Origin of the sequence: Actinocatenispora rupis (genome assembly GCF_016861975.1) — a bacterium.
GTDB classification, from domain to species: Bacteria; Actinomycetota; Actinomycetes; order Mycobacteriales; family Micromonosporaceae; genus Actinocatenispora; species Actinocatenispora rupis.
Genome location: NZ_BOMB01000029.1, coordinates 1 through 53,632, shown reverse-complemented (window position 1 = coordinate 53,632; position 53,632 = coordinate 1). Strand labels below are relative to the sequence as shown.

Here is a 53,632-nt window from a genome sequence, read left to right as displayed (position 1 = left end):
AAAGAGCCACGGACTGTTGATGGTCGACTCGGACGTGCCGGACAGCCTCACCGAGGTGGACCTCGGCTACCTGATCCTCATCGCGAACGCGCTCGCCGCCGGCCTCGCCCGGGACGAGACGTGACACGCCGTACCGCCACTGCGATACTGGGTGGACGTCCAGTCGGTGGGGATCGGGGGGCGCGGTGGCCATGACGTCCGAGGACCTGCACGCGGATCGGCCCGGCATCACGACACCACTGAGTACCAAGGCGAGCGAGGCGTTCCTGTCCGGCGAGATCGACGCCGAGCAGTACCTGCGGGACGCGCGGGCCGCGGCGGAACGGCGGGCGTGGCGGGAGATGCGCCGCGCCGACCGGGGCGTACCGCTGGGTCGGATCTTCGCGCTCATCGGCGCCGCGGCGTACGGGCTGATCGCGCTCGTGCTGTTCTCCGTGCAGTACCACGGGCCGGCGCTGGTCGCGCTGATCCTCTGCCTCGCCTGCACCGTACTGATGTTCGTCCGCGCGGCGCGCTGACCCCGCCGGTCGTCCGGAGTTCCACAGTGGACGGTCGCCGGAATCGGCCGATCGGCGGATGACCCGCGGGCCGTCGCCTGGACTACGGTCGTCAGGCGGCGACCGCGCCCGCCCCCTCGCGTGGTGCCCTACCCCCGCCCAGCGTCCGCTGCGTCGCCGCATGCACACGTTCCCCAACCGGAGAGGTTCCCCATGCGCGTACGCAGGCTCCTCGGCGCGACGCTGGCCGTGTCGGCACTGGTCATCGGTGCCGGCAGCACCCTCGCCAGCGCGGACGTCACGCCGCAGGTGACCACGTATCAGCCGACCGGCGCGTACCAGTTCGCGTCGAACTACAAGAACGGCGCGGTCTGGCAGGTCAGCGGCATGCCCCTCAGCCAGCCCGACTCGGGTGAGACCGTCGGCTCGACCGGCGTCACCGTCACCACCAAGCCCGCCACCAACGAGTACGCCGACGCCGGCGTGATCGTGCCGGTCGGCACGGTGGGCGACCTGTTCAACGCCGACGGGACGTTCAAGGGGATCCAGGTCGACGGGCCCGGCGCCGCCGCCACCTCGACCAACCTCTACATCGACACCAACGCCGACGGGCACTACCTGTCCTTCTCCGCCGACGGCTACTACGTCGGCCCCGCCGGCGACCAGGTCCTGTACAACGTCGACACCACGCTCACCCGCGACAAGGTCGACGCCGGCAGCCACGGCTCGCGCGCCGCAGTATGGGCGTGGGTCGGCGTGTCCGGCACCGGCGCCAAGTCCGCCACCATCACCGGCGTCGCCGGCACCACGCTGGTCAAGACCGTCAACGACCCCTCCGTACTCGTCGGCGCCAACGTCTGCCGTCTGTCGACCAGTACCTCCCAGAACCTGTGGACCATCACCAACACCGCCGGCGGCCGCTCCCGCGACTTCCACTTCGGCGTCAGCTACAACGGCAAGACCACGTGGACCGGCGTGCACACCGTCGCCCCCGGCAAGACCTTCGCGCTCGTCACCAAGGGCGGCGGCAAGGCCATCCTCCAGTGGTACGACGGGTACGGCGCCGCCAAGGAAACCTACGCGTACTCGGACCACACCAAGATCTGCGCGTCCTGAACGGTTGAGGCGCGGGCCCGGGTGGGCCTGGCGTACGTGGGCCGGCTCTTCTGTCCATTGTGGATGGAGGGGCCGGCCCTTGTCGTGGGGTGGGTGACTGGTCGGGCGGTCGGGCGGTCGGGCGGTCGGTGCTCAGGTGCCGGGCGTCCGGGCGCTTGGCCTTCGGGCGTTTGGCGCTCGGGCGCTTGACGCGCAGCGTTCAAGCGCTGGTGCTTGGCGCTTGGCGCGCGCAGCGTTCAAGATCAACTCAGATTGTTCAATTGTCGCATTGTTCAACAGTTGACTTGTTGAACAATTGAACAATCGCGCTGATATTCCACTGTTGACATGTCACCGCTGGAGCTTCTATCGTCGACCTGTCAGTACTGGAATGATCGGAGGTCGCGATGCCCGCGTACCTGCAGGGGCTGTTGGCCCCGGTGCCCGACGAGATCGACGCGGTGGATCTGGCGGTGACGCGGGGTGCGCTGCCGCCCGAGCTGACCGGCCGGTACTTCCGGAACGGCCCGAATCCGTTGCCCGGTCAGGATCCTGGCCACTGGTTCGCTGGGCACGGCATGCTGCATGGTGTGCGGCTGCGCAACGGCCGCGCCGAGTGGTACCGGAACCGGTGGACGCGGACGGCGGCGTTGGCGGGCGCGCCGTTCGTGGGGCCGAACGGGGTGGATCGGGCGGCGGTCACGGCGAACACGCACGTGATCCGGCACCACGACCGGATTCTGGCGCTGGTGGAGTCGGGGCTGCCGTACGAGGTGACGCCGGAGCTGGAGACGGTCGGCCCGGTGGACTTCGGCGGCAGGCTGCGTACGGCGATGACGGCGCATCCGAAGCAGGATCCGGTCACCGGCGAGCTGCACTTCTTCGGGTACGGCGCGATGCCGCCTTTCCTGACGTACCACCGGTTGTCGGCTGGTGGGGAGTTGGTGGAGAGCCGTGTGGTCGCGGTGCCGGGGCCGACGATGATGCACGACTTCGCGATCACGGAGCACCATGCGGTGTGGCTGGACCTGCCGGTGGTGTTCGACGTGTCCCGGGTGGGCCGCGGCATGCCGTACCAGTGGGACGACGGGTACGGCGCGCGCATCGGTGTGATGCCGCTGGCGGGTGGTGACGTGCGCTGGTTCGACGTGGACCCGTGCTACGTGTTCCATGTCGGCAACGCGAGCGAGGACGACGAGGGCCGCGTCGTACTGGATGCCGTGCGGTACTCGCCGGGTGGGTTCGACGCGGTCTGGCGCGGCATCGGCGGTTCGGACACGCCGGGCGACGCGGCGGTCGGCGCCACGCTGTACCGGTGGGTCCTCGATCCGCGTACCGGCGCGCTCGCCGAGCAGGCGCTGGACGACCGGGCCGTCGAGTTCCCGACCGTCAACGAGGACCGCCTCGGCCGTTCCAGCCGCTTCCGGTACGCGGTCGGCGACGACGCGATCCTCAAGTACGACACGGGTTCCGGCGCGGTGCAGGCGCTGCGGCTGGGGCGGGACGCTGGCGAGGCGGTGTTCGTACCGGCGGCCGGGGGTACGGCGGAGGACGACGGCTGGCTGCTGTCGATCGTGAGCGACCTCGGCGGTTCGGAGTTGCTGTGCGTGGACGCGCGTGACCTGACGGAGGTGGCCGCGGTGGCGCTGCCGCGCCGGGTGCCGTCGGGGTTCCACGGCAACTGGTTCGCCGACTGACCGTGCGCGGGGCCGGTCGTTCGGCCGCGTCGGCCGGTGGGGGTGCGGGTGCGTCCGGTACGCGCCCGCCGCGAGCGCGCGAACGGCATGCCCTGCGTACGCGCCCCGGGGACGGCATCCGACGTCCCCGGGGCGGACCCATGCCCGGGAACCCAGGCGCCGCAACGGAAAGCGCGTGGGCGTCAGTACACGCGGTAGACGGCGGCCATGTCCTCGTCGCCGTGGCCGGCGACCTCCGCCGCTTCGAAGCGGTCCAGTACGGCGGCGGAGAGGGGAAGGTCGACGCCGGCGTCGGTGGCGGCGTCGCGGATGAGCCGGCCGTCCTTCGCCGCGTGCGCCAGCGGAAAGCTCGGCGGGTACTCACCGGCGAGCATCGCGGCACCCTTGATGTGCGCGTACTGGCTGTCGACGGAGGCGCCGGCGATGGTGTCGAGGAACTGGGCGCCGTCGAGTCCGAGGCCGGCGGCGAGCGCGAGCGCCTCGGCAGTGGCGCCGGTGAGGGTGGTGACCCAGGCGTTGACGGCGAGTTTGAGGCGGCTGCCGGTGCCGGCCGGACCGACCCAGACGGTACGGCTGCCGACGGCGTCGAACAGCGGCGCGCACCGGTCGCGGGCGTCGTCGGGACCGGAGGCGAGCACGACGAGCTGCCCGCGTTCGGCCGGCTGCTTGGTACCCATCACCGGCGCGTCCACGTACGTGACGCCGAGGCGGTCGGCGAGCGCGGCGAACTCGTCGGCGTACCGGGCGCCGACCGTGCTCGCCTGTACCCAGAGGGTGCCGGGCGCGACGGGCAGGTCGGTCATGACGGCGTGGACGGCGGCGCCGTCGGTGAGCATCGTGAGGACGACGTCCGCGCCGGCGACGGCGTCGGCGGGATCGGCCGCCACGTACGCACCGCGCTCGGCGAGCGGCGCCGCCCGCGCCGCAGTACGGTTCCACGCCCGTACGGTGAAGCCCGCGTCCAGCAGGTTCGCCGCCATCGGCAGCCCCATGATGCCCGTTCCGAGTACCGCGACCGTCGTCATGGTTCCAGGATGCGGCACCGGGCTGCCCCGCGCAGCCGGTCGGGCCGCGCGGGGCGGGCGGTCAGTTCGTGGCATCGAGGCGGGCGCGCTGGTCGACCGTGAGGTCCAGGTCGACGGCGGCGAGGCTCTCGTCCAGCTGCGCCACCGACGACGCCCCCACCAACGGGATCACCGGTACGTCCCCGCCGAGCAGCCAGGCGAGTACGACCTGGTTGGCGGTGGCACCGGTCTCGGCGGCGACCTCGCGCACCGCCGCCCTGCGCCGGGGCGTACCGGGATGGTCGAGTTCCGGGTCGAGCGGCTTGTCGTCCCGCACGTACGCGCCGGACAGCAGCGGCGTGTACGCGACGAGAGCCAGTCCGGGATGCTCGCGGGCGTAGCTCATCAGGTCACCGGACGCGACACCCTGCTCACCGTCGACCGACAACGGCCCCGGCACGTCGGTACGCCGCCGCAGGTACGTGTGGTGGTACTGGAGCACCTCGTACCCGGGGAGGTTGCGGGACGCCGCGATCGCCCGGGACCGCTCGACCTTCCACGCCCAGTGGTTACTGACGCCGAGCAGCCCGACCGTACCGTCGGCGACCAGACCGGCGAAGCCCTCGACGGTCTCCTCCAGCGGCGTCGCCGGATCCTCGATGTGCGCGTACAGCAGGTCCAGGCGGTCCACGCCCAGCCGCCTCCGGCTCGCCGCCGACGAATCCCGGATCACCGCCGCCGACAGACCCTCCGCGTTGTCCACGAAACCGGTACCGGGCGCCAGCGGACGCGCGCCCAGCTTCGTCGCGATCACCACCTCGTCACCGATCCCGCGACTCCGGCGCCACCGGCCGACCAGCTCCTCGCTCTCGCCGCCCTGCGTACCGTTCGCCCAGAACGCGTAACAGTTCGCCGTGTCGACGAACGTGCCGCCCGCCGCCACGTACCGGTCGAGGATCGCGAACGACGTCGCCTCGTCGGTGTCCGTACCGAACCGCATCGTGCCCAGGCTCAACACGCTGACCTGGCGCCGGGTGGCCGGGTCCGCGCCGATGCTCCGGTATCTCATGTGTCCCCCTCGGATTCCTCGCTACCCGGGGGAGTCTGGATGCTGGAGTGGGCTCAAGGTCAAGGGGCGCAGTGTGCGTGGGTCGGGCCGGCAGGGTTTGCGGGCGAGGGCTCCACGGTCGGACAGGCCGGTGTCGTCGCGGAGCCGGCTCAGCAGAGCCAGAATCCCGGCCTGCACGGTCACGTCGAGCGCGTGGCCGTGCGCTCACGGTCGGGTGCGGTCCGCGGGTTCGGCGGGTTCAAGGTCGAGTGCGGTCGGCGGGTTCAGTGGGTTCGCGGTCAGGTGGGGTCAGAAATCGATTGTCCAATTGTTCAACTGTGTCATTGTTCAACTGTCCAATTGTTGAACAATGACACAATTGAACAATATGCCTGAGCCCACCCCGCCACACCCCGGGATCCGTTGCCACACAACGGATCCCGGCGTTGAGCGCGACTCAGTCGCCGACCCGCGTGAGGTGCAGCAGCGTACTGTCGTAGTCGCCGTTGAGCCGCAACGGCAGCCCGAACCCGTGCAGCGCCGCCCCGGTCAGCGGGTCGTCGACGCCGTCGACGCGGTACCGGGCGTGCGGGTCGAGTCCGGCGAGTCGCAGCAGTGGCGGCCTTTCCCCGAACCGTTGTGCCCCGAGGTACGCGAGGACGACGGCTTCGGACCGGTCGGGTGCCACGTACTGGACGGCGGAGAGTCCGGGGGACGGCGGCCGCAGCCGGTACAACTGTCCATGTTGGACGATGGTCCGGACGGTCTTGTACTCGGCGATCAGGTCGGTGGCTTCGGCGAGGTCGGCGTCGGACCATTCGGACAGGTCGCCGCCGACGCCGAGTACGCCGGCCATCGCGGCGTGGAACCGGTAGCGGAGCGGGACCGTACGCGGGTCGAGGAAGTTGGGCACGTCGGTGACCCAGCAGGACATGGCGCGCGCGGGGTACACCTGGCTGTAGCCGTGCTGGATGATCAGCCGGTCGGGGGCGTCGGTGTTGTCGGAGGTCCAGACCTGGTCGGTGCGGGCGAGGATGCCCATGTCGATCCGGGCGCCGCCGCCGGAGCAGGATTCGAACGCGACGCCGGGATGCTTGGCGCGCAAGCGATCCAGCACCGCGTACAGGTTGTGCACGTGGTCGAGCCAGAGGCGTTCGGGGTTGTCGGTCTCGGCGGGCCAGCCGGCTTCGGTGAACGGCCGGTTCATGTCCCACTTGACGAACTGGATGTCGTGGTCGGAGAGCAGCGCGTCGATCCGGTCGTACAGCCAGTCGGCGACGTCGGGGCGGGCGAGGTTGAGGACGAGCTGGTTCCGCATCGTGTGCCGGGTACGGTCGGCGAAGTGGTAGACCCAGTCGGGGTGTTCGCGGTACAGGTCGGAGTCGGGGTTGACCATCTCGGGTTCGACCCAGATGCCGAAGTCCATGCCGAGCCGGTGCACCTCGTCGATCAGCGGGGCGAGCCCGTTGGGGAAGCGTTCGGGGTTGACGGTCCAGTCGCCGAGGCCGGCGTGGTCGTCGACGCGCGCGCCGAACCAGCCGTCGTCCATCACGAACAGCTCGCAGCCGATGCTCGCGGCGCGCGCCGCGAGCGCCTTCTGGTTCTCCTCGTTGACGTCGAAACCCGTTGCCTCCCAAGAGTTGTACAGTACGGGCCGGTCGGCGTCGGGGTTCGGCATGACGTGCCGCAGCTGGTACGCGTGCCACGCCCGGCTCGCGCCGCCGAACCCGTCGGCCGTGTACAGGCCGGCGAAGACCGGCGCGGTCAGCGATTCCCCGGGCGCCAGCCGGTACGGGCCGAAGCCGTCGTGCCCGACCCCGCCGAGTACCTGGACACCGCCGTGCGACAGCTTCTGCGTGGCCAGCTGCCAGACCCCGGACCACGCCAACGCTCCACTGTAGACAGTGCCGGACTCCTCGGTCGCCGACCCGTCGTCGATCGCGTACCAGGGGTTGGCCTGGTGGCTGGTGGTGCCGCGGCGACTGCCGATGACGAACTCGCCGTCGGTCAGGATCTGGTGGCGCAGCTGGGTTTCCGCGCTCCACCGCCCCGACAGGTGACTCAGCCGGTACTCGTCGGCCTCCGGTACGGTCCACGTCGCGGAGTCGAACCGGTCGAGTTCGATCGGGGTGTCGCCGGTGTTGGTGACGACCGCCCACCGCTCGATCACGTCGGTGTCCGCGCGGATCCGGTAGTGCAGGGCCAGGTGCAGCGGTCCGTCCGCGAACTCGACGGTGAGCTGGTGCGTGTCGCCGTCCCGGGTGGTGTTGCTGCCGACCAGCCGCCACTCGATCGACCGCGTGGCGCCGAACCGCGCCGCGAGCGCCGCCCGCCCGAACCGGATCCCACCCCGCACGGGGTACTCCTCGGCCCCGTCGAGCGGTGACTCGAAGCCGCGCCGGCTCCACCGCTGCCGCTTGACCGTCCCGATGTGTACGGCGTCGGCCAGCGTGACCGGTTCGCCCCAGTACACGTGGAGGAGGGGGTCCGGGATCTCCTGGTGGTGCACGGTCACGCTGCTCGGGCAGGCCACCGCGTACGCCGAGTGCGGGGTGCGGAGCAGCCACACCCGGTGCGTCTCGTCGTACGCGATGCCGACCTGCTCGCCGCCCCGGCTGGTCTGAACGTTCACGTCGCCACTCCCCTGTTTCAAACGCCTCCGCACATCCTGCACCACGTTCCAACAGAGGAGAAGGGGAACCGGCGGCCGGTTCGGCTCAGTCCGCGCGCGCCTCGTCGTACCGGTGGCGGGCGGCGGCGATGTCGCCACGGTGCCGGTCGGCCCAGGTGGTGAGGGTCAGGAGCGCGTCGTACAGCTCGCGCGCCATCGGCGTCGCCACGTACTCCACCTTCGGCGGAACGGTCGGGTGGACGGTGCGGGTGAGCAGCCCGTCGCGTTCGAGATTGCGCAGGGTCAGGGTGAGCATGCGGCGGCTGATGCCCTCGACCGCCCGCTCCAGCTCGGTGAACCGGACCGGCCCGCGGCTCGCCTCCACGATCACGCCGATCGACCACTTGCCGCCGACCCTGTCGAGTACCTCACGCACGGTGCACGCGTCGGCGCCCGCCACCTGCGCTGGTACATCGGTGGTACTCCGTGACATGAATGTGCCTCCTTACGCCGACCTCGATGGTCACACATGATGGCCTCAGTAACAAGTCGTGCACCTTTTTGGGAGGCAAGGGATGTCGGCACGCCAACGATGGTTCGCCCTGGTGGTGCTGTGCGGCGCGCAGGTCATGGTCATCCTCGACGGGACGATCGTGACCGTCGCGCTGCCCGCGATCCAGGACGGCCTGCGGTTCAGCCCGACCGGGCTCGCGTGGGTGCTCAACGCGTACCTGGTCGGTTTCGGCGGGCTGCTGCCGCTCGCCGGGCGGCTCGGCGACCTGGTCGGCCGCCGCCGCGTGTTCACGCTCGGCCTGCTCGGGTTCGTGGCCACGTCGCTCGCCTGCGGACTCGCCACCGACGCCGCGGTACTCGTGGTCGCGCGCTTCGCGCAGGGCGTGGCCGGCGCGTTCGCCTCGGCCGTCGTACTCGGGATGCTGACGACGACGTTCACCGACCCGCGGGAACGGGCGCGGGCGTTCGGCGCGTTCACGTTCGTCGGGGCGGGCGGCGCGTCCGTCGGTACGCTGCTCGGCGGCGTCCTGACGCAGGGCCTCGGCTGGCACTGGATCTTCCTGATCAACGTACCGATCGGGCTGGTCGCGGCCGCGCTCGCGATGCGGGCACTGCCGGCCGAACCGGGCCTCGGCGTACGGTCCGGCGCCGACGTGCCGGGCGCGCTGCTGGTGACCGCCGGCCTGATGCTCGGCGTGTACACGATCGTCACGGTCGAGCAGCACGGTCCGCTCGCGACCGCCGGTACCGGTGCCGTCGCGGTGGCCCTGCTCGTCGCTTTCGTACTGCGCCAGCGCGCCGCGGCCAGCCCGCTGGTACCGCTGCGGATCTTCCGGTCGCGGCCGGTGTCCGGCGCGATCGCCGTCCTGCTGACGATGGTCGCCGGCCTGTACGGGTTCCAGTTCCTCACCACGCTCTACCTGCAGCAGGTCCGCGGGTACGACGCGATGCGCACGGGGCTGGCGTTCCTGCCGGTGTCGCTGGTCATCGCCGCCACCTCGCTGCTGCTCTCCGCCCGCCTGATCGCCCGGTACGGCCCGCGCCGGGTGCTGCTCGCCGGGCTGGTGTCGATCGCCGCCGGTCTCGCCCTGTTCGCCACGGTTCCGCTCGCCGCCGGGTACCCGACGCGGATCCTGCCCGCGCTCGTCCTCGTCGGACTCGGCTTCGGGATCGGGATGCCGGCGCTGACCGGGTTCGCGATGTCCGGTGCCGCGCCGGACGACACCGGGCTGGTGTCCGGGCTGTTCAACACCGGGCAGCAGGTGGGCGGGGCACTCGGCCTGGCCGTACTGGCCACCGTCGCCGCCACCCGTACCGCCGCGCTGCGCGCCGACGGTGTCGCCCTCGTACCGGCCCGGGTCGCCGGCCACCACCTCGGCTACCTCGTCGCCGCGGTACTGGTCGCGGCCGGGCTGGCGCTCGCGTTCGCCCTGCTCCGTACGCCGGGCGGGGCGGACGCGCGTCGGGAGGAGACGGTGACCGCGGCCGCGAGTACCAGGTGATCGGGGTCCGGTGGACACCATGCCGATGACGGGCGTGTGACGGGACGCTCAAGGTTCACCAAAGGTGCGTTGCCGCGGGGCGCCGGTCACCCTCTACCCTGTTCGCGGAAGACCGGTACAGCGCCGTGCCGTCTGGCCAGAGGAAGGGACACGCACGTGCGTATCGGTATCTTGACCGGGGGTGGCGACTGCCCGGGTCTCAACGCGGTCATCCGCGCGGTGGTGCTGCGCGCGGTCCGGGACCACGGCTGGCAGGTCACCGGCTTCCGCGACGGTTGGCGCGGCGTACTGGAGAACCATCACGTCGACCTGGTGCCGTCGCGGGTACGCGGGATCCTCGCCCGGGGCGGCACGATCCTCGGCTCGTCCCGGGTCAACCCGGACCACCTGACGTCCAGCATCGACACGATCCGCGGCGTACTCGACGAGAACGGCATCGACGCCCTCATCCCGGTCGGCGGGGAGGGGACGTTGCAGGCGGCGCACTGGCTGTCGTCGCACGACATCCCGGTCGTCGGGGTACCGAAGACGATCGACAACGACATCGACTGCACGGACGTGACGTTCGGGTTCGACACGGCGGTGGAGATCGCCACCGACGCGATCGACCGGCTGCACACCACCGCCGAGTCGCACCAGCGCGTGATGATCGTCGAGGTGATGGGCCGGCACACCGGCTGGATCGCGCTGCACTCCGGCCTCGCCGCCGGCGCGCACCAGGTGCTGACTCCGGAGACGCCGTTCGACATCGCCGAGGTGTGCGCCGGGCTGCAGCGCCGATTCGAGGCCGGCGACAACCACGCCGTACTCGTCGCGGCCGAGGGTGCGGTCCCGGCGCCCGGCACGATGGAGTTCGACCAGGGGCACGTGGACCAGTTCGGGCACCGGCGGTTCGCCGGCATCGCGCGGCAGCTCCAGCTGGAGATCAGCCGCCGGCTCGGCGCCGACCGCGACGTCACCACCACCGTGCTCGGGCACCTCCAGCGCGGCGGCACCCCGACCGCGTACGACCGGGTGTTGGCGTCGCGGCTGGGCGGGCGCGCCGTCGAGGCCGTCCGCGACGGCAAGTACGGGATGATGTCGGCGCTGCGCGGCACCGAGATCGAGCTGGTACCGCTGGCGGACGCGGTCGCCCGGCTCAAGACCGTGCCCGGCGACACCTGCGCCGAGCTGCGCGCCCTGCTCTGACCCGCTCGTACCGGCCCGGCGCCACGTGGGCCCCGGGCCGGGCGGTCAGCGGTAGAAGTGCAGGTCGACGACGGCGCCGGTGGGGTCGTACAGGGTGAGCGTGTCGCCGTAGTTGTCCAGGTACGCCGGGTCCGGCGCGGGCATGACGAGGTCGGCGCCGGCGGCGAGCGTGGTGTCGGGCAGCCACTGGCGTTCCATCAGCTGGTTGCGGAGCGCCCAGCCGCCGAGGTCGGTGTCCGCGTCCGCGGTCAGCACCGTGTACTCGTCCGGCACCGAGGCGCGGGCGACCCGCACCGGCGTACGGGCGAGGCCGCTGGGGTCGCCGCGCAGCACGGGCGCCGCGTACGGCAGGTGGTTGGTGATGACGCCGTCGGCGCCGAGCGCGGCCATCGCGGCGACCCCCTCGGGCGCGTCGACGGTCCAGGGCAGGACCCGCACCCCGTGCCCGTGTACGGCGTCGACGTACCCGTCGGGCAGCTCGCGGCCGAGCGGCACGTACGCGGAGATCCAGTCGCCGAGGCCGGCGAAGTCGGCGAGGTCGAGGGGCGGCCGTACGCCGGTCATGAGGACGAGCGGCACGGTCGGCGGCACCAGGTCGCGCAGCGTACGCAGCAGGTCGGGGTCGGTGGCCTGGAGCGCGACGGGCGGCAGGTCGGCCCGGTCGAGGGCGGGGCCGAGGCAGCGCCGGAGTTCGGTGACGAGCTGGGCCTCGATGCCGGGGAACCGGTCCGGCCACTTCATCTCGACGAGCAGCGTGGCGCGGCCGGCGATCGCGTCGAGCAGCTCGCCGAGGGTGGGCACGGTGGCGCCGGCGAACCGCGGGTCGAACCACGACCCGGCGTCGAGTTTGCGCAGCTCGGCGAGGCTCAGCTCGGCCAGCCGGGTGTCCGCCCGGTCCGGGAGCACCTGGGCGATGTCGGTGGTGCGGGCCATCGTGCTGTCGTGCGCGATGACCAGCTCGTCGTCGCTGGTGCGCTGCAGGTCGACCTCGATCGCCAGCGCGCCCTGCCGGATGGCCTCGACGCACCCGACGACGGTGTTCTCCGGCGTCGTACCGCAGGCGCCGCGGTGCGCCACGCAGGTGCCGACGGGCGGCCACGGGGCTTTTGCACTCATCCGCGCGATGGTACGTGGTCGGACCGTTGGGCGAGCGGGTTCCCGGGGTGCCGTCCCACCCAGCGGGTCGCCGTCAGCCGGCGAGGGCGGCGCGCCAGGACTCGTGCCGCCCGGTCAGCTCGCGTACCAGGTCGGGGTGGTCGGCGGCGAGGTCGCGGGTCTCGCCGAGGTCGGCGGCCAGGTCGTACAGGGTGAGGCCGCGGCCCGGGTCGGTGTGCTCGACCGTACGGATGCCGTCGGCGTACGGCGAGTCGGGCTGCACGTACCGGAGCTTCCAGTCGCCGCGGCGCACGGCCCACTGCCAGCCACACTCCCAGTGCAGCTCGTCGTGCCCGCCGGATCCGTTGCGCAGCAACGGAAGCAGGTCCACCCCGTCGGTGTCCGCGTACGGCGCGGCGGTGGCCCCGAGCAGCGTCGGGTACAGGTCGACGGTGGAGACGAGGCCGGCGCGCTCCACACCCGCCGGTACGTCACCGCCCGGCCAGCGCACCAGCATCGGCACGCGGATCCCACCCTCCCACAACGTGTACTTGGTACCGGCGAGTGGCGTGTTGTCGCCGTAGTTGCAGGTGGATCCGCCGTTGTCGGTGGTGTAGACGACGATCGTGTCGTCGGCGAGGCCACGCGCGTCCAGCTCGTCCAGCAGGCGGCCGATCTCGGCGTCCATCAGTTCGAGCTGCGCCGCGTAGTACGCGCGGCCGTCGGGGAGCTTGGGGCTGATCGCCCCGTCGTACCAGTCGACGTAGTCGCCGACGCCGGGATCCCAGTCCTCGAAGCCGGGCAGCCCGCGGCGGTCGAGCTCCTCGGGCGGCAGCTGCCAGCAGAAGTTGTGCACCGCGTTGAACGCGACCATGCAGAAGAACGGCGCATTCTCGTGCCGCGCAACGAAATCCCGCGCGCGCCGGCCGAGTTCGGCGGTGAGGAAGCCCTCCAGCTCGACCGGCTCGTCCCCCTCGTACATCGGCTGCACGGCCATCCGCCACGACGCCTCCGGCCCGTACTCCTCGACGGCGGCGGTCGAGTGCCGCAGGTAGTGCAGCCGGCCCTGCTGCATCCCGGCGAGCCCGTAGTACGACTCGGCGAAGCCGTGGTGCGGCGGGCAGGCGCGGTCGCCGGGGCGCTCCGGTCCATAGTGGACCTTGCCGAAGTACCCGGTGGCGTAGCCGTTCTCGGTGAAGCGTTCGGCGAGGCTGGCGCCGTCCGGCGCGAACCGCGACGAGTCGAACCAGCGGGCGCCCCACCGTTCCTGGAAGCGGCCGGCCATCAGGCCCGCGCGCGACGGGCTGCACACCGGCGCCGTCACGTACGCCTCGGTGCAGGAGACGCCGCCGGCGGCGAGCCGGTCCAGCGCCGGTGTCGCCACGTCGTCCCGGAGCCCGAGGGCCGAACGGTCGGCGTACCCGTGGTCGTCGGAGACGATGAGGATCACGTTGGGACGGCGGGCTGCGGGCATGGGTCGGCTCCGTCCGGTCGTACTCGTTCCGGGCGCGGCGACCGCGATCGGGCCGCCTGCCCGTCGGTCGGCAACCTAGGCCGGGCGGAGGACCCGGGTCAACCGCACCGCGACCCGGTATCGTTGCCGTACGCACGGCATACGTTACGAGGAGCGGACGGTATGACTGCCGAAACGCAGGAGGACGCGCGGCGCCGCCGCCGGTCCCGTACGTCGATCAAGACGTCGCTGCGGGACCTCAGCAGCCAGCTCTCGCTCCTCAACCACCAGGTCGGCCGGCAGCTCGGGCTCAAGGACGTCGACCTCGACTGCCTCGACCTGATCACCCGGCACGGGCCGATCGGGCCGAGCGCGCTGGCCCGGCGCGCCGGGCTGCACCCGGCCACCATCACCGGCATCCTCGACCGGCTGGAGCGGGAGAAGTGGATCGTCCGGGAGCGTGACGCGGTCGACCGTCGCGCGGTCACCGTGCGCGCGGTGCGCGACCGTACCGCGGAGGTGCTCCGGCTGTACGCGGGGATGAACCGCTCGATGGACGACATCTGCGCCAGGTACGACGCGGCCGAGCTGGAGCTGCTCGCGGACTTTTTCCGGCGTACGGCGGAGGCGGGGCGCGGCGCGACCGACGACCTCTCCGACGCCTGACCCGCGCCGCCACCGACCGCTCCACGCGGGGCCGTTTTTCAATTTTTTAGTACTTATCTTGACACCGGCGCCGGGCCGGGCCAGTCTCGTGCGAAGCACGCACCCTCACGCCCCGAGGAGTGACGATGGCCCGTCGACGCGCACTCGCCGCGCTCGTGTCCCTGACCGCCGCGATCACCGTACTCACCGGCGCACCGGCCGGCGCGGCCCCGGAAACCGTTGTGGTACAAGCGAAAGCACATCAGACGATGACCGGGTTCGGCGCGTCCGGCGCGTGGTGGACGATCGACGTCGCGCGCTTTCCCGCACCCGTACGGGAGCAGCTGGCCCGGCTGCTGTTCTCCCCGGACGGCGGGATCGCGCTCAGCCAGTGGCGCTGGAACATCGGCGGTGGCGGCGTCGGCGTCACCGTGCCGACCGGCGGCGAGTCCGAGCTGGGCGCCAGGAACCGCGCCCCCGACACCTTCTACCAGGCCCCCGGCCGGTACGACTGGTCGGTGGACGCCGGCGGTACGGCGATGCTCAAGCTGGCGGCGAAGTACCGGGTGCCGGACGTGATCGGGTTCGCGGTGAGCGCGCCGCCGGACTTCACCACCAACCACCAGTCGTGCGGCGGCACGCTGACGCCGGGCGCCGAGCGGGCCTACGCGGAATATCTGTCCACTGTGGTCAGACACGCCCGGGATTCCTGGCACGCCAACGTGAACCACGTCAGCCCGATGAACGAGCCGGACTACACGCGCGGCGAGTGCACGCAGGAGGGCATGGCCGTACCGGCGGATCGGCGGGCGGACACGCTGACCGCGCTGCGCGCCGCGCTGCCCGCCGGTACGGGGATCATCGCGGACGAGTCCAGCCGGGTGGACACGCAGTTCCTGCCGGAGACGCCGCAGTGGATGTCCGACCCGGGCGCGGCGGCGGCCACCACCGCGCTCGCCCACCACACGTACGACTTCCCGTCGGACGCGACGCTCAACCAGGCGCGCGACCTCGCCCACGGGTACGGGAAACCGTTGTGGGCCACCGAAATCTGCTGTTCGGTACTGGCCGGCGGCAAGCCGGCGTGGAGCCAGGGGTACGACCCGACCATCACCGGCGGTCTCGCCCTCGCCGACATCGTCGCGCAGGACCTGACGCAGGCCGACGACTCCGCGTTCCAGTGGTGGGTGGCGATGTCGGCGGCGCTCGGCTGCGACCCGACGACCGGCGCGTCCTGCACCGGCCAGGCAAACCCGGAAGGCTGGAACGACGGCCTCGTCTACTACGACCCGCAGTATTCCAGCCACCACAACTACCGGCTCTACCCGACGAAACGCCTGTGGGCACTGGGAAACTTCAGCCGTTTCGTACGCCCCGGCGCGGTGCGGCACGAGGTGACCGGCACGCCCGACGGCGTCCACGCGCTGGCGTTCCGTACCGGGCGGGAGTGGACGCTCGTCGTCGTCAACAACACCACCGCCGACACCGCCTTTCCCGTACGGTTCCCGGGATCCGCGCACGCCACCGGCGCCTGGCGTACCGACGGGACGCACGATCTGGCCGCCGTCGCGCCACCCCGCGGCGACACCGTCCCCGCACCCGGCCACAGCATCACCACCTACCGGTACGCCGCTTCGGGTGCGTGAGCTACGCCGAACCGTTGGGGCCCAACCGATCCGCGCGTCGAGGCCGTCGCCCGAACCGGCCGTCAGAGTGCGCTGATCGTGGCCGGCGCCCGCTCCGTACGCGAGAGGGCGCGGACCACGGCGAGCGGTCCGTGCCGCCACGCGGCGACCCGGGCGAGCAGGTCGATGGTCGCCTCCGTCGCCGCCGGCGGCATCTCCGGCGTCGGTACGCCCACGCTCACCGCGAGATCGTCCCCGTGCACGACCAGTTCCATCAGGCGCGTCAGCAGGAAGTCGTCGACCCGCAGACCCCAGTCGCCCACGTCCACGATCCGGTCCACCGGCTCCCCCGGTACGATCCGGCGCAGCTCGGCGAGCGCCGCGTCCGTCGTGTCGGCCAGCGCGGCGGGCGTGGTGGCCGCCGCGTCCCGCTCACCGCGCCGCCGGATCCCCACGTTCGCCTCGCTGTCCGTACCGGTGGTGGTCCACTCGTTCCCGGTGAAGTGCGCCAGTACCGGGATCGCGGTGGCGGCCGGCGGCGCGGCCAGCAGCGCGACCGTGTGCGTGACCTGGTTCGCCAGGTGCCGCGCCAGGCCCGCGACGGAGAAGTCCGGCAGCGCGCTCGGCGCCGACCAGCGGTCCGCCACGGCCGGATCGTGCAGCAGCGTCGCCGCGACCGCGGCGGCACCCAGGTACGCGTCTCGTATCACCCCGGACACGCTAGTACGCCCGGATCGGGTCGGGTCGGGCTGGGCAAATGCTTTGCGGCGCCGTCCGCGGAACGCCTAGCGTGGTCGGCCACGGACCGTACCGCGTGCCCGTGCGGCGCGCCGCCAGCAGAACGGAGGTGCGGAGCCGGATGACCACACACCTCCACGCGCTCTGCTTCGACGCGAACGATCCCGCCGCCCTCGCCCACTTCTGGGCCGGCGTACTCGGCTGGGACACCGTCGACGACCCGCGCGGCGTGACGCTCCAACCGAACGACGACACCGGCTTCCTGCTCCGGTTCCCGCCGACCGACCGGCCCAAGACCGGCCCCAACCAGATGCACTTCGACCTGACCAGCCCGACCCCCGAGGCGCAGCAGGAGACCGTCGCCCGCGCCCTCGCGCTCGGCGGCCGGCACCTCGACATCGGCCAGGGCCCCGACGCGGAACACGTCGTACTCGCCGACCCCGAAGGCAACGAGTTCTGCGTCATCCCGTACGGCAACAGGTTCCTCGCCGAGTGCGGCTTCCTCGGCGCCCTCTCCAGCGACGGCACCCAGGCCGTCGGGTACTTCTGGAGCAAAGCCCTCGGCTGGCCCCTCGTCTGGGACCAGGACGAGGAAACCGCGATCCGCAACCCGCAGGGTGGCCCCAAGATCACCTGGGGTGGCCCGCCCGTCGCGCCCAAACACGGCAAGAACCGGCTGCACTTCGACCTCGCCCCCGCCGCCGACAGCGACCAGCGGACCGAGGTCGAACGGCTGCTGTCCCTCGGCGCCACCCGCGTCGACATCGGTCAGGCCGACGCACCCTGGGTCGTCCTCGCCGACCCCGACGGCAACGAATTCTGCGTACTCGCCTGACCGACCGTCCACTGTAGACCTTCTGGTTCCGGTGGCTGCCAGCCCCGGCGAGTCGTCACGTACCGCCGGATGGTCGCTCGCGCGCTGCGTCGAGGCCGCTGAATCGTCGAGTCGCTCGCGCGACGGACAGTTCGCTGCGGCCGCTGGTGGTCAGTCCCGCTCGCGCGGCGGACAGTCCGCTGCCGCCGCTGCGTGGTCGCGTTTGGACGGCCCGCTGAGGCCGCCGGGGCGGCTCGGTCGCGCCTACGGGGGGCGCCGTACTGTCGGGTGGCGCAGAAGGGGCCGTACACCCGACGGTCGGCGCGCATCCTGCTCGTCGACGACACCGATCGCGTACTGCTGCTGCGTTTCCGCACACCGACGAGTACCGGATGGGTCACGCCGGGCGGTGGAGTCGAGGCGGGCGAGACCCTGGCGCAGGCCGCCGTACGGGAACTCCGGGAAGAGATCGGCCTCGCCACAACTCCGGCCGACCTCGGCGGGCCAGTCGCCGTCACCGCCGGCCGCGCCGAGCTCGGCGGCGTGGCCGGCCTGTACCGCGACGACTTCTACTTTCTCCGCGTACGGCCCACACCGTCGACACCCGCGGCCAAACCCCGTACGAGCGCAACGAACTCGCCGGCCACCGCTGGTGGCAACCCGCCGACCTCGCCACCACCGGCGACCTCGTGTACCCGAACGGTCTGGCGGCACTGCTCGCGGACCTCATCGCCGGCCGCCGGTCGCCGGAGCCCCGCGTACTGCCCTGGCGCCAGAACCCCGAACCATGAACGCGGTGGCGCTCCAGGCCGTTCCTGATCGCGTACGACGTCCTGACCGAGGTGGCCGACACCCACACGCGCGTGGCGCCGAAGCAGGCCGTCCACTGTGGACTACGCAGGCACGCCCAACGTCGTCGGGGGTCGGTCACGGCAGGTTCGTGGACCGACTCTGGCGCGCCATGCCGAGGTCCCCGCTGCACGCGGACTGCGCGCCTCGGCCGCTACTTGTGGCGGAAATACCATCAGTACCCGCCTGACCTGCATTGACACTACTCACGCCGCCTCTGGGGCCGTCCCTGGGCCGTCCCGGTCCGGCGTCTCGCTGAAGAGCTGCTCGATTGCCCGCCGGGTACGGTCCTCGCTGGCCGGCATCAGGTGGGTGTAGGTCCGCAGCGTGAAGCCGGGGTCGTGGTGGCCCAGGTACGCCGAGAGCGCCTTGATGTTCTCCCCAGCGTCCAGGAGCGCCGAGGCGTAGAAGTGGCGCAGCGCGTGCATCCCGTTGGTACGGCCGGGAACGACGCCGGCGGCCGTGAGTGCCGGTCGCCAGATGTAGTGATTGAAGGTGTTGCGGTTGTGCGCTCGCCGCCACTTCGTCGTGAAGACCAGCGATGCCGTCCGCGTCTCGTCGCTCGCAGGGTTCTCCCAAGGCAACGTGATCTCCGCCGGCTCGTACCTGGCCGTTGCCATGTAGTCGAGCAGGGCACGGCCGATCGTTGCCGAAAGCGGGATGCGCCGCTCCCGGTCGTTCTTCGGGAGGCCGAAGGCGAGGCCACCTCGGATGAGCTTCACCTGACGCCGAACATGGATCCAGCCGGCTTCCGTGTCGATGTCGTCGGCCGCAAGCCCGAAGATCTCGCCCTGCCGAAGACCGCAGCCGGCACCGACGTCCACCATCAGCCGGAACCGCTCTTCCAGACCAGCGCGTACCGCACGAACACGTGCGAACTCCCACGGCACCACCTGTGTTGCCTGTACGCGAGGCTTCTTGACGGACTTCGCGAGGCAGGGATTCTTGGGGATCCTGCCGTCATCCACAGCAGCACCAAGGATGAGTTTCAAGCTCGCGAAGACGAGCCCGTGCGACGAGTCGGCGAGACCATCGGCCCCTTCGTGGTTCCACTCGCGGACGACACCCGGTGAGATTGCCTTGATCTGCCGATGACCGAAGTAGGGGTAGAGGTGCTTCCTGACCCGTGATTCGAGGTTCTGCCGCGTGGACTCATCCACGGCATGCGTCCGGATGAAGTTCTCGGCGTACTCGCGGAACATGACCCGGCCCGCATCAGGATCGACGTAGGCGCCGCGCATCTTCGTTGACTCGACCTCGACCAAGAAGGCATCGGCCGCCCGCTTCCTGCCGTCGGGAAACGACCGGCTCTTCTCGTTGCCGAAAGGATCGACGTAGCGAACGCGGTACCGGTCGCCCTTCCTGTGCCGGGACGTTGGCTCAAGTACCTTCCGCCCCTTGGCGTCGAGAACGAAGTGACCGTCTGCGTCCTTCCGCGGCTTGAACCAGCGGTCTTCGATGTGCGCCATACCGGCCCCCTACGCCGCTTCGCTGTCGTTGAGCCAGGCCCGGACCGCAGCCGGGTCGTAACGGAGGTGCTTGCCACACCGGCGAGCCGGTGGACCAGTTCGCTTCTTGCGCCACGTACGCAGAGTTTCGACCGGGACCCGCAGGTACCCGGCCACATCATCGATCGTCCATGTGCGCTCTAACGTCGCGTCCTTTGTGGACACTTGGTTCTCTCCCCGTAAGTTCAAGCCGCGTGGCCGGTTGCCGAAAGGCGTTGAAGGACTAGCTGTTTCGCCGCGTCGAGTTGCGCGCGCCAGGCTTGCCGTTCGGCGATCTTGCGCAGGAAGTGCACCTGTGGCGGCGGGACGTCAGGGTCGTCGCGGGAGGCGAGTTGGTACTCGAACCGGTCGAGTTCATCCGCCTGGTCTTGCTCGCCGTTGTCCGCCTGGTCCTCGTCGCCGGTTGCCGAAAGCGCGAGGAGGGCTTTGACCCAGGCTTTGCGGTCGCCGCGGTGGTCGGCGAGGGTCTTGTTCGACCACTGCCGGGAGACCAGCACGCGGCGGCCGGTGAAGCCGAGGGTGCGCCGCTGGTGCACCTTGCCCTTGCACCGTCCCGGCCGTGCCGTGGCTTTGGCGTTCTTGGGTTGGATGCCGTAGAGCAGCCAGTTCGGGCAGGTGGGAGAGCAGGGCAGGGTTTGCAGCTCGGCCGCCAGGCGGGCCATGTGCTGTTCCTGCGCCCGCGAGTCGGGCGAGACGGCGTCGGTGATGTCTTTGGCGATGTACTTGGTGATGTAGCGGATGGTCTTCTCGGCGCTCTCGGAGCCGCCGCGCACGCCCTTGACGTCGACCGTGCCGAGCCGGGCCACGTGCGCCGGTTCGGCGTCGGGGTCGTCGTCGATGGCGTCGAGGGCTTCGTCCCAGGTGGGCAGTGCGGCCCCGGTGTCGGGGTCGCGGTAGGTCAGCGCGTCGGCGTCCCAGGTCGGGAGCGGACCGTCGGGGTCAGAGACGAGCCGGTCGTGGGCGGGCCACCACACCTGGTGGTAGGTGGCCGCAGCGACTTGCTTGACCAGCTTGCGGGCCAGCGCACCGCGCACCGCGAAGTGCCCGTGCGGGGCGAGGCGTTTCTGCATTTCGATCGATCCGGCGTACTGGACTTTCCAGCCGACCGCGCGGCGCAGGTTCTGCCAGAACCGGTCGATCACCTTGGCAAAGTGCACGGCATCCAGCGCCGCGGCCCGGTAGTCGTAACTGTCCGGATCGACCGGCGTACCCAGCCGCGGGTCATGCTGCGCGTGCAGTTCCCCGCACTCACACGGCTGGACCCGCCCCCGCCGCCAGTACGCGGAGTGGACCGCACCGTACGAGCCGAGGGTGAGCGTGAGGAACATCGAGTCCCGGTGCTCCCGCCCGTCGGAGCCGATGTGCGGGTGCGGGATGGTCCGGTTCGCGACGGGCAGCCGGGGCAGGTCGGGTGCGTCCTGCCGGCGTTTGGTCGACCGCTTCCGCGCCGGAGCCGCCTCCTGCCCGTCGGTACCGTCCTTACGGCCACCGGGCAGGACCGAGCCGCGGATACCGGCCGCGGTGATCTGCTCTTCCACCTGGTCGATCTCGGCGTCCAGCTCGGCGACCTGGTCCCACTCGGCGGCCAGCACCACCGAGGTCCGGGCGAACTCCAACACGGCCCGGTACTCGACCAACTCCCGCTGCTCATCGGTCGGAGCGTCCGGCGTGGTGACCGGTTCGTCGATCAGGTGCCAGCCCTCCCGGATCTGTTGCATGCGCAGCCGCCGGTTGGCCTCGGCGCACGGTTCGCACTTCGCCGCCGAGGTAGCCCCGCACGGCACGGAGATCAGCTCCGTCTCGCCGGTCGCGGTATTCGTGCGACGCAGCCACACCGGCTTGACGCACACCCCGAACTGCTTCGCCAGATCCGCAGCCACGTCCTTCGCGATCGGCTGCAACAACCGAGCCGCCCGCGTCCCCGGCCGCGGAGTCTCCTCCCGCCCGAGGTCCGGGAGCACGACGGCCGTTGCCTTGATGCTGCTCATACCGACGGCACCTCCCGAGCAGAACCGTTGACCCGCGCCACCGGCCGGGCCGGAGCCACGACACGGGCCACGAGGGGACGAACGGTCGCGGGACGAGCCGGATCGCCGATGTGGTTCCGGTCTGGGGCCGATACCGTCCGGTCATGCTGTTCGGGCGATTGCGACGATGGGCCGACCGTCGGCGGGTCACTCACGGTGGCTGGTACGTGGCGTACTGGCTCGGCGTCGGCGGTGCGACCAGCGTCGCCACCACCACCGCCGTGGACCTGGCCGAGGGCGACCCCACCGGAAACATCGGCCACCGGCTGATCCTGCTCGGCGGATGCGTTGGTATCGCGGTGATCGGCGACGCAGGAGGCCGACTCCGCGCGCGTCGCCGTATGGCCGGGCAGGCTGGAGAACACCAGCTTGATCAACAGCGTGAACGCGATCGCGGGTAGCGCGGCGAGAGCCTTGCTCGACAGCGACGCGTTGGCCTGCGACACCTGCGCCGCCAACGACAGCAGCCCCGAGCCGACCAGCAGCGCCACCGGATACCCGATCGAACCGCCGGCCCGGCGACGGCGCCGCCATTCCAACAACGCCAGCGCGGGGGTCAGCTCGGAGACGACCGCGTTGGCCCAGCCGAACCATTCCGGCGTGCCGTCCGGCGCGTTCTGCATCGTCCAGTCATGCATGTGCGTGAATGACGCCGCCCCGGCCATGACCCCGATCGCACCCATGATCACCAGCCGGGCCGCGCTCTCCACCTTCACTCCAGCAGACACAACGACCCTCCTATCGGCTCGACGGGGTAACAGGAGTACGGACGAAGTCGGGTGGGTCGCCGGTGATGTCGAGTGCTTCGCCGAGCAGCTTGAACACCGCCCACGCCTCCGGCACCGAGAGCGGCAGGCGACGGCGTCCGGCGCCGACCGCGACCCACATCCGTACGTCCGTCTCGCTGGCATCGAGCCGGACCGTGACCGCCGTGCCGGACAGCAGTGCGCCGGGGACCCGGATACGCCACAGCCGGGCCGCGCGGCGTTCGATGCTGGTCATCGGTCACCGCCGCGCAGCTTGTTGAACAGCTCCGCCGGCAGCGGCCCCGACCCGTTCCCGTTCCCGGAGGCGGGTACGGTGCGCTGCGACGGCACAGGAGCAGCTGACGACGGCGCCGGGGTCGGGGTCGCGTACCGCGCGTTCATGTCGCGGATGTGTTCGTCGGTGACGTGGGTGAACCGCACCCGGACGGGTTCGGGTCGCTGGTCAAGCACCATGTACCCGACCCCCGGCAGGCTGGCCGGGATCTGGTCAGCCAGCGCGCCGCGCTTGCGGGCGCCGGCACCCAACACCATGTCGACCTGTTCGTCTTCGGTCATCCGCAGCCCGACGCGGGTGGGGAACAGGTCGCGGAACTTGACGACCTCCTTGCGCGGGTCCTGTACCGCCGCGATCACGTGCACGCCCAGCGCCCGGCCCTGTGACAACAGCACCGCTAACGCTGCTTCGATCCGGTTACGGAGATCCTTGTCGGTCAGGTACGCGGTCAGCGCCGCCAGCTCGTCGACCAGGACCACGATGGTCGGATCCGCCGGGGAGGGAACGTGCTGTCGCACCGAGCCGGCCAGCCGGGTCTGCCGTTCCCGCATGACCTCGACGGCCTGGTCCAGGACGTCGGCCATCTCTGGCAGCGACGAGTAGGCGAAGCGGGAGAACAGCCGCCGTCCCATGGCCAGTTCCATGCCGCCCTTCGGATCGATGGCCCACACTTGCACCAGCCCCGACCGGATACCGCCGGCCAGCGCGCGCAGGATCGACCAGATCACCGACCCCTTCCCCGACCCGGTCGCCCCCGCGATCAGCACATGCGTTTGTTCCAGGACGATCCGCAGCCACGACCCGTCCTCCCGCAGGCCAACAGGGAGGCAGGCGAGGTCCGGGGTGTGCGGGATCGAGTCGGGGCCGATCGCGGGGACCGGGTAGGCCAGCAGGTCGCCACGCACGAACACGAGGGTCATTTCGGTCGGGCGGTCCCGGCCGAACCGGCGTCGGTCCCACCACGCCAGCAGGACGCCGAGCCGGCCGGCGCGGATCTTGGGCAGCACGTTGATCCGGCCGGAGAACACCCGGCACAGCCGCGTGCCGAACGCGTACGCCAGCTCCGCCGACCTGCCCGACCACGTGTCCGGGGTCTGGCCGCGCAGCAGCCGGACGCGGACGACGTCACCGGCGGGCGAGGACTTGACCGACAGGATCGGCGGCCAGTACTGCACCGACCCGTGCGCGGTCGACAGGCCGCAGCCGCGCATGGTGGGTTCCCAGCCACGCCGGTACAGCCACCAGCGGCGCCACCGCGACAACCACGGCCACTTCACCCACACCCCGAACGAGTCACGGTGCCCGATCCGCCACCCCGACAACCCGGCCGCCGCCAACAGCAAGATGATCGGGATGACCTGCCAACCGGCCCGCCAACCCAGCCAGATCAGCAGGACTACCGGGCCGGTCACCCGCCAGTACCGGAACGCCAGACGGACACCGCGGTACAGCCCGCGGAACATCAGGCCGACCAGTAGCGCCCACCGCGGGACCGCGAACACCGACGACTGCAACCGCACCAACTGCGGCTCACGACGTGCCGCCATCACTGCTCACCGCCCGGACGCAGCCGGTACTGCGGGCAGCGGACCGGAGTCCCCGCCGCGTCGAAGTGCTTGCGCGGCGATGAGCAGAACGGGCAGGGACCGACGTCGTTACCGCCGTCGGCGACTCCGCAGTAACCCACGAGGCCGAACTCCGTCGAGAACACCTCGACCGCTTGACGGCCGCAGGTGCACAACTCACCGGGCACACCGAGGCGGGTGCCCATCAACGAACGCCAATCAGCGTCGCGTGACATGCTGGTTTCCTCCTGTACGGCAGGAGAAGCGCGGGGCGGTCGTCAGCCGCCAAGCAGGGCCGCCCCGCGCCTCATGAACGGGTGAGGGTCAGGCCGCCGAGTCGTCGGCAGCGGGCAGGGTCGACGCGGCACGGATGCCGGTCGCGCGAAACGAGTACGTCTGCTGCGCCTTGCACTTGTGCTGCCGGCCGTCCTGCGGCGCGCGGCACTTCTTGTCGTCGACGTACGGCGTGAACTGCAAGCCCTCGAACTCGATCACCGGCGGGTAGCCGGGGATCTGCGAGGCCGGCGGCACGGGCTGGTGCTCGGCGAGCACCTTGACCTTGATCTGCGCGTTCCGGCCGAACTTCGCCGCGTCCGGGTCCAGGTCCATCGCGGTCACCGTCCACACGCGTTGACCGGTCTGCTTGTCGCGCGCCTGGTCGTCGCCCTGCCCGCGCTTGTCGAAGTCGGTCTCGGCCTGGACGCCGAGGAACAGGGCGTTGTTCGGGAACGCCGCGATGGACGGGATCTCGACCCGCAGCCCCATCTGGATAGCCATTGTCTACTCAACCTCCATCATTAAACCGGTTGTCCGATCAAGCTAGAGCCGCTTGACCAATGCACGAAGTGTAGGCATGGCCATCTTGTACATGCAAGTCAATCGGCACGACCAGTTGTGTCCGAGTCGCGCCCGCCGAGCGTTGCCCCTGGTTGCGGCGCTGTTCGAACCTGTGTTCGAATGACGTCGTGGGGGGACCGAGCTTGAAGACGGAGCTACGTCGGGCGCAGAGCGACCTGCGCGCGGCGTCGGTGCGGGCGACGAACGCACTCGCGCTACTCCATGAGTACGGCGTACCGCTCGGTTGGCCGCCGTCGATGCCGCAGCCGCCGGCATGGGACCGCGTCACGATCTCCGTGATCTTGGAACTTCAAGACGCGATCTCCGAACTGATCAACGCCCGCCGCCTGTACGACCAACTCGCTCGCTCCCGCGGACAAGTGCCGCAGCGACCGGGCCGCCCATGAGCCGAGCATGGCTTCCGAGGCTCGACCAGGACGTACGTGGCCATTACGTCACGGAGCAGTAGAGCCGCTCACCTTGACGAATGGCAGAGGCGGCCAGTCGCGCCAACTCGCCGAGGTGGCGGACGGCTTCGTCCTCGCCGATGTCCTCGCCATCCTCCTGTCGCATGTGGGCCCACTGGCGAGCGATCGCTTCCAATGTGGTTCGATCGCTCGTCGCCAGCGAAGTGACCAGGTTGCGCGAGACCACGAAGACACAGCAACCGTCGTTGGTGACCTCCGTGACGAACCGAGGCTCACCTGCCTGCATCAGCGCGTGTGCGTGGGCGCCGGTAAAAAGGCTCTCCCACTCGACGACCACGTCTGCCGGATCGTAGGCACCGCCAGGCAGCGACTCGAAGGCCCTTCCGGCTTCCGTACCCTTCACCTGCGCGGCCACCTCATCGTCTGATGCTATGAAGAACTCCGTCGAACAATCCATGTCTGCATCCTGACGGGCATGCGGACGCGTCATCGCCGGGGAGCCAAGCCGCGCGCGAGCAGGATGAGCGATCGTGAGACGTTCATGCGCTGAGACCGGCGAGCAGGGATGCAACCCACCAAGCTGCTTCCTCGACGTCGTCGCGAGCACCAGGTGTAGGCCCCATCAGCACGGTAAGGAGTGCGCGCAGCGCACGGTCATCGACGTCTCGGATGACCGTCGAGGAGCCGTTCTTGTCGTCGAGGTAGCGCCAGATTGCCACCCTCAGCGAGGTGTAGTCATCTTCTCCGCCACCTTCGCTCAGCAGCCGGCCCGCTGACTCTAGGAAGCTCTCCGCCTCGCTTGACTCAGTGCCGGCCCCTCGGACCTCGGCGATGACAGCGGCGACGAAAGAGGACCAAGCCGACTCATCATCAACCGCGTCGTAGGCGGCCATCAGCCGTTCGAAGAGCACCGCGTCGCCAATCGCTCGTGTCAGGAGCCGAGGGCGAAGCTGTCGACGAGTTCGTGGCGGTCGCCGGGGAGGACGACGTCGTAGGTGACCAGGGATGAGCCGTCCGGGGCGTGGACGGTGAGCAGCAGCCACAGCACCGAGTCGGACGGGTCCATCTTCAACAGCTCGGCCTCATCGGCGGTGGGCGGCCGGGCGGTGATGCGTTCGGTGACGAAGTCGAAGCGGGTACCGCGGGTCGACTCGATGCGGTCCCGCAGGTTGCCGGAGACCGGGTCGGAGCCGTCGGCGGATGCCGCCACGGCGATCTGCACTGGAAGGTACGCGGTGGACAGCGCGACCGGTCCGCGGGCGCCGGAAACCAGGCGGCGCCGTTCGAACACTGCGCTGTTTTCCTTGACTCCCAACGCATCCGCGACACGAGGCGAGGCCAACACGGCCTCGACGCCGAGCAGCCGGGCAGAGGTTTCCTCGGCGTTGAGCAGTTCCTCGATGTAGTCCGGTGCGCCGAGCCGGGAGCCTGCCGGACGGCCGCGAACGACGTACCCCTTGCCCTGCTGGCTGTCGATCCAGCCGTCCTGCTTGAGGATGTTCAGCGCCCGCACGGCGGTCTGCCGGGACGCGTTGAACTCGGCCGCGATCTGCGCTTCGCTGGGCAGCCAGTCGCCCCGCGCGTACGTGCCGTCCTCGATGCGCCCCTGAAGGGTCGACGCGATCACGGCGTACTTGCTCAGCTTCGCCTCGAACGCCATTACCACTCCTGCGGGGCCAACGTCGCTGTACGACCTGTCAAGCGTGTTACACCTGTCAGGACAAGTTAGCTGACCCGGCTCGAAAAGTCACGCCAGCGTGACGAGGCACCGACCCAGCGCGCGCCGTCACGCTCGATCGGCGTGGCGCGGAACGCCGGGTTCGCCGACCAGGATGATGCCCGCGGCGTACACCGAGACGTGTTCGCGCAGGTTCAGCCGTCGGCCGCGCGGGTCGAGTTCGTACCCGGTCAGCGAGAGCCACGCCGCGTTCCGCGCCGAGTGCCCACGCCGGTCGTCGAACTCCGACGGGGTGGTTTCGGCGGTGATCAGCAGCCGTACGGGGTGCCCGGCGAAGCGGGGTGAGGCGCGGTCGGTCAGGTACACGGTCTGTCCCGGTAGCGGAACGAAGCGGCCAACGGAAACCGTTGCCATGACTGCGATCCCTTCCCGTGCGCCGTTGGATGGCACCAGGACGGACGGGCTACCACGGGTCGGGGAGTGGACCCGTGTCCTGCCGCGTGGGGACGCGGCGGGGCGCCTGCGTCCGTCCCGGTGCCGGCCTGTGGTGGACAGGACGGGAACGCGCGCCGCGCCCTGGTACGGAGGGCACGCCTGTTCCTGCGCGCGCCCCGCCCTGCCCCTACGCCCGGCGGTGACGGCTACCTCCACCGGACGAGCCTTGTTGGTTGGTTCAGACGCGGAACCAGCCCTGCCCGCGGTCCGCCTCCAACACCAGCCCCGCCGACCCGACGCGAGGGAGGCTGCGCCTGACTGCCTCGCCCAGGCACGCGGCGACCGCCCACGCCTCCGCCCCGGGCAGCCTCGACATCGAACCCGACCCCCAGTGCAGCGACAGCACCCCGGACGCCGGATAGACGATGACCGTGGAGACCGCCAGCCCGGACGGCAGCCCGTCGACGGCGCGACGCACCCGGTACCAGTGCGAGTGCGGACCGGCCTGCATCAGCCCCTCGCCGCGGGGCTCCGGGCCGGTCATGCCGCGTCCCGCGTCGGGGTCTGCGGGGGTGTGCAGTCACGGCAGGTTCGCACGTTCCACAGCCCGGCCGCCTCGGTATCGGCCTGGCCGACGAGCACGCGCCGGGAGGTGACGTACTTCCAGCCCCGGCCACGGCACGACAGGCACGGCCGCCGCGGTTCCTGCGAATCGATCATGAGACGAAGTCTGGTGAAGAAACACGTTGCGTCGCGAGGCCGCCACTGTCCCGTCTTGACCGTCTACGCGCCGACCCGTCTCGTCTGTGTCTCGTCCTGTCTCTTCCGAGGCGATAGCCTGTTGTCTGCTTGACCGGGCAAACGTGGGGAGCGGACGTGTCAGAGGCAGAGACCCTGCTCAAGGTGCTGCTCGAACGCCGCCGGTGGACCGCACACCGGACCTTCACCGCCGAGTACGACCGCGCCGCGAAGACGATCGACCCGAGTCTCATCGGTGGCGCGCCGAGTCGCGCGCAGCTGCACCGGTGGGTGACCGGCCAGGTGACCAAGCTGCCGTACGAGCACCACTGCCGCGTGCTCGAAGTGATGTTCACCGGGTGGAAAGCCGAAGCGCTCTTCGCCCCGCCGCCGGCCGACCTGCCCGCCGAGCCGCTGCACCGCGCCGAGGGCGAGACCACGCCGAGCGACCACGTCACCAAGCCCGCACCGGTGCTCGCTGCGGGCAAGTACGCCGACCTGCAGGCCGTCTACACCAGCCGTACCGAGTTCGCCGCCGACCTCACCCCGGCCAGCCTGTTCGACAGCGCCAAGGACATCCGCATCCTCGGCCTGTCGCTCAACATCCTGTGTCAGAGCTACCCGGACCAGAAGATCCGCCGCCTGTTGGAGTCCGGCACCACGATCACGTGCCTGTTCCTCGACCCGCACGGCCAGGCCATCCGCAGCCGCGCCATCGAGGAGAGCCTGCCGGAGAACCACCTCGCGGACCTGACCGAGGTGAACATCCACATCATGAAGCGGCTGCGGTCCAAGCTGACGCCGGCGGCGCAGGAGCGGTTCACCCTCGCCACCTACGAGGCGGTACCGCGCGTCAACGTCACCCTGATCGACGACCAGATCTGCGTGGCCCAGCCGTACCTGCCCGACACCCGCGGACTCGACTCGCCCACGTTCCTGATCCACCGCCAGGGCGACGAGGGCCTGTACTTCACCTACACGCAGGTCTACGACACCATCCGCGACGGGAGCACCGCACTGTGATCGACCCCGCCGAGTTGCTACCCGTCGCCCTCGAAGCCGCCGAACGCGCCACCGCCCGCATCCGCCAGCAAGACCCCGGCACCATCACCACCAAGGGCGACCGAGACATGGCCTCCGAGGTGGACTACGCCGTCGAGGACGACCTACGCACCTTCCTCGCCAAGGAAACCCCCGAGATCGACTTCCTCGGCGAAGAACACGGCGGAGCCGACCCCGCCACTGCCACCGCATGGATCCTCGACCCCGTCGACGGCACCGCCAACTACCTCCACGGCCTCCCCCTGTACGCGGTCTCCCTCGCCCTGGTCGAAGCCGGCCGCCCCATCCTCGGCGCCGTCTTCCTCCCCGCCCTCGACCAGCGGTACTGGGCCGCCGAAGGCAGCGGCGCCTACCGCGACGGCGACTCAATCAGCGTCAACACCACGACAAGGCTGGAAGACGCCATCGTGTCCATCGGCGACTACGCCGTAGGCGAAGGCGCCGAAGCCAAGAACCGGGGACGATTCGCCGTCACCGAAGCCCTCGCCCCCCGAGTCCAACGCATCCGCATGCTCGGCTCCGCCGCCATCGACCTCTGCTTAACCGCTAGCGGAACTCTCGATGCCTGCATTTTTTTGAGTAATCATCCATGGGATGTTGCAGCTGGCCTTGCCATTGCCGCCGAATCGGGAGCGATGGTGCGCGACCACAAGGGGTATACCCACAATTTTACGTCTCAGTCGCTGATCGCATCTTCCGCACCTCTAATAGATACCATCATCGCATGCATTAACGACTAGCGCCGCCAAGGAATCTCACACGAACAAACGTTGGACATGTCATCACGCGCCGAATACGGTAAGTCATGAAACTATGCGTGATTGGTTACCGCCAGGAAGTTCGATATAACGTCACGAACCTGAACGAGTTCATCGCAATCTTCATTCACCTTCGCCAGCGCTCGTTCCTGTTCATAGAGAATTTCTTGTCCCGTTACCGATTCCCAATCCTCACGACCCAATGCCTGCCGTGTACGCGTCAGCCATGTTTCTTTACCCGGTTGCGCACCGGAGGCCCCCGGACGCCCCTCCATCAGAAGGATGAGAGCCTCGGGAGTCGTGTGCGGTAGAAAACGGAGATGCTTGAAGCACCAGTCCAGAACACATCGCCGCTGGGTCGCCTCCTGGCCCGGAGCCGAATGCCCAGCCGCACCGTCCAGCATGAGCAAAATCTTACAACGCATCAGCTCAGTAAGCGCAGATTCAAGATCACCGTCGACCAGCCCAGAAGGATCAACCTGGGGACACTTTGGTCTTTGGTCCCCATCCAGAAGCACAAGGCACCTTGGCTGGTTCGTCAACGCTAGAGTTGGAATCAGTCGACCTTTAATGGCCTCGGCGCCTCCGGGCAGGACCCTCACATCCAGACGAGAGTTGGCCGCCTTACCAAGTTTCCTAGCGGCACGCTTTACCACCGCCATAGCTAGCCGATCCTCGACATAAACAGTCCACTTGTCGCCAGCATGGAGTCCAAGGCGAAAAAAAGCGTCCGCGGGATCTGCTTCCTGTGCTATGAGGTCGATCTTGCCATCTTTCTCATTAGGCACGAAGACTTTAATCGCCTGCGGCGGAAGGTTCCTAATTATCTCCGGCGCATGGGTGGAAATGACGAACTGATGCTGGCTGGCTTTGGCCGACGCAGCAATGAAGTCCATCAACTTACCCTGAGCGCCGGGATGTAACGACACCTCCGGTTCATCCAACAGTATGAGGGAACCCGGCTCAGCCTCGGAGATTGCCCTCACCATCATCACGACTGCAAACTCGCCACTCCCAGCGAATGCTTCCGAATACCTGAGGTCAGGTGTGTCCAGCACGACAGTCGCGCCTCGAACATCGAAGAGGTCATGACGCACTATACGTATCCGTCGATACTGTTTACCGACAATGGACGACACTACCTTGGTGTCCTGCTTACTCAGAGTAAAAGCTGGCGCCAAGATACGCTCTCGGCGGTACAGAGATTTACTGGTCCCACCATCCAGGACACTGCGTAAATGCCTTGACCGCCTCCGGATAAACTTCTTCTTCTCCGTGAGGTTCTGTGCACCATGATACGGAACATGGAAGAAGAATTTGTCATATGCCGACAGTTCTGACCGAAAGTCGAGATACACGACCGGTTTCCGGATGCTTTTCCACCGCGTTCGATTTCGTTCAGGTGGCATGAGCGCACCGCGTTCTACCCGCGGCATCGGTGCCATCTCATCACTAGCAAGTGGCCGAGCCGTCTCCCAATAGTCCGGATCGCCTTCACGAACGATTCGCGACTTCACTACTTCCACGATTTCGTGGATCGATCCGGCAAGGTATCCATAAATGAAACGATGCCGATCTTCAGCCAGAATCCGGTCGACATTCGTCGAGAACCAATACTGACCAAGGTTCGCACCTTCCGGCGCCCCCTGCAGTGCCCTAAGAATTGCCGTCTTGTTTGTGCCGTTCGGCCCAACGAGCGCTGTCACGGGATGAAGGAACTCAACCCGAGTGCCCTCGCGGAGATTACGATAATGGGGAAACCGGATGTGTCGGATAAACGGCTCAAACTTCCCTGCAGCGAGCATGCTGGCAATAGCATCAAGCGTCGAGTTCATGAGCGGTCTCCGTAAGGCAGACGTCCTGGCACCCAGGCTTGAGTTATATCAGAGCCTGGCCTGCGAGCAAGCGCCATGGCGCCGGCCAGGGATGCCTAGCACGAGAATCGAGGTAGATCACTGCTCTCCAGCGAGCACGCCCGGCCCAACTCTTGACGACGGGCCCACCTTGCAGGAACGAGCTACCAGCAGGAGCCACGTCACGGTGCTCGGAGAAGCTCCTGCCTCTCTGCCCGTATCATGCGCTCTATGCCCCTAGAGGACCATGCTGCCGAACGCGAAGCGTTGCTACGCGACACCTTTGGGATGACGCGAAGCCAGCTCAAAGCTGTTCGTTCTATGGTGAATGCGTTCAAAACCCCCATAACCTATACCGCTGCCTCAGACTCGGACATCGTGGGTGAACCATTCATCGAAACCATGGCTAATTTCCTTGCCGTCCACCATGCCCTGCACGAGGAGCCACTAAACAAGAAGCCATTTGAATACATTTATAAGCAATGTCTCATTGCACAAGGTTTCGAGGCCAACCTAAACTCGACACCGGGCCTTCATCCTTACGACGTAATAGGCGCAGGTACCAGATGGTCATTGAAGACGGAGGCAGCGAAAGGGATATCCTCCAATCAGGTAAAGATTGAAAAGCTAATGGAAGCGCGCTGGATTCGAGATTGCACCACGCCGGAAGCGTGCTGCGATGCACTTAAACTGCGCCTTCCTCGGCATCTGAGTGGCTACGATCGCATCATGGTTCTTCGCGCTTTTATTGGGGCCGATGGGCTCCGATACGTGCTTGAGGAAGTACCGATTAAAACCCTCACAGCATGCATCGAACTAGCGACACCTGAGATGTTTTCCAAAAACAAGAAGTCACCGAGCTTCGGGGCAGACTTCTATCTCCCCAACCATGATGCGAGGGCGTTTAGGATTCTCTTTGACTCGAGCGTGGAAAAAGTGAGACTGTGGTACGCCCGAGATTTCTGCATTCATCATGGGACTTGGGCTATGTCTGCTCCGAAGTCTCCCGTGCCCGATGATCACACCAACGCCAGCTGCGTGGGATCCGAGTCATAGGCTTCCAAATCGGAGGCCGTCAGATGCGTTTTCGGGAGCAGAACATGCTCAATGTTGGGTCGAGTCCCCGTTAGGACCCAATTGGCGACATGGGCCAACTGATAAGACACAAGCGGGGGGACCGCATCTCCAACCTGGCGATACAGATTCTTTCGACTGTTGCCCACGAAACGATAATCAGCCGGAAAGCCCTGCAGGATTGCCAGTTCCCGAACGGTGCATTGGCGGTCCTGTTCAGGATGCGCATATCGACCGTTACCTACGTGAGAGCATTCGCGCTTCACTGTTGGGGCGGGTCGATCCCAGGACATTCGGCCGTAAACATCGCAGTACGCATTGAGGCGCCCTCGGCTAACGGCCTTCCACATCGAAGGAATCAGGTACTTCTCGGTCGTCGCATCGCCCAGTAGATCCGGCCAACTTCCTCCATCGTGAGGCATCGCCGTGATCCTCATCAAGGAATCGCCCGAAAGAGCTGGGCATGTGTGGTTGGGGTCATTAGGCGCTGTCCCACCGGCTTCGATGGCGGGAAGTCCGCTAATGGCTCGTCGAACTGTCGTCGCACCTGGCGCAATCCTGTACCCAGCCCAAAGGTCATCTAAGGTTCTGAGCATAGACCGCTGCTTTGCGGCTATTATGATCGCCCGCTCACGTTGCTGCGGTAGACCGAAGTTGTCTAACCGGTATGCACGAGCGGCCACCGAGTAGCCGAGCTCTTCAAGCTTCTCTTTAAAGGCGATGAAGTGATGACGGAAGTTTCCATTGATCAGCTGCGGAACGTTCTCCATCATTATGAGTTTGGGCTTCAGCGCCGCGGCAAAGTCCGCCACCGTCGCCACGAGCGAGTTACGAGGATCGTCCTCGACGTAGTTGCGGGATATCGCTCGCGAAAACCCCGTGCACGGTGGGCAAGCAAGAAGGACATCGATCTCGCTCTGGCCCGGGAGGATTGCGTCGGAAAGCTCAGCCGGAGTGATAGCGGATAGATCTACACCCAAGGGTTTTATGCCAATATTCGCCGCATACGTCGCGTTGCAGCCGATCGCCCCGTGCCCGGTACTCGGTTTGCCAACCTCTACATCCGCAGCCCCAACTAGCGAGAAACCGGGATGAGCATGGAAGCCATAGCTCATCCCACCACCACCCGAGAACAGGTCTACAACGGTGAATCGCCCGTCCCGCAACGGTCCTCCAGCCCGACAGGTTAGTACGGCAGGGACCGCCCACAGCCAGGCGGTCACCGGTTAGCACCACCCTACGGCATCGCCCTCATCAAGTCAAGTCAAGTCAAGTTGGGCCGCCGCCGCTGTCTTGCTAGCTTCTGGGCGTGGGATACAAGCTGCGAGCAGACGCCCTGCGGGACCAGCTTGCGTCGGTGCGTCGCGAAATCGCTTCGACGGTTTCGCACCTTGAAGCCCTCAGAGATGAGGAGCACGGCCTTCTTCTCGCTCTGGAGCGGCTGACGGGCACGCCTACCACTAAGCCGTCGCCACGCCGCCTCGGGCGCCCGCCCAAGCGGGGTCATCGTGTCACGCCGCAGGTACGCCGCGTACTCCGGGAAGCCAGCGCGCCGTTGGACCGCAACGCTATCGCTGAAAAACTGGCCGACGCAGGCCAGATCGTCACTCTCGATGCCGTTAGCGCGAGTCTCTCGTATCTTCAACGTAGAGGCACCGCCGCGAACCGCGGCGGCGGTCTCTGGGTAGCGACCACTCCCAGCTCAGACGAAAGCCATGACGATGAGCGGGATTGAGGACGATAAAGTACAGGCCCATCGCCGACCTGGGCCGAGCTCTGATGGCGTCTCGGATCGCATGCGACTGCAGTCAACGCAGAACACTTCGGTCGAGTTACGGGTGAGAAGACTCCTCCACGCTCGAGGATACCGCTATCGTGTGCATTTGCGCGTTCCGGGCTATAGTCGAAGAACGATGGATATTGGGTTTCCCCGCATGAGGCTAGCCGTCTTCTTGGATGGCTGCTTCTGGCATAGCTGTCCAATTCATGGCCAGGTTCCGCGCAACAATGATGCCTGGTGGAGATCGAAGTTTGACAGGAACTCCTCTCGAGATCTCGAAACGACCCATCATCTGGCAGACATTGGATGGTCCGTACTGCGATTCTGGGAGCATGAGCCCACCGCGGAGATAGTCTCGCAAATCTCGGACGAAGTCGATGCACTCAAACGCGTTCGTACCGCATGACTCGTCGACGAGTCCAGCTCACAGGGATTGCCGATTTGTTCTCTACATGATCAAGGCGCCGCGCGAGCGCGGCGCGGCGCCGGCCCGACGGCGGTAAGGTCCGGCCCCTTCGGCTGGCGCCTACGGGGCCGGAGCGCCGCCGCCGAGCCGGCGCCCGACCGAGCTGCACGAGGGCCAGGACCACCAGCCCGATGTGGGTTGCGGCCGACGATCGCCCTGCATGGTCGCTCCGGTCTCTGCTTCCGGGCGATCGACGCCGAGCCGGCCCAACCCCGGGGCCACCTCGGCACCGGAAGCTGGTGGTCGCCATCCACGGCCGGCCGCCGCACCGCAGGAGACCCGATACCGGCCGGACGCGCACAGCACCGCGCCCTCCGCCGAAGATGCCGACGGAGGGCGCAGAACGAACTGTCCACTGTGGACTAGCGGGGCCGTCCCTGGGCCGTCTGGGCCGTGGCCGGGCCGTCCTACAGGGACTCGCGACGACCAGTGATGACCATCGATGACCGGCGTTTTAGCTGGTCAGGTACGGGAGAACGGCCGTGGCCTGGGCCGGCGAAACGGCCGAGGTCACTTGTGGCGGAAGTGGACGAAGAGGCGGCCGAAGTTGCGGGAGTCCTTCTCGACGCGGTGGTAGAGGGGCTTGATGTCACGGCGGTCGAGGAAGCGGAGTACGCGCTTCTTGAGCTGGCCGGAACCCTTACCGGGGATGATCTCGACGAGGGTCGCCTTCTTGCTGATGGCTTCCTGGATGATGCCGTTGAGCGCGCGGTCGATGTCCTGACCGCGGTTGAAGATGTCGTGCAGGTCCAGCTTCAGCTTCATGGCGCCTCCCGGCGACCACCGTACCGCCCGCTGCCCGTACCGGCGATCGCCCGGACATCGGTCACGCCTCACCCGGCTGGCGGCTACCGCGCTGTTCCTGCGACGAGTTGGCCGTGCATACCGGCTCGTACGCCCACGGCGTACGCGGCGGCTCGCACGCCGCCACCTCGCCGGTGGCGTTGCCCTCCACCTGGTGCGGCCCCAGCCGCAGCTCACCGGTGACCGGCTCGAACCAGCGGGCCAGCCGCACCGGCGCGACCATGTCGCGCAGCGGCTGAGGCGGCGCATATCCCGGGGAGTGATGACGTTGCTGGCGTGGCCTGCTGGGCCAGTCGGGCCGACCGGACAACCAGGCAGGCGGGCCGACCAGAACTGACCGGCCAACCGGGATCAAGCCCGACCAACCGAACCAACCGAGGCGACCGGGCCGACCCCGACCAACCGAACCGACCGCGCCGACAGGGCCGACCGGGCCCACCGGGCCGACGGGGCGACGGGACCGACCGCACCGTACCGACCGACTGAGCAGCGACGAGGAAGCGGCCGTTCTGGGGCGTCTGCGCTGTACGTGCGGACGTGGGGTATTTTCGGTGACCGGATATTGTTCAACAGTTGAACAAGGGGACAATGTGACAATTGAACAAGGTAGCTATGAGTCGCCGATCGACCGCAGCGTGTTCGACCAGTTCGCGGCGCGTCTCGCCGGTGATCTGCCCCGCCCGACCGTCGTCGAGACCATGACGGCGCTGCTCCGCCAGGAGATCATCGACGGCGCGTACGGTCCGGGCACGCGTCTCCCGGAGGAGTCGCTGTCGAAGCGTTTCCGCATCTCGCGGCACAGCCTGCGCGAGGCGATGCGCCTGCTGGTGCACGAGCGCCTGCTCGTACATGAGACGCACCGGGGCGTACGGGTGCGCACTGTCGACGTACACGATCTGGGGGAGATCTTCGCGGCGCGCCGGGTCGTGGAGTGCGCGGCGGTCGAGCGGGCGTCGGACGACGGCGCCGCGCTCGCGGTTGTCCGCGCCGCCGTACGCGAGGGTCAGCAGGCTGCCGAGGCCGGTGTCTGGGCCACGGTCGGCACGGCGGATCTCCATTTCCACCAGGCGATCACGGCGCTGGCGGGCAGTTCGCACCTGGACGAGTTGATGCGGCGGCTGCTGGCCGAGCTGCGCCTGGCTCTCCACGTACTCGCGGATCCGCGCCGTTTCCACGAGCCGTACCTGGAGCGCAACGACGAGATCGCCACCCTCCTCGAACGCGGCGACCGTACCGCGGCCGCTTCCGCCCTCCGCACCTGCCTGGACGACGCCGAGCGTCAGCTCACCGCCGCCGTCGCCGCCTGAATCCGTTGGTACGAAACGGGTCCGGTGCAACCGACTCCCCCGCGGAACCGCGCGCCCGCGACGGGCGGGCATGACCTCCGGGGTCATCGACCGGGTGCCGCGGCGCTGGCAATCTCTGTGGTGTCAAGGGAAACGACACCTCAGGAGTACGAGATGAGCGACGCGGCAGGCATCGTCGAGCGGTACATCGCGGCGTGGAACGAGACGGACCCGGTGGCGCGGCGGGCGGCGGTCGGCGCGCTGTGGGCGGAGGACGGCGGGTACCTGGATCCGCTGGCGGACGTGCGCGGGCACGACGCGATCGACGCGGTGATCGGTGGGGCGCAGCAGCAGTTCGCGGGGCTGGAGTTCCGGCTGTTGGGGGCGGTGGACGCGCACCACACGATCGTGCGGTTCCGGTGGGAGCTGGTGCCGGCGGGTGGCGGAGAGTCGGTGGTCGAGGGCTCCGACGTGGCCGTACTCGACGGCGACCGGATCACCGTGGTCCACGGCTTCCTGGACAAGATCCCCGGTTAGGCGTCGTATCGTTGCCGACCGGAAACGGTCGCCCCGCGCCAACGATCGCTCGGGGCCGGGCGGCACGGCGGGCGCGTACGACCCCCCGGTACGCGCCCGCACCGTACGGGATCGCTTACGGGGTAAGGGTTCTGCGGTAGACGGTGGCGGAGCGGCGGACGGTCATGCCGACGCGTTCGTAGAGCGCGCGGGCGCCGGTGTCGGAGTGGGTCCACAGGGTGCAGCCGCGCCGGCCGGTCCGCCACACGTCGCGGAACGCGTGGCGCAGCAGCAGTCGCGCGACGCCGCGGTTCCGGTGGTCCCTGCGTACGGCGACGCGTTCGACGTACCCCTCGTCGTCGTCCGGGACGTCGAGCGAGAGGACGGCGCCGATCAGGTCGGTGCCGGCGTACGCGAGGGGCGAAAGGGTCGGGGCGAACGTCTCGCGCGCGACGGTCGTCAGCGCCCACTCGTCGTACGACCTGCGACGTTGCTGCCACTCGTCGAACGCGTCCTCGGTCAGCCGGTGTACGTCCGGCCCGTCGCCGTCGCGGTAGTGCCGCACGGTGACGCCGTCCGGCGCCTCGGGTACGGAGGGCTCGGTGGGCAGCGCGATGCCGAGCAGCCACGCGGTCACCATCGGCACGTACCCGCGGGACGTGACGAGCGCGACGGCCGCCGCGTCGTCGTCGGGCACGGTCTGCACCACCTGCCCGGCCCCGGCGTCCCGTGCGCGGGCGTCGACCCAGTCGAGCAGCGTTCCGCCGAGCCCGCGCCCGCGGTGGTCCGGGTGTACGTCGACCTCGGACCGGCGGTTCACCCAGGCACGCCCGGCGAGTACCCCGTCGCGGTCGTACACGAGGAGGGTGTCGGTGGTGGGGTCGAGGCCGGGGCGGGCGAGGTCGGCGGCGACGGTGTCCGTGTCGGTCTGGACCCGGCCGTGCAGGGCGCGTTCGGCGGCGGCGACGAGCGCCTGGATCCCGGGTACGTCGGCGGCGGTGGCTGGTCGGCTCCGGTAGCCGTCCGGCAGGTGTGGCACGAGCCCGGACACGGTCGTCCTTCCGTCGGTGAGCTGCGGTGACGGGAGTGTGCCCCGCCCGGCCGCCGGCTCGGTATCGTTGCGGCGAAAGGCGCAACGATGACTCTGCTCCGACTCGGCCCGGCCGCGCTGTCCCGCAGCCGGTTCGCGCTGTCCCCGCTCGCCGAGACGCTCGGCGCGCTCATCACCCTGCACCGGCCCGACCCCGACCCCTGGCTCGCCGACTGGTACGCGGAGCGTCGCCCGGCGTACGCGGAATGGCTGGCCGGGGACACGGTCGCGGCCGGACTGCTGTCGCTGGTCGCGGCGACGAAATGGCTGCCCGACGCGGTGACCCCGCCGCCCACCGGCGGGATGGCGACCCGCATCGAGGACGAGCTGGCCGAGGTCGCGGCGCACCCCGACGCCGCCGTACGCGGTGAGGTCGCCGAGGCCGTCGCCGCGAGCTGGCGGCCGCAGGACACCGGCTGGGTGACCGGATCCGGCCTCGCCCCACGCCTCGCCACCACCCTCCGGTACGGCTGGGACCGGTTCGTCGCGCCCGACTGGCCCCGCCGCCGCGCCGTACTGGAACGCGACGTGATGCACCGCGCCGGCGTGCTCGCCGCGTACGGCTGGCGGCAGGCGGTGGCCGGCATGACCCGCCGCCCGACCTGGGTCGGCGACGACGCGATCCGCTTCTCCGACCAGACCTACCCGGACCGTACGGTCACCGACGAGGGCCTGATCTTCGTCCCGTACACCAGCGGCGGCGGCTGGTGGACCTGCGAGCGATCCCCGCGGTACGCCCTCGTCTACCCCGCACGCGGGCCCGCCGCCGACGTCGACCCGCCCGGCCGCGACCCGCTCGCCACCCTCCTCGGACCGGGCCGCGCCCGCGTCCTGCGCGCCCTCGACCATCCGGCCACCAGTACCCAGCTCGCCCGGTCGCTGCGCCTCTCGCTCGGCACCGTCTCCGCCCACCTCGCCGTACTCCGCGACGCCGGTGTCGTCGTCGGCGCCCGCACCGGCCGGCACGTCCTCTACCGGCGTACCGACCGGGGCGAGTCCCTCGCCACCCTCCTCACCCCGGCCCCGGAGGCGGCCCCGACATGACCCCCGACCCGACGGAACTCCGGGACCACTGGTGGTGGCGTCCGGGACCTGCTCCGCTCACGTTCCCTCGCGACCGCCGCCGGTACGAGTGGGCGTCCCGCGACCCGATCCCGCTGGCGCCGCTCCCCGCAACGTGGGACGACGGTGACGGGATGGGCCGAAGTCGATGAATGCTGCCGCGGGCCGTCGCAGAATGGCCGCATGGCATGGGAATGGGTCAGCCCCGCCGCATCAGCCACAGTGGCACTCGCCGCGATGTACTTCACCTGGCGTTCGATCAAGCTCAGCCAGTACCAGGCGAAGAACAGGGCGGAAACCGAACGAAGACAGCGCCGGCTCGCGGACGCGTACGTCGAGCTTCTGACGCTGGCCAGCGAGACCGGCCAGTGGGTCGCCCTCGTCCGACCCTTCATCCGGTACGGCGAGGCCCCGCCGCCGCTGCCCAGCCTCGCCGCCCAGGCCCGCGCCGAGGCGCGCATTCTCGCCTTCGGGTCCGAAACGGTGCACACGCTCTTTCTTGAATGGCGCAAGGTCGTCAACGAGATCGTTCTCGCGAACTCGATGCTGAGCAGCGCGACGATGGCGCACGCCAGCGGACAGCAGTCCCGGGTGAACCAGGCCGACGTCTGGCGACGACTGCCCGCGCTGCGTACCGCGGAATCCCAGGCGCGACAACAGTTGGCCGACCAGGCCGCGCAGGAACTCGGCAGCCGGCTCGGCGTACGCGAGGCCGACACCGTACCGGACGTGGCCGCCGTCGACCCCGCGGTAACGACCGCGCACACCATCGACCGGTGAACGTCTGCGCAGCTCAGCGCACGTGATGCGCTGGCGGGGCGGAGGGCGTGGGATTCGAACCCACGAGGACGGGGTTACCGCCCTAGCGGTTTTCAAGAGCGGTTGAAGCACACTCGTGACCTGCAAAAACACTGCCTGACTCGCTCACGTCACCGCGCATTCGCCGCCGGGGTCCGCGTTGCCTGTCCTCGTCACACCCTCGGATAGCACCGTACGGGAGTGACAGAGTGACAGAGTGACAGATGGCCGGCAGATGCCCCCGCCGCTCCAGTAAACCGGGCGACGGGGGGCAATTCAGGTGACGAGGGCGCTGCGGGGGACTACCGGTACGCGGTGAGCAGTAGCCCTGCGCTGTGTACGGCGTCAATGGGCTTGACCTCGCGCGGTGAGAAGCCACGCTGCTCCGCCCAGTTCCGTACCTCGCGGATCAGGTCGGCGATCAGCTCTTCTTGGTTGAAGACGGAGGATCGCGGCGCCGCTTCCAGGGTCGGGATGTCTTCGTCGACTGGCCCAGGGTTCACATCGAACGCTTCGAGCATGCGCGCGGCACCGACCAACCCGAGGTGCTCGCGCTCAGGTACGAACGTGAGCCCCCACGCCTGCATGAAGCCGGCCAGGTCGGCGAGCAGTGCCTTGGGGTCGTAGATCTGGGTCGTGGGCTCGGACATCAGGACTCCCATGTGTTGCCGGTGATCCGCTCGTACGCCTCGACGTAGCGGGCACGGGTGGCGGCGACGATGTCGGCCGGGATCTCCGGCCCGGGGTACGTGCGGTCCCAGTCGGTCAGGGTCGAGGACCAGTCGCGTACGAACTGCTTGTCCATCGCCCGCTGACCGCCGGGGCGTCCCGGCTCCCACTCGTCAACGGCCCAGAAGCGGGACGAGTCGGAGGTGAGTACCTCGTCGGCCAGGACCACGCGACCCTCGGCGTCGATACCGAACTCGACCTTAGTGTCCGCGATGATGATGCCGCGCTCACGGGCGACCGCCGCGCCACGGCTGTAGATCTCCAACGTCAGGTCACGCAGCCGCGTGGTCATGTCGGCGCCGAACTCACTGACCACCTCATCGAAGGTGATGAACTCGTCATGCCCCTCGGTCGCCTTCGTGGTCGGCGTGAAGATCGGCTCGGGCAGCTTGGATCCCTCGACCAGGCCGGCCGGCAGCGCGACGCCCGACACCGACCCCTGCTTCTCGTACTCCTTGAGCCCCAGACCGGCCAGGTAGCCGCGGGCGATGCACTCGACCGTCAGCATCTTCAACGGCCGGCACCGCACGGCGCGACCTGCCCACTCGGCGGGTACGTCGGTGCTGGAGATGACGTGGTTGGGCACCACATCGGCGAGCTGCTCGAACCACCACAGCGACAGCTGTGTCAGCAGCTTGCCCTTGTCCGGGATCGGCGTGGGCAGCACCACGTCGTACACCGAGACCTTGTCGGAGGCGACGAGGATCAGGTCGCCGTTGTCGTCCTGGTAGAGGTCGCGGATCTTCCCGCTGTAGACGTGCTTCACGCGTTCTGCTCCCGCTCGATCTTGTAGTCGTACGACGCCCACCGCTCGGGCAGTGACACGCTCTCGCCGTACTCGATGACTCCACCGTCAGTGTCGTAGACCCAGTTCCGGCCGCACCGCACGGGGGATCCGGCCGGCACGCCAAGCACCTCGGCATCCTCGTCGGTGGCCGCGCGCGCCGCCACCTGGTCGCGGCCAGATACGCCCTCGCGGCCGGTGGATTCCTGGATGTACATCGGCGTTCCCTGCGGGAGACGTTCCGCCCGCAGCAACAGCGGAGCAGCCTTCGCCAGCGAGCCATCGAACCAACTCACCGACGTGGATACCGCCTCGTCCCCGCGGTACGTCACGCGCTGGCGCCGAATCACCGGCGCACCCACCGACACACCCAGCGCGCTCGCCACCTGGTCGGGCGCGGACACCAGGTCGGCGGCGACGATGCGTGCCTGCTGGCCCTGCGGGTAGATCCGGCCCGTCCGCTTGATCGAGGTCACCCGATCCCGAGCGGTCTCGTGGCTGTTCTCGCCGGCACACACGACGGTGCCGCTCCCCTGCACCCCGCGTACGAGGCCTTCGGACTGAAGCTGCGTGAGCACCTTGGCGGCGGTGGCGTGCGAGACGTTCCACTCCTTCGCGATCGCCCGAGCCGAGGGGATCCGATCCCCGTCCTTGAGCTGACCGGACGCGATCTGGTCCCGAATGGACTGGGCGACCTGCATGTACGGCGGCGGCGTTCTGCTGATCTGAGGGGCCATCCCCAACTCCCACGGTCGTTGCTCGCGTTCTAGAACACATCCTAGCTTGCGCCTTGACCTGCGCAAACGTCGACCTTGGTCGACCCTATTGACAGGTGTTCTAGAACACCTGTAACTTGCTTCTTGTTCCGGTCGCCGAGGAGCGCATCGGGACAACAAGCAGCGACAGCACTGAGGGGAAGGCGCCGGAGGCGCACGCCCCTGATCTGCCGCGCGCAAACGAAGTTTGAGAACTGCACAGCGACTACCCGGAGGCACGCAGACGATCTCTGCGCTTCTTCTCCGGAAGCACGCGGCCTAGGGGTGGCGCGCGGGTGTTCGGCCGTTGACGTGTCCGGCCGCACGACTTGTCCGCCCGCTCCGCCCAACCGAGGGCCGCACACAACTGCCCGGCTGGCTGACACCCCGGTTCGAGTCCGGGGCGGGCACGGACCGGCCCGATCCCTGAAAGCCCTGGAAAGCAACGGGATCGGGCCGGCACCCCTTACCCCTTCTCAGGAGAGAGGTGCCTCGATCATGGCACAGAACAAGCCCCTGCTGCGACGCCTCGGCCGCGCGCTGATGGACAAGCACAAGGTGACCGCCTGGATGGCGGAGGCGGCCGACAAGGTGGCCGGGGAGTACAACCGCCGCACCCACTCGTCGGTGTCGGTGGAGGACTTCATGCACACCGTCACCGCGCTCGGCGGCGGCGACTTCCACAAGGGCATGCAGCAGCTGCGGGGCATGTCCCCGAAGCAGATGCGGTCCATGAAGTTCTGATGGCCACCGTCCTGGAACAGCGGCTGTCCAACACCGACGACACCGTCCTGGTCGACGGCATCGCGCACCGGCCCGACAGCAACCACGCCCGCAGCGCCCGTAGCGCGGCGCGTACGTCGGTCGGGCACGCGCACGCCAAGCAGGTCCGCTGGTGCCAGCAGTGCTACCCGCACGGCTCCCACTGCTGACCCCGCTTTCCCTTCCCCCGCAAGGCTGCCCGGCTGGCCGGCACCCACGTTCGAGCCGTGGGCGGGCACGAGGCGCCGGACTCACCGGCGCCGTTTCCCCATCCATCGAAGGAGGCCACCCGTGGCCACCCGCAACGAGGCCGCCGCCGACGAGCGGACCCCGGCCCAGAAGTACGACGCGCGTATCCGACTGGTCGACATGGCCACGCGGGAGTTGGCCGAGCACGGCAACAAGCTCACCCCGAAACAGCGGGCCTTCTACCAGAAGGTCATCGCCGACATGGGCCGTCTCGTCGGCTGGCGCCAGTAACCGTCACCGCGCCACCGCCCGGCTGGCAGGCACCCACGTTCGAGCCGTGGGCGGGCACGCACACCAACCAACCCACCCGACCCAGGAGGTCAGCCATGCGCGGATCCGGCGCGTACCTGCTCGGCATCGTGGCGAGCTTCGCCGCTCTCGCCTTCGCCATCTACATGGGCGTCACACACCACTGACGCACACCGCCCGGCTGGCAGGCACCCACGTTCGAGCCGTGGGCGGGCACGACGGCGCCGGGCTGTCCGGTGCCGAGGTGAAGGGAGACAGCGAGTGCTTGCCGGCGATGACTTGACCGTTCAGCGACTCACCCGCGAACTCAACGCCGCGTCCGACCGGCGTCAGGCGGTAGAGCGGGATCCGGTCAAGCGAGAAGCGGCGAAGCGCGACGAGCGAGCCGCCGCCGCGCGGCTGGCCCGCGCCGTGCGCAACACCCGGTAACCCGGCCCCAACGCCCGACTGGCTGGCACCCCGGTTCGAGCCCGGGGCGGGCACGAGGCGTCGAGGTCCGCTCGGCGCCCTGTCGGTAGGAGACAAGCGAATGGGCAACGTCACGAACATCAGCAACGGCGGCGTGGTCGGCATCCAGGCCGGCAACCTGTCCGGCGTCATCCAGGTAGGCGGCCCCTGCGGACAGCGCACCGAGTGCTGCGGGAAGCGGTGCGACAAGCCCGCCGGGCACCGCGGTGCGCACCTTCACCGCGAAGTCATCCGCTGACACACCCGCCCGGCTGGCCGGCACCCACGTTCGAGCCGTGGGCGGGCACGAGGCGCCGGATTCGCCGGTGCCCGTACGGATGGAGGTCCCCGTCATGGGGCTGTTCGACAAGGCCGACCCGGCGGCGGTGCGCGAGTACAAGGCAGCGAAAGCGGCGCTGGACAAGCTTCCGACCCGCGACAAGCCCGACGCCGAGTACCTGCGGGCCAACAAGGACGCCGCCCGGAAGCTGCCCTGGTACCGCCGCTGACCCCCAGGTCAAGGAGCCCGACTGGCAGGCACCCCGGTTCGAGCCCGGGGCGGGCACGCAGGCACAGCGCGAACCCTCGATCACCCGACCGGCAGGCACCTCGGTTCAAGCCCGAGGCATGGGTAGGCAGGAGCCGCGCACGGCCGGCGGTCGCCCGACTGGCAGGCACCCCGGTTCGAGCCCGGGGACGGGCACGACTGTCCACACAGGACAGCCACGAGTTGGAGGTTTCCCTGTGAAGCGCGTGATGGCCGGCAAGGAGTACAGCGGCAACACCGTCCACATCGCCGACAGCAGCGGGCTACGCGCGCTGTGCGGCACGAAGCTCGCCTGGTCGTCGGACGAGTTCCTCAGCGCCGACAGCGTGTCCTGCTCCACGTGCCGCAAGAAGGCCCGCAAGTAGCCGCACACGCACGGTCGCCCAACTGGCAGGCACCCCCGGTTCGAGCCCGGGAAGGGCACGACGGCGCCGAGACGCGGCGCCACCGACCGACGGAGGAACACCGTGGGCCTGTTCAACAAGAGCCCGGAGCGCAAGGCCGCCGAGGCCCGTCTCGACGCCGCGTACAAGGCGCTGGAGGACAAGGGCAAGCGCGACAAGAAGGCCGGGATCCGCCACGAGACCCCGGAGTTCAACGACCTCAACGACGCCGTGTGCCGCGCGGAAGAGGCGTTGAAGGCCGTCAAGCGACGTGAACGCGGTCGCTGACCAGCCACTGCCCGGCCGGCAGGCACCCACGTTCGAGCCGTGGGCGGGCACGACGGCACCGGCACAGCAGGGCTGGCGCCACGACCGTACGGAGGCACACATGCAGCGGAACACCACCGCGGGCCGGCCCGCGGCGTCGGCCCGGCTGGACACCACCGTCCGCAGCCGGATCGGGATCCTCACCGACCGGGACCTGCTCGACCTGGCCGACATCGTCGGCAACGCCGTGAAGTCCGGGCACGGCCTCGAACAGCTCCACGCCGGCATCCGCGCCGAACGCAACCGCCGCCGCGGCGTCTACCTGCGCACCGGACTGGGCACCGCCGCACTCGGCATCGCCTGACACACCTCAGAGACCAAGGAGCGCTCCGCGTGAACACGTACCAGCAGGCCAAGTGGGAGCAGATCAGGGCCGCGATGATGCGCCACGACATCGACGGCATCGCCGCGGTCATCGCACAGATGCGCCGGGAAGGCCACGCCAAGGAAGCGAAGGCGTTCGAGACCGCCGTGCTTCAGGGCGCCGCCGACACCCTCGTCGCCCAGTTGCGTCGCCGCCTGCGCTAACGGCCACATCCGCCCGACCGGCAGACACCTCGGTTCGAGTCCGAGGCGGGCACGAGGCGCCCTGTACGGCGCCGGTACGCGCCGGGGCATCGGCCCCATGGCCTGAGAACGGCAGCCATGCCCCGGCCCCCCTTCTTCCCTGCACTGCCAACCGATCGAGCAGAAGTGAGGTTCACGTGAACGACAACACCGACCCGGACGAGGGTCCGTCGCTGGAGAAGCTGGAGGAGCTGGAGGGGCCGACCGCGGACGAGATGGCCGCGCTCCAGGCCGAGGAACCGGTCATCGACGCGGAGGTGGCGCTGGTCGACGCGGAGATCGCCGTGCTGGCCGGTGCCACCGAACTGACCTGGCGGCGCCTGCGGGCCGCCGAACGCGCGCTGTTCACCGCGTGGCGGATCTACCGCGCCACGCAGCCCACCACCCCGCACCGCCCGTCCGACAGGAAGCAGGTCGCGTGATGGACACCTTCACCCACAGGCCCGAGATCGCCGCGGCACTTCGGGCGATCGCCGACCGGATCGAGCTGGCCGGCCCCTCCGACCCGGACACGCCGTTGCCAGCGCCGGTCGTGGTGTCGCTGGACTTGCAGGTCCGCGGCTCCGACGACAACGCCGCGGTGGTGGCGGCGGTCGACAGCCTGGCCGACGCCTTCGACCTGCCGGCCAACAGCTACTCGGCCGGTTCGGGGGTGCACTACGGGGTCCCCTGCCCCCGCCCCGCCATCGACGGGGTGCACGTCGCGGTCTACGGGGCGCTGCCCCGTATCACGTGGCAGGTGGCGTGATGGGCGTGGAGTTGATTACTGGTGCCGCGGTCCGTCTGGACTTCGAGAATCGCCCAACGCAGCGCCGTGGGCTGCGCAGCGTGGTGCTGCGGCCGGGAGTGGTCGATGACGACGTGCGGGAGGCGTTCTCCTGGGGCCTGTGCCACCTGCTGGCGTGCGCGCTGCACGAGATCACGGGCTGGCCGTTCGGGGTCCTAGAACAGAGCTATGCGACCGGCGCGTGGTCGTGGGTGCATGCCGCCGTGATCACCCCGGATGGGTTGCTGCTGGATGTGCACGGTGCCCGGCACTGGCGGGAAGCCGAGGCCGAACGCAGACACTTCGGCGGAGAGTTCCGGCTGGTCAATGTGCCCACGTTCGCCGAGCTGTACCGGATGTTCGGCCTGCCCGACGGCACTCCCGACACCTGGTGGCGTGGCGAGTTCAGCGACCCCGGGCCGGCCGCGATCATGCGCCTGGCACGTGACGTTGCCTCCCGCCACGCCAGCACTGTGCTGGAGGTGGCGTGATGCGGGTGACGGTGTGGTCGCACACGACCGAGCAGCGGCAGACGGTCCCGGTCACGCAGGTACGCCCCGGCGACCTGGTTGAGGTCCCGATCGGTTGGGGCGACACGCTTTCCGCCCGCGTCGCCGCGGTCCGAACCGATGGCGAGTACGTCTCGGTCTGGTTCCCGGTGTCATTCGGCGCAGGGAGCGCCTGGCGGCGCCTGCGGCGCCACCGTGCCAGCACGGTGGCCGTGACCCGCACCGTCACCGTGACCGACACGACCGGCGGGCAGGTGGCGTGATGGGCCAGCGGGTAGCGCCGAGGATCCCGGGCCATCAGGGCTACGTCGCCCAGCAGATCGCGGGCGGCCGACTGGTACGGGGCCGCGCCACCGAGAAGGTCTGGTCGTACGTCGCCGCGTGCGAGTGCGGCTGGATCGGCAAGGAAGTCAGCTTTCCCACCAGCGACGGCGCCGACACGTGCGAAGGCGAGTGGTACATGGTCCACGTCTTGCCGCTGCTGGGTGTGCGCCCCGTGAAGGAACGGAGGTAGCGCCATGAGCCTGGCCCTGTTCGGACTCGGACTGCTGATCACCGCAGTCGCCTTGGCCTACAAGAACTGGCGCGCCGCGCTCGCGGTGGTCGTGGGGCTGCTGCTGGGTGTGGTGATCGCCGGGTCCGACGGCGGACTCGCCCACGCGGCGCACAGCGTGGTGGACGGTCTCCGCTCGACGCTCAACGGCATCGCCAACTACTTCTTTGGAGGGTAGACATGACCACGACCGCGACCGCACCGCCGAAGCGCCGGATGCGACGGCCGAAGCCGAAGTCGGCGTACCCGCGCCCGATGGACGAGTTGCTCGCCGAGGCCCGCACCCTGGCCGAGGAGCAGGGCGCGATCCCGTCCCAGAACGACCTGTGCCGCCGGCTGCGCATCGGTCAGCCGAAGGCCCGGGAGGTCCTGGCCGCGCTACACCGCCCCGACCTTCACCTCGTCCCCGCCGACACCAACGACACCGACGCCGCCAGTGGCGACGGGGAGTCGGCCACGGCCGGGCCGGATAACGCCGTGTCCGACGACGCGCCGGACACGGCGTCGCAGCCGGCTTCGGAGCCGACCCACGACACCGCCCCGAAGCCGGCGCCGGACGACACTGTCCCGGCGCCCGAGACGCCGCCGGAGCCGGCCGAGCCGACCGCGGCGCCGGATGCCTCGGCCGAGGTGGACACCGGTACGGAGCCGGCCACGCCGCCGAACCCCGACCCGGCCCCGGAGCCGGCCAACGGCACGCCGCGGCGGGTCTCCACGTGGCCGGTGATCGCGCTGACGATGCCGGCGCTGGTGGCGATCTGGTCCGGCTGGGTGTCGCTCGGCGGCATGGCCGGCTTCGGGGTGGTGCACCCGCTGCCGGGCATCTGGGACGAGGCGACCCTGAACACCGCGATCACGCTGCCGATCGGCGTCGAGGTCTACGCCGCGTACGCGCTGTGGGTGTGGCTGTCGGGCAACATCCCGCCCCGGGCCCGCAGGTTCGCGAAGTGGTCGGCGTTCGCGTCGCTGGTCACCGGCGCGCTCGGCCAGGTCACCTACCACCTGCTGGCCGCCAACCACGTCACGCACGCCCCGTGGCCGATCGTCACCGCCGTCGCGTGCCTGCCCGTCGCCGTACTCGGCATGGGCGCCGCGCTGGCCCACCTGGTCCGCACCGAGTAGTTACGCCCGGGACACGGCCCCATGGCCTGAGAAACCGCGGCCGTGTCCCGGCCCCCTTCAACCCACGTCATCGGCAGGAAGAGGTCACCCCATCATGTCAAGCGAGGACCGTGAGCGGGACTGGGACGCGGCGCTGGCCGACCTGTCCCGTACCACTGACCCGAAGGAGGACGCGGCGCCGGTGTCACCGGCGGCCACGTCGTACGAGGTGGCGCTGGATCCGGAGCCGGAGTCGGCGCCGCGGGCGGTGCTGGCGCCGGAGTTCACCGCCCCGACGGCGCTGGGTGTGGAAACCCGGATGCCGATCCTGCCGCCGGCCCTGCGGTCGGTGGCGGCGTTCCGCGCGCACGTCAAGACCACGGTGGGCCGCTGGTGGCACCAGGTCCGATACCACGGGCTGCGTTCCCCGCTGTACCTGGCGGTGGGCTCGTTTTTCGCGGTGAAGGGCGTGTTCGTCATCGCCGCGAAGCAGGGCCGCTGGTGGTGGCTGTCGGAGTCCGAGGCGTTGCGTCGCGCGGCCGGGGACAACAACGACCCGGACACGTGGCACAAGCTGCACCGGGAGGCCCGCCGGGTCCGTGCCTGGCGCGGCGTCGTGCTCGGCGGGGAGTTGCTGGCCGTGGGTGCCGCGGGCGCGTTCATGGCGATGGCGGCGCCGTGGTGGGCGAACATGCTGGCCACCGCGGTTGCCGGGCCGGTGCTGGCCCGGACCGGGCGCGGTGCGGGCCGGTCGATCACCACGCCGGCGGTGCTGACGCCGCGGTACCGGAAGCTGAACTACGACGTGATCCTGCGCGCGTACCAGGCGGCGGGGCTGCACAACCCCGACAAGAAGGATGCGCAGGTGGCGTTCCCGCCGCCCGGCATGGCCCGTGATCCGCTGGGGCAGGGCTCCGAGGTGGTGGTGGATCTGCCGTGGGGCAAGACGTTCGCCGACGTGGTGAAGAACAAGGGATCGCTGGCGTCGGGGTTGGACGTGTCGCTCAACCAGGTGTTTCTCACCGCCGACGAGTCCAGCAACCGGCGGCACAAGCTGTTCGTGGCCGACCGGGATCCGCTGGCGGTGGCGGCCGGCCGTACGCCGCTGCTGTCGGGCAAGCCGACCGACATTTGGCAGCCGGCGCCGTTCGGTCTGGATGAGCGGGGCCGGAAGGTGTCGCTGCTGATGATGTGGATTTCGGTGCTGGTCGGTGCGCAGCCGCGCAAGGGCAAGACGTTCTCCGCGCGGCTGCTGGCCCTGTACGCGGCGCTGGATCCGTACGTGCGGATCATCATCGCCGACGGGAAGATGTCGGCCGACTGGGACAAGTTCCGGCTGGTCGCGCACCGGATCATCTTCGGCACCGTCCCGAACTCCCGCGACGACGACCCGCTCGGCCACCTGCTGGAGGCGTTGCGGGAGGTCAAGGCGCACATCCAGCAGGTCAACGACCTGCTGTCCAAGCTGCCGGTGGACGAGTGCCCCGAGGGCAAGCTGACCCGGGAGCTGACCCGCAAGTACCCGGAGCTGCGGGTGTGGCTGCTGGTCATGGAGGAGTTCCAGGCGTACTTCGAGACCGAGGACCAGGAGGTCAACAAGGAGATCGCCAGCCTGCTGGCCTACATCCAGGCGGTCGGCCCGTCGGCCGGGGTGATCCTGCTGTCGTCGTCGCAGAAGCCGTCCGGTGTGGGTGCCGGTGACGTGCAGCGGCTCTTCAACCGGTACCGGGACAACCACGCGGTCCGGTTCGCGCTCAAGTGCGGCAACCGGGTCGTGTCCGACGCGGTCCTCGGCGGTGACGCCTACTCCGAGGGGTTCGACGCGTCGTCGCTGCCGGCCGGGGAGAAGTACCGCGGCGTCGGGATCCTGTACGGGGCGTCGGACGACACCCCGATCACCCGCACCTACCTGGCCGATCACGCCGACGCGGAGAAGATCCTGACCGCCGCCCGCAAGCACCGGCAGGCCGCCGGCACGCTGTCCGGGCAGGCCGCCGGTGAGGACCTAACCCGCGACCTGCGCGACGTGCTCGCCGACGCGGCCAGCGTGTACCTGACCGGCGAGACGTTCCTGTCCTGGCAGACCCTCGCCGCCCGGCTCGCCGAGCAGATCCCGGAGCACTACGCCAACACCAACGCCGACGCGGTCTCCGCCGAGCTGCGCAAGCTCAAGGTGCCGTCCAAGCCGGGCCGGGACAAGAGCCTGCCCGACGCCGACGCGAGGCCGCGCGGCGCGTACCTGGCGCACCTGGGTGCCGCCGCGGAACGCCGCCAGACCGGTAGCTGACGGCCCGAATCCGGTAGCGCAGCCGCCGCAACAGGTAGCGGCTGCGCTACCGGCCCACGCTACCGCCTACATAGCCCCTGATCAGCGCCTATATCCGCGGTAGCGGGTAGCGGCGCGGACCCTTCACGCCCTCAAAACCGCCCTGGAAGGCCGCTCATGACCCACCTCGCCGCTACCGCAGGCAGCGCGGCGTCCTCCGCGCTGGCCTGGCTGTGCATCGCCGCCGTCGTCGCCCTGATCGTCGGCGGCTACCTCGCCTCCTGCGCGGTCTGGCCGTTCGCCAACTGCCGCAAGTGCAAGGGACTCGGCCGCTTCCACGCCCCGTCCGGCCGCGCCTGGCGGCGCTGCCGCCGCTGCAAGGGCACCGGCGCCCGGCTGCGTACCGGCCGCCGCGTCATCAACCACTTCCGCCGACTCCGCGCCGACGCCAACCGATGACGGAGGCCGCCGTGACCATCCGAACCCTGCTCGCCGCCGTACTCGGCGCCTCCGTCCTGGCCGGCGTCGTCGCCTGCAACGCCGGTGACGACTACGCCCGGGTCTGCATCGACCGGCACACCCACCGGCGCGTCGACGACCGCCGATGCGACCGGTACGGCGCCGGCGTGGCGTGGTGGTACGTGCCGCACGGGTACAGCGCCCCGCCGGTCGGGCGCCGCGTCGACACCGCCCACGGCGCCACCCGCCGACCCGCCGGCGCCACCGTGCGCGGGCGAGTGCCCATCCGCGGCGGCCGACCGTTCGGTGGCCGGCCCGCCCGTCCCGCGCCGGCGCGGCCGGCCCCGCGCGTCCGATGAACACGTACCCGCCGTCGCCGAACACATCGGCCGCCTGATCACCCACCACACCGACACCTCGTGAGGAGAACCGATGAGCATCAGCACCCACACCTGTCTGGTCGTGTCCTGCGATACCCCCGACTGCCTCGCCTACATCGGTGAGGACGACGAGGGGAGCCACTTCCCGACCGTCGAGGCCGCCATCGACTCCGGCGAACGCGAAGGCTGGCAGTTCACCCGCGACGGACGAACCGCGCGGTGCCCGGACTGCGTCCGGGCCGAGGTGTGCCGCATCAGCGCACACCAGTGGACCGGATGGGCCCGCCGCTGGGACGCGCCAGGCCATCAGAACCGGTGGTGCCGGTACTGCGGCACCCGCCAAACGCGTCTGCGGCCGGACGCCGTTACGGGGCGGTAGCCGTGGCGACGCTCGGCACCGAAATCTGGCTCCACGGAACGAAAGCCGACCTGGCCGCCATCCGCGACGCGCTCGCCCCGCTCGGTACCTGGCTGCAGATCGGCGATCTCCACCCCACCGAGCTGGCCGGGCACGTTCGCGTCTACCTCCGACTGTCGGTCGCGGTCCAGACCGGCACCCGCCGCACCAAGCGGTCCGCGCCGGCCGGCCGCCCTGAACTCGACCTGCCCGCCGCCTGAC

69 protein-coding genes (1 of these 69 cut by a window edge) are annotated in these 53,632 nt (G+C 69.4%); 40 read left to right on the top strand and 29 right to left on the bottom strand.

Translation table 11 applies throughout. The features are described 5' to 3' along the window. The 4 genes from Aru02nite_RS24905 to Aru02nite_RS24890 all read left to right on the top strand — a co-directional run. On the top strand, positions 1–124 hold the 3' portion of the coding sequence (locus Aru02nite_RS24905) for a GAF domain-containing protein (protein ID WP_203661811.1). It extends 659 nt beyond the left edge of the window; 124 of the gene's 783 nt are visible here — the last part of the coding sequence; its start codon lies beyond the left edge, outside the window; it ends in the stop codon at positions 122–124. 67 nt (positions 125–191) lie between these two features. Next, the gene (locus tag Aru02nite_RS24900; protein WP_203661810.1) at positions 192–518 is read left to right on the top strand and encodes a hypothetical protein; all 327 of its coding nucleotides are present in this window, start codon (positions 192–194) and stop codon (positions 516–518) included. 192 nt (positions 519–710) lie between these two features. Beyond that, positions 711–1,613 (top strand): hypothetical protein, encoded by a 903-nt coding sequence (locus Aru02nite_RS24895; protein WP_203661808.1) that lies wholly within the window; start codon positions 711–713, stop codon positions 1,611–1,613. A 386-nt stretch (positions 1,614–1,999) separates the two neighbouring features. Next, positions 2,000–3,289 (top strand): carotenoid oxygenase family protein, encoded by a 1,290-nt coding sequence (locus tag Aru02nite_RS24890; protein ID WP_203661806.1) that lies wholly within the window; start codon positions 2,000–2,002, stop codon positions 3,287–3,289. A gap of 182 nt (positions 3,290–3,471) precedes the next feature. On the opposite strand, the gene Aru02nite_RS24885 is transcribed toward Aru02nite_RS24890, so the two are convergent. From Aru02nite_RS24885 to Aru02nite_RS24870, 4 genes are all read right to left on the bottom strand, one after another. Continuing rightward, entirely contained in the window at positions 3,472–4,314 is an 843-nt protein-coding gene (locus Aru02nite_RS24885; protein WP_203661804.1) for an NAD(P)-dependent oxidoreductase, read from the bottom strand. Between the two features lie 61 nt (positions 4,315–4,375). Then, positions 4,376–5,362: an aldo/keto reductase gene (locus Aru02nite_RS24880; protein WP_203661802.1), complete on the bottom strand. Its 987-nt coding sequence runs from the start codon at positions 5,360–5,362 to the stop codon at positions 4,376–4,378. Positions 5,363–5,798: 436 nt separating this feature from the next. Next, a complete protein-coding gene (locus tag Aru02nite_RS24875) occupies positions 5,799–7,973 on the bottom strand; it encodes an alpha-galactosidase (protein WP_239076931.1) in 2,175 nt (724 codons plus the stop codon). 85 nt (positions 7,974–8,058) lie between these two features. Then, positions 8,059–8,445 carry a winged helix-turn-helix transcriptional regulator gene (locus Aru02nite_RS24870; RefSeq protein ID WP_203661800.1) on the bottom strand — a complete coding sequence of 129 codons (387 nt, stop codon included), beginning with the start codon at positions 8,443–8,445 and terminating at the stop codon, positions 8,059–8,061. Positions 8,446–8,527: 82 nt separating this feature from the next. Here Aru02nite_RS24870 and Aru02nite_RS24865 point away from each other — a divergent pair, with 82 nt between their 5' ends. Beyond that, positions 8,528–9,967, top strand: coding sequence for an MFS transporter (locus Aru02nite_RS24865; protein ID WP_203661799.1), 1,440 nt, complete (start codon positions 8,528–8,530; stop codon positions 9,965–9,967). Between the two features lie 156 nt (positions 9,968–10,123). Further along, complete coding sequence (locus Aru02nite_RS24860) at positions 10,124–11,155, top strand: 6-phosphofructokinase (protein ID WP_203661797.1); 1,032 nt, start codon at positions 10,124–10,126, stop codon at positions 11,153–11,155. A 45-nt stretch (positions 11,156–11,200) separates the two neighbouring features. On the opposite strand, the gene Aru02nite_RS24855 is transcribed toward Aru02nite_RS24860, so the two are convergent. Together Aru02nite_RS24855 and Aru02nite_RS24850 are read right to left on the bottom strand one after the other, a co-directional pair. After that, positions 11,201–12,271 carry a glycerophosphodiester phosphodiesterase family protein gene (locus Aru02nite_RS24855; protein WP_203661795.1) on the bottom strand — a complete coding sequence of 357 codons (1,071 nt, stop codon included), beginning with the start codon at positions 12,269–12,271 and terminating at the stop codon, positions 11,201–11,203. A gap of 73 nt (positions 12,272–12,344) precedes the next feature. Next, positions 12,345–13,724 (bottom strand): sulfatase family protein, encoded by a 1,380-nt coding sequence (locus tag Aru02nite_RS24850; RefSeq protein ID WP_203661793.1) that lies wholly within the window; start codon positions 13,722–13,724, stop codon positions 12,345–12,347. 162 nt (positions 13,725–13,886) lie between these two features. Between Aru02nite_RS24850 and Aru02nite_RS24845 the strand changes: the two genes are divergently transcribed. Next, the gene (locus Aru02nite_RS24845) at positions 13,887–14,369 is read left to right on the top strand and encodes a MarR family winged helix-turn-helix transcriptional regulator (protein ID WP_203661791.1); all 483 of its coding nucleotides are present in this window, start codon (positions 13,887–13,889) and stop codon (positions 14,367–14,369) included. A gap of 125 nt (positions 14,370–14,494) precedes the next feature. Beyond that, positions 14,495–15,994, top strand: a complete 1,500-nt coding sequence (locus Aru02nite_RS24840) for a glycoside hydrolase (protein WP_203661790.1) — start codon at positions 14,495–14,497, stop codon at positions 15,992–15,994. Between the two features lie 62 nt (positions 15,995–16,056). Here the strand turns inward: Aru02nite_RS24840 and Aru02nite_RS24835 are convergent, their stop codons facing one another. Continuing rightward, positions 16,057–16,683: a maleylpyruvate isomerase N-terminal domain-containing protein gene (locus Aru02nite_RS24835; protein ID WP_203661788.1), complete on the bottom strand. Its 627-nt coding sequence runs from the start codon at positions 16,681–16,683 to the stop codon at positions 16,057–16,059. Positions 16,684–16,832: 149 nt separating this feature from the next. Between Aru02nite_RS24835 and Aru02nite_RS24830 the strand changes: the two genes are divergently transcribed. Beyond that, on the top strand, positions 16,833–17,546 hold the full coding sequence (locus Aru02nite_RS24830) for a VOC family protein (protein ID WP_203661786.1): 714 nt from the start codon (positions 16,833–16,835) through the stop codon (positions 17,544–17,546). A 192-nt stretch (positions 17,547–17,738) separates the two neighbouring features. Further along, entirely contained in the window at positions 17,739–18,344 is a 606-nt protein-coding gene (locus Aru02nite_RS24825; protein ID WP_308446277.1) for an NUDIX domain-containing protein, read from the top strand. 236 nt (positions 18,345–18,580) lie between these two features. Here the strand turns inward: Aru02nite_RS24825 and Aru02nite_RS24820 are convergent, their stop codons facing one another. From Aru02nite_RS24820 to Aru02nite_RS24755, 14 genes are all read right to left on the bottom strand, one after another. Beyond that, positions 18,581–19,843, bottom strand: coding sequence for a tyrosine-type recombinase/integrase (locus tag Aru02nite_RS24820; protein WP_203661784.1), 1,263 nt, complete (start codon positions 19,841–19,843; stop codon positions 18,581–18,583). A gap of 9 nt (positions 19,844–19,852) precedes the next feature. Further along, on the bottom strand, positions 19,853–19,999 hold the full coding sequence (locus tag Aru02nite_RS24815) for a helix-turn-helix domain-containing protein (protein ID WP_308446278.1): 147 nt from the start codon (positions 19,997–19,999) through the stop codon (positions 19,853–19,855). A 68-nt stretch (positions 20,000–20,067) separates the two neighbouring features. After that, positions 20,068–21,870 carry a replication initiator gene (locus tag Aru02nite_RS24810; RefSeq protein WP_203661780.1) on the bottom strand — a complete coding sequence of 601 codons (1,803 nt, stop codon included), beginning with the start codon at positions 21,868–21,870 and terminating at the stop codon, positions 20,068–20,070. Next, on the bottom strand, positions 21,867–22,625 hold the full coding sequence (locus Aru02nite_RS24805; RefSeq protein WP_203661778.1) for a DUF2637 domain-containing protein: 759 nt from the start codon (positions 22,623–22,625) through the stop codon (positions 21,867–21,869). Before Aru02nite_RS24805 ends, Aru02nite_RS24810 begins: the two co-directional genes overlap by 4 nt. Positions 22,626–22,647: 22 nt before the next feature. Beyond that, entirely contained in the window at positions 22,648–22,911 is a 264-nt protein-coding gene (locus Aru02nite_RS24800; RefSeq protein WP_203661776.1) for a hypothetical protein, read from the bottom strand. Further along, positions 22,908–24,497 (bottom strand): FtsK/SpoIIIE domain-containing protein, encoded by a 1,590-nt coding sequence (locus Aru02nite_RS24795; RefSeq protein WP_203661774.1) that lies wholly within the window; start codon positions 24,495–24,497, stop codon positions 22,908–22,910. The genes Aru02nite_RS24800 and Aru02nite_RS24795 overlap by 4 nt, the downstream gene beginning before the upstream one ends. Further along, positions 24,497–24,751 (bottom strand): hypothetical protein, encoded by a 255-nt coding sequence (locus tag Aru02nite_RS24790; RefSeq protein WP_203661772.1) that lies wholly within the window; start codon positions 24,749–24,751, stop codon positions 24,497–24,499. The genes Aru02nite_RS24795 and Aru02nite_RS24790 overlap by 1 nt, the downstream gene beginning before the upstream one ends. Before the next feature lie 88 nt (positions 24,752–24,839). Next, positions 24,840–25,292 carry a hypothetical protein gene (locus Aru02nite_RS24785; RefSeq protein ID WP_239076929.1) on the bottom strand — a complete coding sequence of 151 codons (453 nt, stop codon included), beginning with the start codon at positions 25,290–25,292 and terminating at the stop codon, positions 24,840–24,842. A gap of 510 nt (positions 25,293–25,802) precedes the next feature. After that, positions 25,803–26,237: a hypothetical protein gene (locus Aru02nite_RS24780; RefSeq protein WP_203661770.1), complete on the bottom strand. Its 435-nt coding sequence runs from the start codon at positions 26,235–26,237 to the stop codon at positions 25,803–25,805. 82 nt (positions 26,238–26,319) lie between these two features. Further along, the gene (locus Aru02nite_RS24775; RefSeq protein WP_203661767.1) at positions 26,320–26,691 is read right to left on the bottom strand and encodes a hypothetical protein; all 372 of its coding nucleotides are present in this window, start codon (positions 26,689–26,691) and stop codon (positions 26,320–26,322) included. A 20-nt stretch (positions 26,692–26,711) separates the two neighbouring features. Beyond that, entirely contained in the window at positions 26,712–27,440 is a 729-nt protein-coding gene (locus Aru02nite_RS24770; RefSeq protein WP_203661766.1) for a GntR family transcriptional regulator, read from the bottom strand. A 126-nt stretch (positions 27,441–27,566) separates the two neighbouring features. After that, on the bottom strand, positions 27,567–27,872 hold the full coding sequence (locus Aru02nite_RS24765) for a hypothetical protein (protein ID WP_203661764.1): 306 nt from the start codon (positions 27,870–27,872) through the stop codon (positions 27,567–27,569). A gap of 259 nt (positions 27,873–28,131) precedes the next feature. Beyond that, positions 28,132–28,437 (bottom strand): hypothetical protein, encoded by a 306-nt coding sequence (locus tag Aru02nite_RS24760; RefSeq protein ID WP_203661762.1) that lies wholly within the window; start codon positions 28,435–28,437, stop codon positions 28,132–28,134. Further along, complete coding sequence (locus Aru02nite_RS24755; protein ID WP_203661760.1) at positions 28,434–28,613, bottom strand: hypothetical protein; 180 nt, start codon at positions 28,611–28,613, stop codon at positions 28,434–28,436. Before Aru02nite_RS24755 ends, Aru02nite_RS24760 begins: the two co-directional genes overlap by 4 nt. Positions 28,614–28,769: 156 nt before the next feature. On the opposite strand from Aru02nite_RS24755, the gene Aru02nite_RS24750 reads away from it, so the two are divergent. Beyond that, positions 28,770–29,654 (top strand): DUF5919 domain-containing protein, encoded by an 885-nt coding sequence (locus tag Aru02nite_RS24750; RefSeq protein WP_203661758.1) that lies wholly within the window; start codon positions 28,770–28,772, stop codon positions 29,652–29,654. Continuing rightward, entirely contained in the window at positions 29,651–30,433 is a 783-nt protein-coding gene (locus tag Aru02nite_RS24745) for an inositol monophosphatase family protein (RefSeq protein WP_203661756.1), read from the top strand. Before Aru02nite_RS24750 ends, Aru02nite_RS24745 begins: the two co-directional genes overlap by 4 nt. 71 nt (positions 30,434–30,504) lie before the next feature. On the opposite strand, the gene Aru02nite_RS24740 is transcribed toward Aru02nite_RS24745, so the two are convergent. Further along, positions 30,505–32,286: an ATP-dependent nuclease gene (locus Aru02nite_RS24740; RefSeq protein ID WP_203661754.1), complete on the bottom strand. Its 1,782-nt coding sequence runs from the start codon at positions 32,284–32,286 to the stop codon at positions 30,505–30,507. Positions 32,287–32,535: 249 nt separating this feature from the next. Here Aru02nite_RS24740 and Aru02nite_RS24735 point away from each other — a divergent pair, with 249 nt between their 5' ends. Next, on the top strand, positions 32,536–33,360 hold the full coding sequence (locus tag Aru02nite_RS24735) for a hypothetical protein (protein WP_203661751.1): 825 nt from the start codon (positions 32,536–32,538) through the stop codon (positions 33,358–33,360). Here the strand turns inward: Aru02nite_RS24735 and Aru02nite_RS24730 are convergent. Next, on the bottom strand, positions 33,324–34,601 hold the full coding sequence (locus Aru02nite_RS24730; RefSeq protein WP_275408714.1) for a DNA cytosine methyltransferase: 1,278 nt from the start codon (positions 34,599–34,601) through the stop codon (positions 33,324–33,326). The genes Aru02nite_RS24735 and Aru02nite_RS24730 overlap by 37 nt on opposite strands. A gap of 86 nt (positions 34,602–34,687) precedes the next feature. On the opposite strand from Aru02nite_RS24730, the gene Aru02nite_RS24725 reads away from it, so the two are divergent. Both Aru02nite_RS24725 and Aru02nite_RS37630 read left to right on the top strand, forming a co-directional pair. Continuing rightward, a complete protein-coding gene (locus Aru02nite_RS24725; RefSeq protein ID WP_203661747.1) occupies positions 34,688–35,113 on the top strand; it encodes a hypothetical protein in 426 nt (141 codons plus the stop codon). Beyond that, on the top strand, positions 35,094–35,564 hold the full coding sequence (locus Aru02nite_RS37630) for a very short patch repair endonuclease (RefSeq protein WP_203661745.1): 471 nt from the start codon (positions 35,094–35,096) through the stop codon (positions 35,562–35,564). Before Aru02nite_RS24725 ends, Aru02nite_RS37630 begins: the two co-directional genes overlap by 20 nt. 570 nt (positions 35,565–36,134) lie before the next feature. Here the strand turns inward: Aru02nite_RS37630 and Aru02nite_RS24715 are convergent. Together Aru02nite_RS24715 and Aru02nite_RS24710 are read right to left on the bottom strand one after the other, a co-directional pair. Next, a complete protein-coding gene (locus Aru02nite_RS24715) occupies positions 36,135–36,389 on the bottom strand; it encodes a Smr/MutS family protein (protein ID WP_203661743.1) in 255 nt (84 codons plus the stop codon). A 61-nt stretch (positions 36,390–36,450) separates the two neighbouring features. Next, positions 36,451–36,651, bottom strand: coding sequence for an SRPBCC family protein (locus Aru02nite_RS24710; RefSeq protein WP_203661741.1), 201 nt, complete (start codon positions 36,649–36,651; stop codon positions 36,451–36,453). A gap of 367 nt (positions 36,652–37,018) precedes the next feature. Between Aru02nite_RS24710 and Aru02nite_RS24705 the strand changes: the two genes are divergently transcribed. Both Aru02nite_RS24705 and Aru02nite_RS24700 read left to right on the top strand, forming a co-directional pair. After that, positions 37,019–37,735: a GntR family transcriptional regulator gene (locus Aru02nite_RS24705; RefSeq protein WP_203661739.1), complete on the top strand. Its 717-nt coding sequence runs from the start codon at positions 37,019–37,021 to the stop codon at positions 37,733–37,735. A 153-nt stretch (positions 37,736–37,888) separates the two neighbouring features. Beyond that, positions 37,889–38,251 carry a nuclear transport factor 2 family protein gene (locus Aru02nite_RS24700; protein ID WP_203661737.1) on the top strand — a complete coding sequence of 121 codons (363 nt, stop codon included), beginning with the start codon at positions 37,889–37,891 and terminating at the stop codon, positions 38,249–38,251. Positions 38,252–38,366: 115 nt separating this feature from the next. On the opposite strand, the gene Aru02nite_RS24695 is transcribed toward Aru02nite_RS24700, so the two are convergent. Beyond that, a complete protein-coding gene (locus Aru02nite_RS24695) occupies positions 38,367–39,281 on the bottom strand; it encodes a GNAT family N-acetyltransferase (RefSeq protein ID WP_239076928.1) in 915 nt (304 codons plus the stop codon). An 87-nt stretch (positions 39,282–39,368) separates the two neighbouring features. On the opposite strand from Aru02nite_RS24695, the gene Aru02nite_RS24690 reads away from it, so the two are divergent. After that, positions 39,369–40,364 carry a winged helix-turn-helix domain-containing protein gene (locus tag Aru02nite_RS24690; RefSeq protein WP_203661735.1) on the top strand — a complete coding sequence of 332 codons (996 nt, stop codon included), beginning with the start codon at positions 39,369–39,371 and terminating at the stop codon, positions 40,362–40,364. A gap of 201 nt (positions 40,365–40,565) precedes the next feature. Beyond that, on the top strand, positions 40,566–41,162 hold the full coding sequence (locus tag Aru02nite_RS24685) for a hypothetical protein (RefSeq protein ID WP_203661733.1): 597 nt from the start codon (positions 40,566–40,568) through the stop codon (positions 41,160–41,162). A gap of 320 nt (positions 41,163–41,482) precedes the next feature. Here Aru02nite_RS24685 and Aru02nite_RS24680 read toward each other — a convergent pair whose 3' ends face one another. Genes Aru02nite_RS24680 through Aru02nite_RS24670 form a run of 3 tightly spaced genes read right to left on the bottom strand, consistent with a single transcriptional unit; the run spans position 41,483 to position 43,430 of the window. Further along, positions 41,483–41,830, bottom strand: a complete 348-nt coding sequence (locus Aru02nite_RS24680; protein WP_203661731.1) for a hypothetical protein — start codon at positions 41,828–41,830, stop codon at positions 41,483–41,485. Beyond that, positions 41,830–42,675 (bottom strand): phosphoribosylaminoimidazolesuccinocarboxamide synthase, encoded by an 846-nt coding sequence (locus tag Aru02nite_RS24675; RefSeq protein ID WP_203661729.1) that lies wholly within the window; start codon positions 42,673–42,675, stop codon positions 41,830–41,832. Before Aru02nite_RS24675 ends, Aru02nite_RS24680 begins: the two co-directional genes overlap by 1 nt. Continuing rightward, positions 42,672–43,430, bottom strand: a complete 759-nt coding sequence (locus Aru02nite_RS24670) for a GntR family transcriptional regulator (protein WP_203661727.1) — start codon at positions 43,428–43,430, stop codon at positions 42,672–42,674. Before Aru02nite_RS24670 ends, Aru02nite_RS24675 begins: the two co-directional genes overlap by 4 nt. Positions 43,431–43,946: 516 nt before the next feature. On the opposite strand from Aru02nite_RS24670, the gene Aru02nite_RS24665 reads away from it, so the two are divergent. The 21 genes from Aru02nite_RS24665 to Aru02nite_RS24565 all read left to right on the top strand — a co-directional run bounded on the left by Aru02nite_RS24665 (position 43,947) and on the right by Aru02nite_RS24565 (position 53,631). Continuing rightward, positions 43,947–44,192 (top strand): hypothetical protein, encoded by a 246-nt coding sequence (locus Aru02nite_RS24665; RefSeq protein WP_203661725.1) that lies wholly within the window; start codon positions 43,947–43,949, stop codon positions 44,190–44,192. Then, on the top strand, positions 44,192–44,380 hold the full coding sequence (locus Aru02nite_RS24660; RefSeq protein ID WP_203661723.1) for a hypothetical protein: 189 nt from the start codon (positions 44,192–44,194) through the stop codon (positions 44,378–44,380). The genes Aru02nite_RS24665 and Aru02nite_RS24660 overlap by 1 nt, the downstream gene beginning before the upstream one ends. Before the next feature lie 121 nt (positions 44,381–44,501). Then, positions 44,502–44,690 carry a hypothetical protein gene (locus tag Aru02nite_RS24655; RefSeq protein ID WP_203661721.1) on the top strand — a complete coding sequence of 63 codons (189 nt, stop codon included), beginning with the start codon at positions 44,502–44,504 and terminating at the stop codon, positions 44,688–44,690. Positions 44,691–45,237: 547 nt separating this feature from the next. Further along, a complete protein-coding gene (locus Aru02nite_RS24650) occupies positions 45,238–45,414 on the top strand; it encodes a hypothetical protein (RefSeq protein WP_203661719.1) in 177 nt (58 codons plus the stop codon). Between the two features lie 37 nt (positions 45,415–45,451). Further along, positions 45,452–45,664, top strand: coding sequence for a hypothetical protein (locus Aru02nite_RS24645; protein WP_203661717.1), 213 nt, complete (start codon positions 45,452–45,454; stop codon positions 45,662–45,664). A 235-nt stretch (positions 45,665–45,899) separates the two neighbouring features. Beyond that, entirely contained in the window at positions 45,900–46,067 is a 168-nt protein-coding gene (locus Aru02nite_RS24640) for a hypothetical protein (RefSeq protein ID WP_203661715.1), read from the top strand. A 102-nt stretch (positions 46,068–46,169) separates the two neighbouring features. Further along, entirely contained in the window at positions 46,170–46,373 is a 204-nt protein-coding gene (locus tag Aru02nite_RS24635; RefSeq protein ID WP_203661713.1) for a hypothetical protein, read from the top strand. Then, positions 46,357–46,716 carry a hypothetical protein gene (locus Aru02nite_RS24630; protein ID WP_203661711.1) on the top strand — a complete coding sequence of 120 codons (360 nt, stop codon included), beginning with the start codon at positions 46,357–46,359 and terminating at the stop codon, positions 46,714–46,716. Before Aru02nite_RS24635 ends, Aru02nite_RS24630 begins: the two co-directional genes overlap by 17 nt. A gap of 29 nt (positions 46,717–46,745) precedes the next feature. Beyond that, the gene (locus Aru02nite_RS24625) at positions 46,746–46,940 is read left to right on the top strand and encodes a hypothetical protein (RefSeq protein ID WP_203661709.1); all 195 of its coding nucleotides are present in this window, start codon (positions 46,746–46,748) and stop codon (positions 46,938–46,940) included. A gap of 176 nt (positions 46,941–47,116) precedes the next feature. Continuing rightward, positions 47,117–47,401: a DUF6284 family protein gene (locus Aru02nite_RS24620; RefSeq protein WP_203661707.1), complete on the top strand. Its 285-nt coding sequence runs from the start codon at positions 47,117–47,119 to the stop codon at positions 47,399–47,401. Continuing rightward, entirely contained in the window at positions 47,401–47,727 is a 327-nt protein-coding gene (locus Aru02nite_RS24615) for a hypothetical protein (RefSeq protein WP_203661705.1), read from the top strand. The genes Aru02nite_RS24620 and Aru02nite_RS24615 overlap by 1 nt, the downstream gene beginning before the upstream one ends. Then, positions 47,727–48,236 (top strand): hypothetical protein, encoded by a 510-nt coding sequence (locus Aru02nite_RS24610; RefSeq protein ID WP_203661703.1) that lies wholly within the window; start codon positions 47,727–47,729, stop codon positions 48,234–48,236. Before Aru02nite_RS24615 ends, Aru02nite_RS24610 begins: the two co-directional genes overlap by 1 nt. Then, positions 48,236–48,517, top strand: a complete 282-nt coding sequence (locus Aru02nite_RS24605; protein ID WP_203661701.1) for a hypothetical protein — start codon at positions 48,236–48,238, stop codon at positions 48,515–48,517. The genes Aru02nite_RS24610 and Aru02nite_RS24605 overlap by 1 nt, the downstream gene beginning before the upstream one ends. Beyond that, positions 48,517–48,768, top strand: a complete 252-nt coding sequence (locus tag Aru02nite_RS24600; RefSeq protein ID WP_203661699.1) for a hypothetical protein — start codon at positions 48,517–48,519, stop codon at positions 48,766–48,768. Before Aru02nite_RS24605 ends, Aru02nite_RS24600 begins: the two co-directional genes overlap by 1 nt. 4 nt (positions 48,769–48,772) lie before the next feature. Beyond that, on the top strand, positions 48,773–48,985 hold the full coding sequence (locus Aru02nite_RS24595) for a hypothetical protein (protein ID WP_203661697.1): 213 nt from the start codon (positions 48,773–48,775) through the stop codon (positions 48,983–48,985). Positions 48,986–49,023: 38 nt separating this feature from the next. After that, complete coding sequence (locus Aru02nite_RS24590) at positions 49,024–49,929, top strand: ABC transporter permease (RefSeq protein ID WP_203662003.1); 906 nt, start codon at positions 49,024–49,026, stop codon at positions 49,927–49,929. A 94-nt stretch (positions 49,930–50,023) separates the two neighbouring features. Continuing rightward, a complete protein-coding gene (locus Aru02nite_RS24585; RefSeq protein ID WP_203661695.1) occupies positions 50,024–52,195 on the top strand; it encodes a cell division protein FtsK in 2,172 nt (723 codons plus the stop codon). A 156-nt stretch (positions 52,196–52,351) separates the two neighbouring features. Next, positions 52,352–52,633: a hypothetical protein gene (locus Aru02nite_RS24580; RefSeq protein ID WP_239076926.1), complete on the top strand. Its 282-nt coding sequence runs from the start codon at positions 52,352–52,354 to the stop codon at positions 52,631–52,633. 11 nt (positions 52,634–52,644) lie between these two features. Then, positions 52,645–52,992: a hypothetical protein gene (locus Aru02nite_RS24575; protein WP_203661693.1), complete on the top strand. Its 348-nt coding sequence runs from the start codon at positions 52,645–52,647 to the stop codon at positions 52,990–52,992. A gap of 73 nt (positions 52,993–53,065) precedes the next feature. Then, positions 53,066–53,392, top strand: coding sequence for a hypothetical protein (locus Aru02nite_RS24570; RefSeq protein WP_203661691.1), 327 nt, complete (start codon positions 53,066–53,068; stop codon positions 53,390–53,392). Between the two features lie 2 nt (positions 53,393–53,394). Continuing rightward, on the top strand, positions 53,395–53,631 hold the full coding sequence (locus Aru02nite_RS24565) for a hypothetical protein (RefSeq protein ID WP_203661689.1): 237 nt from the start codon (positions 53,395–53,397) through the stop codon (positions 53,629–53,631). Position 53,632: the final 1 nt, after the last annotated feature.

Bases quoted from the DNA above. Each gene is read 5' to 3' on its own strand.
- Aru02nite_RS24900 (WP_203661810.1), top strand. From the start codon at position 192: ATGACGTCCGAGGACCTGCACGCGGATCGGCCCGGCATCACGACACCA.
- Aru02nite_RS24895 (WP_203661808.1), top strand. From the start codon at position 711: ATGCGCGTACGCAGGCTCCTCGGCGCGACGCTGGCCGTGTCGGCACTG.
- Aru02nite_RS24890 (WP_203661806.1), top strand. From the start codon at position 2,000: ATGCCCGCGTACCTGCAGGGGCTGTTGGCCCCGGTGCCCGACGAGATC.
- Aru02nite_RS24885 (WP_203661804.1), bottom strand. From the start codon at position 4,314: ATGACGACGGTCGCGGTACTCGGAACGGGCATCATGGGGCTGCCGATG.
- Aru02nite_RS24880 (WP_203661802.1), bottom strand. From the start codon at position 5,362: ATGAGATACCGGAGCATCGGCGCGGACCCGGCCACCCGGCGCCAGGTC.
- Aru02nite_RS24870 (WP_203661800.1), bottom strand. From the start codon at position 8,445: ATGTCACGGAGTACCACCGATGTACCAGCGCAGGTGGCGGGCGCCGAC.
- Aru02nite_RS24865 (WP_203661799.1), top strand. From the start codon at position 8,528: ATGTCGGCACGCCAACGATGGTTCGCCCTGGTGGTGCTGTGCGGCGCG.
- Aru02nite_RS24855 (WP_203661795.1), bottom strand. From the start codon at position 12,271: ATGAGTGCAAAAGCCCCGTGGCCGCCCGTCGGCACCTGCGTGGCGCAC.
- Aru02nite_RS24850 (WP_203661793.1), bottom strand. From the start codon at position 13,724: ATGCCCGCAGCCCGCCGTCCCAACGTGATCCTCATCGTCTCCGACGAC.
- Aru02nite_RS24845 (WP_203661791.1), top strand. From the start codon at position 13,887: ATGACTGCCGAAACGCAGGAGGACGCGCGGCGCCGCCGCCGGTCCCGT.
- Aru02nite_RS24840 (WP_203661790.1), top strand. From the start codon at position 14,495: ATGGCCCGTCGACGCGCACTCGCCGCGCTCGTGTCCCTGACCGCCGCG.
- Aru02nite_RS24830 (WP_203661786.1), top strand. From the start codon at position 16,833: ATGACCACACACCTCCACGCGCTCTGCTTCGACGCGAACGATCCCGCC.
- Aru02nite_RS24820 (WP_203661784.1), bottom strand. From the start codon at position 19,843: ATGGCGCACATCGAAGACCGCTGGTTCAAGCCGCGGAAGGACGCAGAC.
- Aru02nite_RS24810 (WP_203661780.1), bottom strand. From the start codon at position 21,870: ATGAGCAGCATCAAGGCAACGGCCGTCGTGCTCCCGGACCTCGGGCGG.
- Aru02nite_RS24800 (WP_203661776.1), bottom strand. From the start codon at position 22,911: ATGACCAGCATCGAACGCCGCGCGGCCCGGCTGTGGCGTATCCGGGTC.
- Aru02nite_RS24795 (WP_203661774.1), bottom strand. From the start codon at position 24,497: ATGGCGGCACGTCGTGAGCCGCAGTTGGTGCGGTTGCAGTCGTCGGTG.
- Aru02nite_RS24790 (WP_203661772.1), bottom strand. From the start codon at position 24,751: ATGTCACGCGACGCTGATTGGCGTTCGTTGATGGGCACCCGCCTCGGT.
- Aru02nite_RS24785 (WP_239076929.1), bottom strand. From the start codon at position 25,292: ATGGCTATCCAGATGGGGCTGCGGGTCGAGATCCCGTCCATCGCGGCG.
- Aru02nite_RS24780 (WP_203661770.1), bottom strand. From the start codon at position 26,237: ATGGATTGTTCGACGGAGTTCTTCATAGCATCAGACGATGAGGTGGCC.
- Aru02nite_RS24770 (WP_203661766.1), bottom strand. From the start codon at position 27,440: ATGGCGTTCGAGGCGAAGCTGAGCAAGTACGCCGTGATCGCGTCGACC.
- Aru02nite_RS24765 (WP_203661764.1), bottom strand. From the start codon at position 27,872: ATGGCAACGGTTTCCGTTGGCCGCTTCGTTCCGCTACCGGGACAGACC.
- Aru02nite_RS24760 (WP_203661762.1), bottom strand. From the start codon at position 28,437: ATGACCGGCCCGGAGCCCCGCGGCGAGGGGCTGATGCAGGCCGGTCCG.
- Aru02nite_RS24755 (WP_203661760.1), bottom strand. From the start codon at position 28,613: ATGATCGATTCGCAGGAACCGCGGCGGCCGTGCCTGTCGTGCCGTGGC.
- Aru02nite_RS24740 (WP_203661754.1), bottom strand. From the start codon at position 32,286: ATGAACTCGACGCTTGATGCTATTGCCAGCATGCTCGCTGCAGGGAAG.
- Aru02nite_RS24735 (WP_203661751.1), top strand. From the start codon at position 32,536: ATGCCCCTAGAGGACCATGCTGCCGAACGCGAAGCGTTGCTACGCGAC.
- Aru02nite_RS37630 (WP_203661745.1), top strand. From the start codon at position 35,094: ATGACGATGAGCGGGATTGAGGACGATAAAGTACAGGCCCATCGCCGA.
- Aru02nite_RS24715 (WP_203661743.1), bottom strand. From the start codon at position 36,389: ATGAAGCTGAAGCTGGACCTGCACGACATCTTCAACCGCGGTCAGGAC.
- Aru02nite_RS24710 (WP_203661741.1), bottom strand. From the start codon at position 36,651: ATGGTCGCGCCGGTGCGGCTGGCCCGCTGGTTCGAGCCGGTCACCGGT.
- Aru02nite_RS24700 (WP_203661737.1), top strand. From the start codon at position 37,889: ATGAGCGACGCGGCAGGCATCGTCGAGCGGTACATCGCGGCGTGGAAC.
- Aru02nite_RS24690 (WP_203661735.1), top strand. From the start codon at position 39,369: ATGACTCTGCTCCGACTCGGCCCGGCCGCGCTGTCCCGCAGCCGGTTC.
- Aru02nite_RS24685 (WP_203661733.1), top strand. From the start codon at position 40,566: ATGGCATGGGAATGGGTCAGCCCCGCCGCATCAGCCACAGTGGCACTC.
- Aru02nite_RS24680 (WP_203661731.1), bottom strand. From the start codon at position 41,830: ATGTCCGAGCCCACGACCCAGATCTACGACCCCAAGGCACTGCTCGCC.
- Aru02nite_RS24670 (WP_203661727.1), bottom strand. From the start codon at position 43,430: ATGGCCCCTCAGATCAGCAGAACGCCGCCGCCGTACATGCAGGTCGCC.
- Aru02nite_RS24665 (WP_203661725.1), top strand. From the start codon at position 43,947: ATGGCACAGAACAAGCCCCTGCTGCGACGCCTCGGCCGCGCGCTGATG.
- Aru02nite_RS24660 (WP_203661723.1), top strand. From the start codon at position 44,192: ATGGCCACCGTCCTGGAACAGCGGCTGTCCAACACCGACGACACCGTC.
- Aru02nite_RS24650 (WP_203661719.1), top strand. From the start codon at position 45,238: ATGGGCAACGTCACGAACATCAGCAACGGCGGCGTGGTCGGCATCCAG.
- Aru02nite_RS24615 (WP_203661705.1), top strand. From the start codon at position 47,401: ATGGACACCTTCACCCACAGGCCCGAGATCGCCGCGGCACTTCGGGCG.
- Aru02nite_RS24610 (WP_203661703.1), top strand. From the start codon at position 47,727: ATGGGCGTGGAGTTGATTACTGGTGCCGCGGTCCGTCTGGACTTCGAG.
- Aru02nite_RS24605 (WP_203661701.1), top strand. From the start codon at position 48,236: ATGCGGGTGACGGTGTGGTCGCACACGACCGAGCAGCGGCAGACGGTC.
- Aru02nite_RS24600 (WP_203661699.1), top strand. From the start codon at position 48,517: ATGGGCCAGCGGGTAGCGCCGAGGATCCCGGGCCATCAGGGCTACGTC.
- Aru02nite_RS24595 (WP_203661697.1), top strand. From the start codon at position 48,773: ATGAGCCTGGCCCTGTTCGGACTCGGACTGCTGATCACCGCAGTCGCC.
- Aru02nite_RS24590 (WP_203662003.1), top strand. From the start codon at position 49,024: ATGCGACGGCCGAAGCCGAAGTCGGCGTACCCGCGCCCGATGGACGAG.
- Aru02nite_RS24585 (WP_203661695.1), top strand. From the start codon at position 50,024: ATGTCAAGCGAGGACCGTGAGCGGGACTGGGACGCGGCGCTGGCCGAC.
- Aru02nite_RS24580 (WP_239076926.1), top strand. From the start codon at position 52,352: ATGACCCACCTCGCCGCTACCGCAGGCAGCGCGGCGTCCTCCGCGCTG.
- Aru02nite_RS24570 (WP_203661691.1), top strand. From the start codon at position 53,066: ATGAGCATCAGCACCCACACCTGTCTGGTCGTGTCCTGCGATACCCCC.